The 57,671-nt window shown below is 68.2% G+C and carries 49 protein-coding genes and 1 pseudogene (2 of these 50 cut by a window edge); 29 read left to right on the top strand and 21 right to left on the bottom strand.

Annotated elements, in window-relative coordinates; genetic code table 11:
* A protein-coding gene (locus ACIRG5_RS31555; protein ID WP_402911376.1) for a M23 family metallopeptidase crosses the window boundary here: on the top strand, positions 1–474 show its 3' portion. 381 nt of this gene lie to the left of the window's left edge; 474 of the gene's 855 nt are visible here — the last part of the coding sequence; its start codon lies beyond the left edge, outside the window; its stop codon occupies positions 472–474.
* Here the strand turns inward: ACIRG5_RS31555 and ACIRG5_RS31550 are convergent.
* Positions 444–3,161 (bottom strand): BTAD domain-containing putative transcriptional regulator, encoded by a 2,718-nt coding sequence (locus ACIRG5_RS31550; RefSeq protein WP_402911374.1) that lies wholly within the window; start codon positions 3,159–3,161, stop codon positions 444–446. The genes ACIRG5_RS31555 and ACIRG5_RS31550 overlap by 31 nt on opposite strands.
* Positions 3,162–3,495: 334 nt before the next feature.
* Here ACIRG5_RS31550 and ACIRG5_RS31545 point away from each other — a divergent pair, with 334 nt between their 5' ends.
* The 3 genes from ACIRG5_RS31545 (at position 3,496) to ACIRG5_RS31535 (ending at position 9,215) form a co-directional block, all read left to right on the top strand.
* Positions 3,496–5,625 carry a diguanylate cyclase gene (locus ACIRG5_RS31545; protein ID WP_402911371.1) on the top strand — a complete coding sequence of 710 codons (2,130 nt, stop codon included), beginning with the start codon at positions 3,496–3,498 and terminating at the stop codon, positions 5,623–5,625.
* Between the two features lie 26 nt (positions 5,626–5,651).
* On the top strand, positions 5,652–7,625 hold the full coding sequence (locus tag ACIRG5_RS31540; protein ID WP_402911368.1) for an amino acid transporter: 1,974 nt from the start codon (positions 5,652–5,654) through the stop codon (positions 7,623–7,625).
* 156 nt (positions 7,626–7,781) lie between these two features.
* Positions 7,782–9,215 (top strand): tannase/feruloyl esterase family alpha/beta hydrolase, encoded by a 1,434-nt coding sequence (locus ACIRG5_RS31535; RefSeq protein ID WP_402911365.1) that lies wholly within the window; start codon positions 7,782–7,784, stop codon positions 9,213–9,215.
* On the opposite strand, the gene pip is transcribed toward ACIRG5_RS31535, so the two are convergent.
* The 3 genes from pip to ACIRG5_RS31520 all read right to left on the bottom strand — a co-directional run bounded on the left by pip (position 9,212) and on the right by ACIRG5_RS31520 (position 11,339).
* Positions 9,212–10,159, bottom strand: a complete 948-nt coding sequence (gene pip / locus ACIRG5_RS31530; RefSeq protein WP_402911362.1) for a prolyl aminopeptidase — start codon at positions 10,157–10,159, stop codon at positions 9,212–9,214. The two genes, ACIRG5_RS31535 and pip, sit on opposite strands and share 4 nt — an antisense overlap.
* Positions 10,160–10,246: 87 nt before the next feature.
* The gene (locus ACIRG5_RS31525) at positions 10,247–10,789 is read right to left on the bottom strand and encodes a DUF305 domain-containing protein (protein ID WP_402911359.1); all 543 of its coding nucleotides are present in this window, start codon (positions 10,787–10,789) and stop codon (positions 10,247–10,249) included.
* Positions 10,790–10,865: 76 nt separating this feature from the next.
* On the bottom strand, positions 10,866–11,339 hold the full coding sequence (locus ACIRG5_RS31520) for a hypothetical protein (RefSeq protein WP_330272759.1): 474 nt from the start codon (positions 11,337–11,339) through the stop codon (positions 10,866–10,868).
* A gap of 280 nt (positions 11,340–11,619) precedes the next feature.
* Here ACIRG5_RS31520 and ACIRG5_RS31515 point away from each other — a divergent pair, with 280 nt between their 5' ends.
* The 3 genes from ACIRG5_RS31515 to ACIRG5_RS31505 are packed head-to-tail and all read left to right on the top strand — an operon-like array spanning position 11,620 to position 14,053.
* Positions 11,620–12,369: a lytic polysaccharide monooxygenase gene (locus tag ACIRG5_RS31515; protein ID WP_402911356.1), complete on the top strand. Its 750-nt coding sequence runs from the start codon at positions 11,620–11,622 to the stop codon at positions 12,367–12,369.
* A 4-nt stretch (positions 12,370–12,373) separates the two neighbouring features.
* A complete protein-coding gene (locus ACIRG5_RS31510) occupies positions 12,374–12,970 on the top strand; it encodes a DUF305 domain-containing protein (protein WP_402911354.1) in 597 nt (198 codons plus the stop codon).
* Between the two features lie 60 nt (positions 12,971–13,030).
* On the top strand, positions 13,031–14,053 hold the full coding sequence (locus tag ACIRG5_RS31505) for an FAD-dependent monooxygenase (protein WP_402911352.1): 1,023 nt from the start codon (positions 13,031–13,033) through the stop codon (positions 14,051–14,053).
* Here ACIRG5_RS31505 and ACIRG5_RS31500 read toward each other — a convergent pair.
* Both ACIRG5_RS31500 and ACIRG5_RS31495 read right to left on the bottom strand, forming a co-directional pair.
* The gene (locus ACIRG5_RS31500) at positions 14,022–16,619 is read right to left on the bottom strand and encodes a BTAD domain-containing putative transcriptional regulator (RefSeq protein ID WP_402911349.1); all 2,598 of its coding nucleotides are present in this window, start codon (positions 16,617–16,619) and stop codon (positions 14,022–14,024) included. The genes ACIRG5_RS31505 and ACIRG5_RS31500 overlap by 32 nt on opposite strands.
* A gap of 4 nt (positions 16,620–16,623) precedes the next feature.
* Entirely contained in the window at positions 16,624–17,385 is a 762-nt protein-coding gene (locus ACIRG5_RS31495) for an AraC family transcriptional regulator (RefSeq protein ID WP_402911346.1), read from the bottom strand.
* Positions 17,386–17,435: 50 nt separating this feature from the next.
* Between ACIRG5_RS31495 and ACIRG5_RS31490 the strand changes: the two genes are divergently transcribed.
* The 3 genes from ACIRG5_RS31490 to ACIRG5_RS31480 are packed head-to-tail and all read left to right on the top strand — an operon-like array spanning position 17,436 to position 19,671.
* Positions 17,436–17,834 carry a DUF2000 family protein gene (locus ACIRG5_RS31490; protein WP_402911343.1) on the top strand — a complete coding sequence of 133 codons (399 nt, stop codon included), beginning with the start codon at positions 17,436–17,438 and terminating at the stop codon, positions 17,832–17,834.
* A gap of 24 nt (positions 17,835–17,858) precedes the next feature.
* Complete coding sequence (locus ACIRG5_RS31485; protein ID WP_402911340.1) at positions 17,859–18,437, top strand: Pr6Pr family membrane protein; 579 nt, start codon at positions 17,859–17,861, stop codon at positions 18,435–18,437.
* A 28-nt stretch (positions 18,438–18,465) separates the two neighbouring features.
* A complete protein-coding gene (locus ACIRG5_RS31480) occupies positions 18,466–19,671 on the top strand; it encodes an MFS transporter (RefSeq protein ID WP_402911337.1) in 1,206 nt (401 codons plus the stop codon).
* Here ACIRG5_RS31480 and ACIRG5_RS31475 read toward each other — a convergent pair.
* Entirely contained in the window at positions 19,581–20,408 is an 828-nt protein-coding gene (locus ACIRG5_RS31475) for an alpha/beta fold hydrolase (RefSeq protein WP_402911334.1), read from the bottom strand. The two genes, ACIRG5_RS31480 and ACIRG5_RS31475, sit on opposite strands and share 91 nt — an antisense overlap.
* Entirely contained in the window at positions 20,405–21,088 is a 684-nt protein-coding gene (locus tag ACIRG5_RS31470) for an SRPBCC domain-containing protein (protein ID WP_402911331.1), read from the bottom strand. Before ACIRG5_RS31470 ends, ACIRG5_RS31475 begins: the two co-directional genes overlap by 4 nt.
* 138 nt (positions 21,089–21,226) lie before the next feature.
* Between ACIRG5_RS31470 and ACIRG5_RS31465 the strand changes: the two genes are divergently transcribed.
* Positions 21,227–21,811 (top strand): DUF998 domain-containing protein, encoded by a 585-nt coding sequence (locus ACIRG5_RS31465; RefSeq protein WP_402911328.1) that lies wholly within the window; start codon positions 21,227–21,229, stop codon positions 21,809–21,811.
* Between the two features lie 58 nt (positions 21,812–21,869).
* Here the strand turns inward: ACIRG5_RS31465 and ACIRG5_RS31460 are convergent, their stop codons facing one another.
* Positions 21,870–22,094, bottom strand: coding sequence for a zinc-ribbon domain-containing protein (locus tag ACIRG5_RS31460; RefSeq protein ID WP_319966184.1), 225 nt, complete (start codon positions 22,092–22,094; stop codon positions 21,870–21,872).
* 85 nt (positions 22,095–22,179) lie between these two features.
* Between ACIRG5_RS31460 and ACIRG5_RS31455 the strand changes: the two genes are divergently transcribed.
* The 7 genes from ACIRG5_RS31455 (at position 22,180) to ACIRG5_RS31425 (ending at position 27,358) form a co-directional block, all read left to right on the top strand.
* Positions 22,180–22,680 carry a GNAT family N-acetyltransferase gene (locus ACIRG5_RS31455; protein WP_402911324.1) on the top strand — a complete coding sequence of 167 codons (501 nt, stop codon included), beginning with the start codon at positions 22,180–22,182 and terminating at the stop codon, positions 22,678–22,680.
* 36 nt (positions 22,681–22,716) lie between these two features.
* Positions 22,717–23,307: a nucleotidyltransferase family protein gene (locus ACIRG5_RS31450; RefSeq protein ID WP_402911321.1), complete on the top strand. Its 591-nt coding sequence runs from the start codon at positions 22,717–22,719 to the stop codon at positions 23,305–23,307.
* Positions 23,270–23,518: a BON domain-containing protein gene (locus tag ACIRG5_RS31445; RefSeq protein WP_093592439.1), complete on the top strand. Its 249-nt coding sequence runs from the start codon at positions 23,270–23,272 to the stop codon at positions 23,516–23,518. Before ACIRG5_RS31450 ends, ACIRG5_RS31445 begins: the two co-directional genes overlap by 38 nt.
* The gene (locus ACIRG5_RS31440) at positions 23,515–24,237 is read left to right on the top strand and encodes a metallophosphoesterase (RefSeq protein WP_402911318.1); all 723 of its coding nucleotides are present in this window, start codon (positions 23,515–23,517) and stop codon (positions 24,235–24,237) included. Before ACIRG5_RS31445 ends, ACIRG5_RS31440 begins: the two co-directional genes overlap by 4 nt.
* A complete protein-coding gene (locus ACIRG5_RS31435) occupies positions 24,234–25,991 on the top strand; it encodes a thiamine pyrophosphate-requiring protein (RefSeq protein WP_402911316.1) in 1,758 nt (585 codons plus the stop codon). The genes ACIRG5_RS31440 and ACIRG5_RS31435 overlap by 4 nt, the downstream gene beginning before the upstream one ends.
* Positions 25,988–26,938, top strand: a complete 951-nt coding sequence (locus ACIRG5_RS31430; protein WP_402911313.1) for a TIGR03557 family F420-dependent LLM class oxidoreductase — start codon at positions 25,988–25,990, stop codon at positions 26,936–26,938. The genes ACIRG5_RS31435 and ACIRG5_RS31430 overlap by 4 nt, the downstream gene beginning before the upstream one ends.
* 87 nt (positions 26,939–27,025) lie before the next feature.
* Positions 27,026–27,358, top strand: coding sequence for a hypothetical protein (locus ACIRG5_RS31425; protein WP_402911310.1), 333 nt, complete (start codon positions 27,026–27,028; stop codon positions 27,356–27,358).
* A gap of 75 nt (positions 27,359–27,433) precedes the next feature.
* Here ACIRG5_RS31425 and tuf read toward each other — a convergent pair whose 3' ends face one another.
* Complete coding sequence (gene tuf, locus ACIRG5_RS31420; protein WP_402911307.1) at positions 27,434–28,615, bottom strand: elongation factor Tu; 1,182 nt, start codon at positions 28,613–28,615, stop codon at positions 27,434–27,436.
* Between the two features lie 209 nt (positions 28,616–28,824).
* A complete protein-coding gene (locus ACIRG5_RS31415; protein WP_402911304.1) occupies positions 28,825–29,694 on the bottom strand; it encodes a LysR family transcriptional regulator in 870 nt (289 codons plus the stop codon).
* 70 nt (positions 29,695–29,764) lie between these two features.
* Between ACIRG5_RS31415 and ACIRG5_RS31410 the strand changes: the two genes are divergently transcribed.
* From ACIRG5_RS31410 to ACIRG5_RS31390, 5 genes and pseudogenes are all read left to right on the top strand, one after another.
* On the top strand, positions 29,765–30,760 hold the full coding sequence (locus ACIRG5_RS31410; protein ID WP_402911301.1) for an FAD-dependent oxidoreductase: 996 nt from the start codon (positions 29,765–29,767) through the stop codon (positions 30,758–30,760).
* Positions 30,761–30,765: 5 nt separating this feature from the next.
* Positions 30,766–31,044 (top strand): annotated as a pseudogene (locus ACIRG5_RS31405) (response regulator); the annotation flags it as partial.
* A 172-nt stretch (positions 31,045–31,216) separates the two neighbouring features.
* Positions 31,217–31,828, top strand: coding sequence for a sensor histidine kinase (locus ACIRG5_RS31400; RefSeq protein WP_402911299.1), 612 nt, complete (start codon positions 31,217–31,219; stop codon positions 31,826–31,828).
* Positions 31,825–32,193 carry a response regulator transcription factor gene (locus ACIRG5_RS31395; RefSeq protein ID WP_402911731.1) on the top strand — a complete coding sequence of 123 codons (369 nt, stop codon included), beginning with the start codon at positions 31,825–31,827 and terminating at the stop codon, positions 32,191–32,193. The genes ACIRG5_RS31400 and ACIRG5_RS31395 overlap by 4 nt, the downstream gene beginning before the upstream one ends.
* 103 nt (positions 32,194–32,296) lie before the next feature.
* A complete protein-coding gene (locus tag ACIRG5_RS31390; protein ID WP_402911296.1) occupies positions 32,297–32,680 on the top strand; it encodes an STAS domain-containing protein in 384 nt (127 codons plus the stop codon).
* Positions 32,681–32,698: 18 nt separating this feature from the next.
* On the opposite strand, the gene ACIRG5_RS31385 is transcribed toward ACIRG5_RS31390, so the two are convergent.
* The 7 genes from ACIRG5_RS31385 to ACIRG5_RS31355 form a co-directional block, all read right to left on the bottom strand.
* Positions 32,699–33,844: a glycosyltransferase gene (locus ACIRG5_RS31385; protein ID WP_402911293.1), complete on the bottom strand. Its 1,146-nt coding sequence runs from the start codon at positions 33,842–33,844 to the stop codon at positions 32,699–32,701.
* 62 nt (positions 33,845–33,906) lie between these two features.
* Positions 33,907–34,974 (bottom strand): nucleotide disphospho-sugar-binding domain-containing protein, encoded by a 1,068-nt coding sequence (locus ACIRG5_RS31380; RefSeq protein ID WP_402911291.1) that lies wholly within the window; start codon positions 34,972–34,974, stop codon positions 33,907–33,909.
* A 9-nt stretch (positions 34,975–34,983) separates the two neighbouring features.
* Entirely contained in the window at positions 34,984–35,502 is a 519-nt protein-coding gene (locus tag ACIRG5_RS31375) for a TetR family transcriptional regulator (protein WP_402911289.1), read from the bottom strand.
* 54 nt (positions 35,503–35,556) lie between these two features.
* Positions 35,557–36,477, bottom strand: a complete 921-nt coding sequence (locus tag ACIRG5_RS31370; protein WP_402911286.1) for a hypothetical protein — start codon at positions 36,475–36,477, stop codon at positions 35,557–35,559.
* 143 nt (positions 36,478–36,620) lie between these two features.
* The gene (locus ACIRG5_RS31365) at positions 36,621–39,380 is read right to left on the bottom strand and encodes an AAA family ATPase (protein ID WP_402911283.1); all 2,760 of its coding nucleotides are present in this window, start codon (positions 39,378–39,380) and stop codon (positions 36,621–36,623) included.
* Positions 39,381–39,466: 86 nt separating this feature from the next.
* Complete coding sequence (locus tag ACIRG5_RS31360; protein WP_402911280.1) at positions 39,467–40,399, bottom strand: LCP family protein; 933 nt, start codon at positions 40,397–40,399, stop codon at positions 39,467–39,469.
* Positions 40,396–40,902, bottom strand: coding sequence for a SigE family RNA polymerase sigma factor (locus tag ACIRG5_RS31355; protein WP_402911278.1), 507 nt, complete (start codon positions 40,900–40,902; stop codon positions 40,396–40,398). The genes ACIRG5_RS31360 and ACIRG5_RS31355 overlap by 4 nt, the downstream gene beginning before the upstream one ends.
* 162 nt (positions 40,903–41,064) lie before the next feature.
* Between ACIRG5_RS31355 and ACIRG5_RS31350 the strand changes: the two genes are divergently transcribed.
* From ACIRG5_RS31350 to ACIRG5_RS31340, 3 genes are all read left to right on the top strand, one after another.
* Positions 41,065–42,678 carry an RICIN domain-containing protein gene (locus tag ACIRG5_RS31350; RefSeq protein WP_402911275.1) on the top strand — a complete coding sequence of 538 codons (1,614 nt, stop codon included), beginning with the start codon at positions 41,065–41,067 and terminating at the stop codon, positions 42,676–42,678.
* Positions 42,679–42,763: 85 nt separating this feature from the next.
* Positions 42,764–43,759: a DNA cytosine methyltransferase gene (locus ACIRG5_RS31345; protein WP_402911273.1), complete on the top strand. Its 996-nt coding sequence runs from the start codon at positions 42,764–42,766 to the stop codon at positions 43,757–43,759.
* 37 nt (positions 43,760–43,796) lie between these two features.
* Positions 43,797–44,897, top strand: coding sequence for a DNA cytosine methyltransferase (locus ACIRG5_RS31340; RefSeq protein ID WP_402911270.1), 1,101 nt, complete (start codon positions 43,797–43,799; stop codon positions 44,895–44,897).
* A gap of 13 nt (positions 44,898–44,910) precedes the next feature.
* Here the strand turns inward: ACIRG5_RS31340 and ACIRG5_RS31335 are convergent, their stop codons facing one another.
* Genes ACIRG5_RS31335 through ACIRG5_RS31325 form a run of 3 tightly spaced genes read right to left on the bottom strand, consistent with a single transcriptional unit; the run spans position 44,911 to position 48,859 of the window.
* Entirely contained in the window at positions 44,911–45,789 is an 879-nt protein-coding gene (locus ACIRG5_RS31335; protein WP_402911267.1) for a DUF6339 family protein, read from the bottom strand.
* Positions 45,786–46,766 carry a hypothetical protein gene (locus ACIRG5_RS31330; protein ID WP_402911264.1) on the bottom strand — a complete coding sequence of 327 codons (981 nt, stop codon included), beginning with the start codon at positions 46,764–46,766 and terminating at the stop codon, positions 45,786–45,788. The genes ACIRG5_RS31335 and ACIRG5_RS31330 overlap by 4 nt, the downstream gene beginning before the upstream one ends.
* Entirely contained in the window at positions 46,763–48,859 is a 2,097-nt protein-coding gene (locus tag ACIRG5_RS31325) for a helix-turn-helix domain-containing protein (RefSeq protein WP_402911261.1), read from the bottom strand. The genes ACIRG5_RS31330 and ACIRG5_RS31325 overlap by 4 nt, the downstream gene beginning before the upstream one ends.
* A 397-nt stretch (positions 48,860–49,256) precedes the next feature.
* On the opposite strand from ACIRG5_RS31325, the gene ACIRG5_RS31320 reads away from it, so the two are divergent.
* The 3 genes in view from ACIRG5_RS31320 to ACIRG5_RS31310 are tightly spaced (at most 2 nt apart) and all read left to right on the top strand, a layout consistent with a single transcriptional unit that may run on beyond the window.
* Positions 49,257–54,023: a DEAD/DEAH box helicase gene (locus ACIRG5_RS31320; protein WP_402911258.1), complete on the top strand. Its 4,767-nt coding sequence runs from the start codon at positions 49,257–49,259 to the stop codon at positions 54,021–54,023.
* A gap of 2 nt (positions 54,024–54,025) precedes the next feature.
* A complete protein-coding gene (locus ACIRG5_RS31315) occupies positions 54,026–55,948 on the top strand; it encodes a UvrD-helicase domain-containing protein (protein WP_402911255.1) in 1,923 nt (640 codons plus the stop codon).
* Positions 55,945–57,671: the 5' portion of a helicase-related protein gene (locus ACIRG5_RS31310; RefSeq protein WP_402911253.1), read on the top strand. The gene runs 1,486 nt beyond the window's last position; only the first 1,727 of its 3,213 coding nucleotides appear in the window; the start codon lies at positions 55,945–55,947; its stop codon lies off the right edge, out of view. The genes ACIRG5_RS31315 and ACIRG5_RS31310 overlap by 4 nt, the downstream gene beginning before the upstream one ends.

Here is a 57,671-nt window from a genome sequence, read left to right as displayed (position 1 = left end):
GGCAACACCGGCGGCTCGACCGGCGCGCACCTGCACTTCGAGCAGCTGCTGAACGGCACGCCGCAGAAGATCAAGCTGTCCGGGACGACGGTTCTGTACTACGGCACCAAGAACTACAAGTCGAACAACAAGTGCGGCGGCGGTGGCACCACCAACCCGTACACCCCCGAAGAGGCCTGCGGCGACGGCTACAAGGTCATCGACGGCGCGAACGTGACCGGTGCCCGCGTGTCGCTGCTCTACAACGCGGCCAACGGTTACAACTGCGTGGTCACGATCAAGACCACCAAGATCGGCACCGCGTCGGACGTCGGCGCTTTCCTCGAGGTCCAGGGCGATGCCCGCACGACCGACCGCGACGACTACGGCTACTACGCCGGTCCGGTCAAGAAGAAGGCCCCCGGCAAGTGCGTCAAGTGGGGCGGCATGGTCGGTTCCTCCAGCTACACCAGCGGTTTCGAGCACTGCGGCTGATCTTCTCCGCGTTCCGGCCAGCTGATCAGGCTGTCCAGCAGGTTGTCCCGACGCAGACCGGGTGTGCCGAGCAGTTCGGCCGCCCGGTCCGCGTGCTTTTCCAGCCCTGCCTTGGCGAGCACGAGACGGGCGACGCCCTCGCCGTAACGGTCCCCGCGAGCGCTCGTGATCTCCAGGCAGCGCTCGGCGTCCTTTGTGGCCGGTGCGGGCCTTCCCGCGGCCAGCAGCAGTTCCGCACGGCACAGCAGTGCCTGCCACTCGTCGTTGTGCTCACCCGTCACCCGGCACAGCTCGATGCACTCGTCCAACGCGGCCTCGGCCTCGTCCAGCCGCCCGAGCTTGAACAGCGCCTGGCCCTGCGACGCCAGCGCGTAGGCCGTTCCAGCCTCGTCCGCGTGCTCACGGGCGTGCCCCAGGCTCTGCACGGCGGCGTCGAGCGCCTGTTCGTACCGTCCGGCCACCTGGTGCACCTGGGCCAGTGCGGACAACGGAACCCGTTGCGCGCCTGCCGGTCCGTACTCCTCGGTGAGCTTGATCGCCTGCGCCAGAGTCTCCGAGGCCTGCTCCAGTTCTCCCAGTTCACGCTGGATCGTGCCGATGCCGGCGAGCGCGCGACCCTGCCCGAACGGGTCGTCGGCGCGGGCCTCCAGCACCTCTTCCAACTGGGCGCGGGCGGTCTCGAACGAGCCGATCCTGCGGTTCGCGGCCGACCGCACCAGCAGCGCGGTCTGCAACGCGGCCGAACTACCCGCCGTGCGGGCGGCCTGGTCCGCGATCTGGCCCAGTTCGACCAGGTCCGCGACTCTGTCCTGTTTGAACAGATGCGGGTAGAGCATGTGCGCGATCGCCAGGGCGTGGCCGGCCAGTGCCGGCTCGGCCACCGCGGAACGCGCTGCCGCCAGCAGGTTCTCGGCCTCGTCGGTCAGCCACCGCAACGGCTCGTCGAGGCCGTCGGCGGCGGAGTACCCCAACGCGCCGTAAGCGTGCGGCCGCAGCTTCTTCAACGCCGCGGCAAGCGTTTCGCGGTAGTGCGTCAGCGCACGGGCGAGAGCGTCGTGCTTCTCGTCGTTGACGTGCTCGGCGCCGAACAACCGCAGCAGGTCGTGCACCCGGTACCGCTCCGGCCCGCAGGGCTCCACGAGTTTGGCGTCCACCAACGGATCCAGCGCGCGGTCCACGTCGGCCTGCCCGAGCAGCGCCTGGATCACCGGCTCGCTGACGGAAGGGACGTTCAGGCAGCACAACAGGGTGAACGCACGGGTCGAGCCGGCGTTCAGGCCCTCGAAGCTCAGCTGGAAGCTCGACCGGACGCCGAGGTCGTCGAAGTCCAGCTCGTCCAGCCGATGACGCTGGTCCGCGAGCCGCTTCGCGAGCGTCGCCGTCGTCCAGTCCGGCCGCGACCGCAGCCGCGCGGCCGCGATCGTGAGGGCCAGCGGCAGGTAGTCGCAGGCCTTCGCGACCTGCTCCGCGGCCGGGCTGTCGTCTCCCAGCAACCGCAACGCGTCTTCCTGCGGCAACGAGTCGAGCCGGACGTGCCGGGCGCTCAGCGTGGCCAGCATCCGGCGGCTGGTGATCAGCACGGCGGACCCCGGTTCGCCGGGCAGCAGCGGGCCGACCTGCGCCGCGTCCACGGCGTTGTCCAGCAGCACCAGCACTTTGCGCCTGGCCAGCGTCGACCGGTACAGCGCGGCGGCTTCGGACGGGTCCGTCGGCACGGCCAGCGGCGGCGTGCCCAGAGCGCGCAGGAAGCGCCTGACCACCTCGGCGGGGGAGAGCGGCGAACGACCCGGTGTGGCGCCGTGCAGGTCTACGTACAGCTGTCCGTCCGGGAAACGTCCGGCCATCGCGTGCGCGGCGGCGGTGGCGAGCGCGCTCTTGCCCTGCCCGCCGGGCCCGTGCACGGCGATCACGGTGTCAGAGGTGCCCGTGATCAGCTCGATCTCGGCGCGGCGCCCCACGAACGGGTCGGGTTTGGCGGGCAGTTCGCGCGGCACGGCGGGGATGTCGCCCCGCAAGATCGCGGCGTGCAGGTCCTTGAGCTCCTGGCCGGGATCGAGACCGAGCTCCTCCGCCAGGAGCCGGCGGCCCTCGTCGTACGTCCTGAGCGCGTCCGCCTGCCGCCCGCCGCGGTGCAGGGCGACCATGAGCGCTCCCCGCAGCCGTTCCCTGGTCGGGTGCTCGGTGACGTACCCGGTCAGCTCTCCGATGATCTCGTGGTGCCGGCCGTCCTTGATCGCCTTGTCGACCCGGCGCTCGATCGCCCCGAGCCGCTCCTCCTCCAGCTGGTTCGCGAGCTGGGTGTTCGTGGTCAGCTCGGCCAGCGCCGGTCCGCGCCAGTGCGCGAGTGCCTCGTCGGGGTCCTGGGCGTCGCGGAAGAGCTGCAGGTCGAGCGACCGGTCGGGAACGTCGAGCCGATAGCCCTGCCGCGACCACTCCAGCGACACCCCGGGAAGGTCCTTCAGCGCTCTCCTGAGTTGCGAGACGTGCACCTGCACGGCCTTGCGCGCGCTGGCAGGAGGATCGCCGTCCCAGAGGACCGACATGAGGTGGTCGACGCTGACGGTCTGACCGGTGTGCAGGAGCAGCAGCACCAGGACCTGTCGCGGCTGGCCGGCGGGAACGCGGACGTCCCGCCCCTCGTGTGTGACGAGCAGCGGCCCAAGCACCCCGAACCGAACGCCGTCCACGGCTCTCACGATAGTCCGTTGATCGCCGCTCCCACCTCGCCAGGAACGAGCAACGGTCAACGACGAAGGTCGCTTACCGACCAACGGGTCGGAAATATCGGTGGTACGAGGTGGACGAATCACGGCCAAGCAGCGAAAAGTCGTGCGAAAATCGATCGGGGACCACCCGCGGACACGGATCGGCGACACCCGAGATCAACGCGGAAAGCAGAACCGTGATTTGCGGTAGCGTCGTATTAGTGGGTCACCTCATTGGAGTAACGACGGTGCCGCGATCATCCCGAGTCGGGCATCATCACGTGGCTCGACCAAGTCGTAGAACGAGGGGTCTCGTGTGACCATCTTCCGTACCGGCCACACCGGGGCGTGGTGGATGTACCTGGTGGCAGGTCACCTGCTGCTGGGTGTCTACTACCTGATCCCGGTCAGTCCCGCGGGGACGACGGGGCAAACGGTACGGGTGGTGCTCTACTGCACGATCAGCGCGTCGGCCGCCATCGCGACATTCGCCGGTGTCAAGCGCAACCGCCCCCAATGGCGGCGGCCATGGGTGTTCCTCGCACTCAGCCAGGTCGTTTACGCGATCGCCGACCTGACGTTCTACGCATCGCACTACATCTTCGAGTACACGGTTTACCCGTCGTACGCGGACATCTTCTACCTGGGCCATTACCCGTTGATGGTGGCGGGCGTGATCCTGCTGATCCGCCGCCGCACCCCCGGCCTCGACCTGCCCAGCCTGCTCGACGCCGCCGTCCTCGCGGTCGTCGCGGGCATGGCGTCCTGGCTCTACGTGATCGGCCCGCAGGCCCGTCTCAGCTCGCCGGTCCTGGTGAAGATCGCCTCGCTCGGCTACCCGATGATGGACCTGGCACTGTTCGTGGTGGCGCTGCGACTGATCTTCGGGGCAGGACCTCGGCCCCGCGCGTTCGTCCTGCTGACGGCCAACCTGCTGGGCATCCTGACCGCGGACACGATCTACGTGCTGCAGCGCCTCGACGGCAGCTACCACGCGGGCAACTTCCTCGACGCCATCTGGCTGTCGGCGAACCTGTGCATCGGCGCGGCGGCGTTGCACCCGACGATGTCGCGGCTCGGCGAGCGCGCGCACGTCAAGGACGTCGGCCTGAGTCGCGGCCGGATCATCGCGCTGTGCTCGGCCGCCCTCGCCGCGCCGGTGCTGATGCTGGTGCACGACGTCGGCCAGTCCTCGCAGGACGTCCTGGTGATCGCCGCGGGCAGCGCCCTGCTGTCGCTGCTGATCATCGCCAGGCTCGCGGGACTCGTCGCGGACCAGCGCAAACTCGCGATCACCGACAGCCTCACCGGCCTGCACACGCGCAGGTTCTTCGAAGCCCAGCTGCCGTTGGAGATCTCCCGCGCCCGGCGCAACGACGGAAACGTCGCGGTGTTCATCATCGACGTCGACCGCTTCAAGTCCATCAACGACAACTACGGCCATCCCGCGGGCGACGACGTGCTGATGGAGGTCGCGGCCCGGCTGCGCGCGGCTTCCCGATCCGGTGAAGTCCTCGCTCGTTACGGTGGTGAGGAATTCGCGCTGCTCGTCCCGGAAGCCGGTCCCGGCCGGTTGTCCGTGATCGCGAACCGGTTGCGCGAGCGCGTCGCGGAGAAGCCGATCCCGGTCAACTCGGGCAACGACGACATTCCGTTGTCCGTCACGGTGTCGGTCGGCTCGGCGAGCTTTCCGACGCACGGCGACGGTCCCGACGACATCGTGGTGATCGCGGACCGCGCCCTGTACGCGGCGAAGGCGGCGGGGCGCAACAGGATCGCGGTCGGCCCGGAGCCGTTGCCCGCGGTCGACCCGGACACCGACGGCGCGATGGCGGAGTTCCTCTGCCAGGTCGCGGACCGGGTGGACGGCTGGCTGCACCGCTACGACCACAGCCGTTCGGTGTCGCGCTGGGCCGGTGTGGCGGCGGGCGAGTTCGGTCTGGACGCGCCGACGACCAGGGTCGCGCAGCTCGCCGGTCGCCTGCACGACATCGGCAAGGTCATCATTCCCGAGGTCGTGCTGACCAAGCCCGGCGCACTGTCCGAAGAGGAATGGCGGCTGCTGCGCCAGCACCCCGACTTCGGCTACCGGCTCGCCAGGATGGTGCCGGGGTTCGCGGGCGTGGCGCACGTGATCAGGCAGCAGCACGAACGCTATGACGGCGCGGGCTATCCGGACGGGCTGCGCGGCGCGGACATCCGTGCGGAAGCAAGGATCCTGTCCGTCTGCGTGGCGTGGGCCGCGATGCGGTCGAATCGTCCACATCAGACCGCGCTGGACGAGAACCGGGCACGGCGGGAACTCTGGGCGGGCCGGGGCGAACAGTTCGATCCGGACGTAGTGGACATGTTCCTCGACCTGCACACCCAGGGCAGCATCGGAATGTTGCGTCCGTCCGGATTGTCCGTTCAGGAGGCTGGTTTTCCGGCCGAGTTCAGGCCTTGATCATCTGACAGTGGCATGCTCGCGCCATGAGCACGGAGTTCGCCATCCCCGCCGAGGTCCCGAGCCCGGAACGGCCGGCACCGCCCGGCGGGCCAGTCGGCAGTTGGTTGCTCGCGGACCGCGTCGCGCCGTCCGGTCCGGAGAGCCACGAGTCCCACGCCAAGCCGCACCCGTGGTGGAAGGTCATGACGCTCACCGGCGTCGACTACTTCTCCACGTTGTCGTACCTGCCCGGCATCGCCGCCCTGGCCGCCGGCGCGCTGTCCCCGCTGGCCACGTTGCTCATCGTGGCGCTGACGCTGCTCGGCATGCTGCCGATGTACCGGCGGGTGGCGCGGGAGAGCCCGAACGGCCAGGGCTCCGTGGCGATGCTGGAGGACCTGCTGCCGTTCTGGCGCGGCAAGATCTTCGTGCTGGTGCTGCTGGGGTTCGTGGCGACGTCGTGGATCATCACGATCACGCTGTCCGCCGCCGATGCCTCGGTGCACGCGCTGGAGAACCCGTACGTGCCGGAGTCGCTGCACGGGTCCGAGATAGTGCTGACCATCGTGCTGCTGCTGATCCTCGGTGGCGTGTTCCTGATGGGCTTCAGCGAGGCCGTGGGCGTCGCGATCCCGTTGGTGGCGGTGTTCCTGGCCCTGAACGCCGTCGTGGTGGTGGTGGGGCTCGTGGACGTCTTCGCGACGCCGGACGCCCTTGATCGCTGGATCTCGGCGCTGGGGTCGTACGGTGGCGGGTTCTTCGGCGTCATCGGCCCGGCGATTCTGGCGTTCCCGTTGCTGGTGCTCGGTCTGTCCGGCTTCGAGACCGGCGTGAGCATGATGCCGCTGGTCGCCGCGTCCGGCAAGACGCCGGAGGAGCGCCTGGAGAGCCGGGTGCGCAACACCCGCAAGCTGCTGACGACCGCCGCGTTGATCATGTCGGTGTACCTGGTCGCGACGTCGTTCATCACCACCGTGCTGGTGCCGCAGGAGAAGTTCGCGCCCGGTGGTCCCGCGAACGGCCGTGCACTGGCGTATCTCGCGCACGAACTGCTCGGCGAGGTGTTCGGCACGGCCTACGACATCAGCAGCATCCTGATCCTCTGGTTCGCCGGCGCCTCGGCGATGGCCGGCCTGATCAACATCGTGCCGCGCTACCTGCCCTCCTACGGCATGGCACCGGAATGGGGACGGGCCGTCCGTCCCGTCGTGATCGTCTACACGGTCATCTGCATCATCATCACGATCATCTTCAAGGCCGACGTGAACGCGCAGGCAGGTGCCTATGCCACCGGAATCCTGGCGATGATGGTCTCCGGATCGTTCGCGGTGACGGTGTCCGCGTGGCGCAAGAGGCAGCGGGGCGCAGGGATCGGCTTCACCGTGCTGACGCTGGTGCTGCTGTACGCGTTGGTGGAGAACGTGATCGAGAAGCCGGACGGCATCACGATCTCGTTCGGCTTCATCCTCGGCATCGTGGTGATCTCCCTGGTGTCGCGGATCTCCCGCACGACCGAGCTGCGCGTCGACAAGATCAAGTTCGACGAGAACGCGCGAAGGTTCATCACCGACACGATCGAGAACGACGAGCGCATCACGTTGATCGCGAACCGCCGCCAGGACGGGGACAAGGCGGAGTACGACGAGAAGGAGTCCGAGCAGCGCGGGATGAACCCGGTGCCGGGCACGGCGGACGTGATCTTCCTGGAGATCGACATCGTCGACCCGTCGGCGTTCAGCCACGTGCTGTGCGTGACCGGCGTCGAGGTCGACGGCCATCGCGTCCTGCGCGCCTCGGCACCGGCCGCGCCGAACGCGATCGCGGCGATCCTGCTGGCGTTGCGCGACTCGACCGGCGTGATCCCGCACGCGCACTTCGAGTGGTCGGAGGGGAACCCGCTCGGGCATCTCTTCCGCTACCTGATCCTCGGCCGCGGCGATACTCCTCCGGTCGTACGGGAAATCATCCGCTCGGCTGAATCGGATCCGACTCGACGGCCACGCGTGCACGTCGGTTAGCTGGAAGACTCCCTCTGTACGTCCGACTACAGGGGGAAGGACGCCATGTTCCGCAAGTTGTTGGTATCACTCGTTGTTCTGGGAACGGCGGCGGCGGGGATCGCACCCGCCGCCGCCGATTCCGCTTTCCGGCCAGTGCGATCATGCGCTGACCTGGTGCGGTCGTTCGACGTGCCGGACGCTCGCACTCGCGTCACGTCGGCGGTGGTCGTCAGTGGCGCCAAGGAGTTCTGCGACGTCCGCGGCACGATCGAACCGAACGTCGGCTTCCAGCTGAAGCTGCCGGCCCGCGGCTATCAGGGCCGCTATGTCCAGTACGGCTGTGGCGGATTCTGTGGAATCATCGGCGATCCGGCCTTTCCCGCGGGCTGCGGCCCCGCCTTCGGTGACGCCGCGGTGGCCGCCACCGACGACGGCCACCAGGTCTCGCCGGAGAACCCGTTCGACACCACCTGGGCCATCAACGACCAGAAGGCCCGCGACGACTACTTCTTCCGTGCGCCGCACGCGTTGTCGAAGGTGTCCAAGCACCTCATTTCGGTGTTCTACGGCAAGGCACCGGTGAAGTCGTACTTCAGCGGCTGCTCCAACGGCGGCCGTGAGGGTTTGCTGCTGGCCCAGCGCTATCCGCGTGACTTCGACGGCATCATCGCGGCCGCGCCCGCCGGGTACTACGGCGCGCTGATCGGCTACCAGGCGTGGATCGCGCGCAACACCATCCCGAACGACAAGATCTTCCTGCTGCACAACGCGGTGATGAACGCGTGCGACGGCCTGGACGGACTGGTGGACGGGCAGATCGACGACCCGCGCCTGTGCAGGTTCGATCCGGGAACGCTCTCTGGCCAGTTGACCGACGACGAGATCGCCCGTGTCCGCCGCCTCTACGCCGGCCCGTCCGACCACGGCACGCGGCTCTACCCCGGCGGCCAGCCGTACGGCTCGGAGATCTCGTGGACGTTCTGGCTGAACCCGTCACCGGGCCTGGGCAGGGGAGTCGCCGCCGAGCTGGCGGACAACGGCCTGAAGCACCTCGTCTACCCGATCGGCAGGCCGCACTCGTCGCTGGAGTCCTTCGAGTTCACCGTGCGCGAGTTCCGGCGGGTGGTGCCCGAAACGGTGAAGGCGAACTCCCTCTCGCTGGACCTGCGCGCGTTCCAGCGGGCCGGCGGCAAGCTCATCATCTGGCACGGCGCGGGAGACCAGGGCATCCCGTTCGAGGGCACGCTCGACTACTGGCAGCGGCTGACCGGCGGCAGGAACCCCTCCTGGGCAAGGCTCTTCGTCGTGCCGTCGATGTGGCACTGCGACGGTGGCGACACCCTCACCACCTTCGACCCGTTGCGCGCACTCGTGTCGTGGGTCGAAGGCGGCCAGGCGCCGTCCCGGATCATCGCCGAAGGCCGTGACCAGGACGGCAACGTCGTGCGCACCCGTCCGGTGTTCCCGTATCCGTTGCGCGCCAAGTACGACGGATCGGGCTCGGTGGACGACGCGGCGAACTTCGTCGCGGCGCCGGGATTCGGGTTCGAGGACCGGATCCGCTGGGCCGGTGAGGACCTCTACCGGTCCGGACCTGTCGCGCCCTAGCGGAACTTCTGGATGGCAGCGGTGATGGCCTGGTCCATGCTGCTGCCGTTCATGATCTCGTGGCCGGCGTCGTTCAGGATGACCAGTTCGGCGTCCGGCCACCTCTTCGCCACCTCCCACGCGGTGTGCAGCGGCCCGCCGAAGTCGTTGCGGCCGTGGATGAGCACGCCGGGGATGCCCTGGAGCCTGTCGAGGTTGTCGAAGATGTGGTTCGGCTCGATGAACGCCTCATTGCCCCAGTAGTGGGTCACGGTCCGTGCGAGCCGGTAGCGCGTGACGGGGTCGGCGTACCTCGTGCCTTCGAAGTCGTTGTCGCCGCCCGTGATCGTGGACAGGTCCCACTTGCTCCAGTCCCAGGCGGCCTTCTCCCTGACCGCCGGGTCCGGCGAGTTGAGGAGCCTGTTGTAGGCCAGGGCCAGGTTGCCGTCGCGATCTTCTTCGGGAACGCCGTTGCGGAAGGCGTCGAAGTGGTCCGGGAAGAACATGCCGAGGCCGCGGGTGATCCACGCGTGCTCCTCGGGGCGGGAGGTGGTCACCGCCGGGATGATGATCTCGCTGACCCTGCCGGGGTGCTGGATGGCGTAGGCGAGGATCAGGGTGGAGCCCCAGGAACCGCCGGCCAGCAGCCACTTCTCGATGCCGAGGTGGTCGCGGAGCTTCTCGGCGTCGTCGATCAGGTGCTGGGTGGTGTTGTGCTCCATGCTGGTCGCCGGATCCGCGACCGACGGGGTGCTCTGACCGCTGCCGCGCTGGTCCCAGAGGATCAGGTTCCAGTGGTCCGGGTCGAAGTCCTCGCGCCATCGGGGATGCGAGCCCGATCCTGGGCCGCCGTGGAACACGCACGCCGGTTTGCCGGCGGGGTTGCCGCTGGCCTCCCAGTGAACGAGCTGGCCGTCACCGACGTCGAGCATGCCCTGGGCGTAGGGCTCCACCTGTGGGTACATGGCGGCGAGACTATTGCGGACACACCGACACGCCCACTGCCTTTACGGCTGCGGACGTGTGTGTGGCGTGCTGGTCCTGTTGCGGTGTCAGGACTTCTGCTTGGCGGCGATCTGGTCCAGCACCTCGGTCTGCGACACGATGATCTTCCCGGCCAGCGCTTTCGAGCCGATGTGCTCGCCCTTGGCCTGGGCGTTCTTCGCCATGTCGACGCCACTGCGGAGGTGGCGGGAGAGGGTGGCGAGGAAGAGGTCGTCGTACTGCTTGCCGGTGGCGGACTTCAGCGCCTCGACGTCCTTGACGGTCATCATGCCCGCCATCTTGTGCGTGGTGTTGGCGTCGTTACCGGGTACCTGGATGTTCCAGCTGCGCAGGTAGGTGGCCATCTGTTCGATCTCGCCCGCCTCGGCGTTGGCGATCTTGTCGGCCACGTTGATGACGAACTCGTCCTTGGACTTCGTCATGGCGACCTTGGCGATCTCGATCGTCTGGTGGTGGTGCGGGATCATCTGCAACGAGAACGTCGCGTCCGCCTCGTTGGCCGCCGGTTCGCCGGAGCTGCTGCCTCCGACCGATGAACAGCCCGTCAGCGCAACCAGCCCTAGCACGATGATGAGCAGACGCGCTCGCATGAAGCCTCCCGTCTCGCGGTTCCCTGACGAGGGATACGGGTGGCCGAAGTGTCCGGTTCAGCGAAACTTTCCGATCCTAAGTGGTTCGGTGGAGTTCGAGCGCCGCCAGCACGCCCTGGACCACGTCTGGATGGCCCAGCGGAAGCGGTGCCGGGGTGTCGTTGGTGTGGTGGATGACGTGGGCGAACGGCACGTCCACCGCGACCTCGGGATCGACCAGCAGGACCGAGCGCACGAGGTCCGAGTGAGCCGCCACCAGTTCGATGACATCCGCGGCGATCGGCCCGCTGGCGACCACGTCGAGCACCGTCCTGGTGTCGTCCCTGTGCCTGGTCAGCACGGTGTCCACAGTGGACTTCCAGCTCGGTGCGGCGGGAACTCGCAGCCACACGACTCGCAGGTGTTCGGTCAGCGGTCGCCAGGTCGCGGGAATCTCGTTGTGGACGGCTTCTCCGGCTGGATCGATCACGAGGACCGTCGGGGCACCTGCGGGTCCGTCGGCGACAACGCCGGGGCCGGCCGCCCTGCTGGGCTCGTCGAATTCGCGCATGTCCTGGGATACCCAGTGTGCGGGGTTCGTACCAGTGGGCTGACTGGTCTGATCCAGTGACCCGAATGGCGGAGCGATAGGACCACTTGCTCGCGTGGACTTGTTGGTACGCAGCGTTTTTCGTTCGCTTCAGGTGGTTACTTGACCACTTTCTGAACACCGGTTTATGGTCTAGACCACAGACCGAAACTGGATCGGTGAGCGCATCTGAAGCGCTGCCGGTTCCCGCCCCCTGCCTACGGGTCCACCCGTTTGGGAACGATCCAAGGAGTTCGGACGAATGAAAATCATGCGCAAAGCGGCGCTCCTGATCGCCGCTGTCCCTGCCATCGTGCTCATCACACCGGTCGGTTCGGCCAGTGCGCACGGCTACGTGTCGTCGCCCGCCAGCCGTTCGGCGCAGTGCGCCAGGGGAGACATCTCCGTCGACCTCTGCGGTCAGGCGAAGTACGAACCGCAGAGCGCCGAGGGCGTCAAGGGCAAGAAGAACTGCAGCGGCGACAACGGTGCGTTCGCGCCGCTCGACAACGACAGCCTGCCCTGGAAGGTCACCAACACCGGCCAGACCCTGTCGCTGACCTGGACCTTCACCGCCCGGCACGCCACGCGCGACTACGAGTACTTCATCGGCGGCACGCGCGTCGGTTACGTCGCCGGCAACAACCAGCAGCCGAACAACCCGACCACGCACACGATCAACCTCGGCGGATTCTCCGGTCGCCAGAAGCTGTACGCGATCTGGAACATCAGCGACACGGTCAACGCGTTCTACTCGTGCATCGACCTCAACATCGGTGGTGGAGGCACGACTCCGCCGCCCACCACCACGACGACCACTCCTCCGCCCACCACGACGAGCAGCAGCACCACGACGCCGCCGCCCGCCGGTGGCATGTGGGCGGCGAACACGTCGTACGCGACCGGGCAGACCGTCACCTACGGCGGTTCGACCTACCGCTGCCGTCAGGCGCACACCTCGCTGACCGGCTGGGAACCGCCGAACGTGGCGGCACTGTGGGAGAAGATCTGATCCGATGAAGCGCCTGGTGATCGCGGTCGCGGTCCTGGCGCTGGCGGGGTGCGGCGGAGAGGCGGTCGTGCCGGAGGGCCAAGGAGCCCACGGGCACGGCGCGTCTTCCGCCGCACCACCCGTTCCGGGTGCCAGTGCGAGGTTCAACGACGCGGACGTGATGTTCGTGCAGATGATGGTGGACCACCTGCAGCTCGGCATCAGCCTCTCGCAGGTGGGGATGGCGAAGGCGACCAGCAAGGAGGCGAAGGACCTCGCGGGCGCGATCGACGTGACGCAACGCGAGGAGCTCACGATGCTCAAGTCGTGGCTGAAGCTCTGGAACAAGCCGGAAGGCGACGGCGCCAACCTGCACGCCGCCCACGGCGGTCAGCCACTGCTCGACGACAAGGTCATCAACGAGACCAAGGACAAGAGCGGGGCCGAGTTCGACCAGGTCTTCCTCAACCTGATGGCGGGGCACCAGGGCGCCGGTGTGGAGATGGCGCTCGACGAGAAGAAGGAAGGCATGAACCCCGAGACGACGGCCTACGCGGAACGGGTGGTCAACACCCGGCAGGGTCAGATCTCGCAGATGCTGAAGATCATCGGCGGAGCGTAGGCGCAGGCTCGTCAGCGGACGGGCAGCGTTCGGTCAGCGGCCCGGCGTTGCATCCCGAGCATGGACGTACTGATCTCGGGAGCGGGAATCGCCGGGCCCGCACTCGCGTACTGGCTGAGGCGTTTCGGCTTCTCCCCGGTGGTGGTGGAACGCGCGCCGTCGTTGCGTGACGGTGGCCAGGCCGTGGACTTCCGCGGCGAGGCGCACCTGTCCGTGCTCAGGCGGATGGGCGTGCTCGACGCGGTGCTGGCCGCGCAGACCACGCCGCGGGACATGGTGTTCCGCGGCGTCGACGGACGTGAGCGGGCACGGCTGCCCGCCTCGTTCACCGCCGGGGACGTGGAGATCCTCCGCGGCGACCTGTCACGCCTGCTGTACGAGCTTTCCGCGGACCAGGTGCCGTACGTGTTCGGCGACTGGATCACATCGCTGCACGATGACGGTGATGGCGTGGACGTGACGTTCGCGCACGGTGCGCCAAGGCGGTTCGACTTCGTGATCGGCGCGGACGGGATGCGCTCCGGCGTGCGGCGGCTGGTCTTCCCCGAGTACCGGCCGAAGTTCCAGGGCTACTACTTCGCCATCTGGGACGCGGAGGGCGACGACCGGGACCTGACCTGCTCGCCGGGCGTGCTGACCTCGCCGGGGTGGCTGATGTACAAGTCGCCGGTCCCTCCCGAACTGATGCCGGACGAGGTGGTCGCGCCCGGTGTCTACTTCGACTCCATCAGCCAGGTGCGCATGCCGTCGGTGAGTTCCGGTCGGGTCACGTTGATCGGTGACGCCGGATACGGATCCACGCTGGGCGGCATGGGAACCGGGCTCGCGGTCGTCTCCGCGTACGTCCTGGCGGGGGAGATGGCGTCGGGAGGCGACGCCTTCGCCCGGTACGAGGCGCTGATCGGGCCGTACGCCCGCGGCAGTCAGGGCAATCCGGGGCCGTTCCTCGCGCCAGGCAGCAGGCTCGGGATGTGGGTTCGTGACCGGATGTTCGGGCTGCTGCCGAAGATGCCGGTGTTCGCACGGATGGATCTGCGGGCCGCTACCGCGATCAGGCTTCCCGAGTACGCCACAGTTCACTGAGCGCCGCGTCCACGTGCTGCCTGGCCGCCGTGTGCATCCACCCGAACCCGAGCTCCTGCTGGGCTGCCAGCAGGAGCTCCTCGGCCCGCTCCGGATCTCCCCGGCGCTGGGCGATCTTGGCCAGCCCGGCGTTGGCGAGCACCCGAGTGGCGGCCAGCCCTGCCTGCGCCGCCATCTCCAGCGCCTCGAGGTAGTCGCGTTCGGCCTGGTCCTGGTCGATGTCGAGCAACCGGTCCGCGCGCCGGGCCCGCAGCTCGGCCAACTCCTCGACGGCGCCCAGTTCGGCGACGGCCTGGAGTGCCTGGTCCGTCAGTGCGAGGGCTTCGGCCGGGTCCTCGGTGAGGGTGGCCAGCACGTCCAGGACCTGGGCTGATCCCCACCGTTCGCCGAGGTGCTGGAAGTGCCGCAGGGCTTCGCGGGACTGCTGGATCGCGACGGCGCGGTCGCCGCTGCCGGCCCAGGTGGTGTAGGCGTTGCTGAAGCCCATCAGACCCTGGATCCACGGGTCCTCGCTGCTCTCGATCTCGTCCTGGAGCGCGGTACGCGGCGCGGCAGGGTCGGGCGGGCCGCTGAGCATGGCCCAGGCGATGAGCACGAACGGTTGCTTGATCGGGCCGCGCAACGACAGGAGCTTCTCCTGCACGCGTTCGGGTTCGGCCAACGCGAGCAGGACCGTGTATTCCTCTGTGGACTGTTCGGGTGTCCGGTCCAGCAGCAGGCGGGCCGCGCCCCGGACCTCCGTGCGGCTGCCCTTCAGGTACCAGTACCAGGCGAGGTCGCTGACGAGCCGCAACGCCTGCTCGGGCGCGAACGAGGTGGTCCACTCCAGGGCCTGCATCAGGTTCGCGTGCTCGGCCGTCAGCCGGGTGAACCACCGCACCTGATCCCGTTGACGCAGCTCGGGATCCGCCCGGCGGGCCAGCTCCTGGAAGTACGCGGCGTGCTCGGCGTCGACGCGCTTGTGCTGCGAGCAGAACTCGCGGATGGTCTCCAGCATCCGGTAACGGCCGTCGTTCGCCTCCACCAAGGACTTGTCCACCAACGCGTCCAGCACCTCGACGTCGTGCCGGCAGACCTCCTCGACGGCCTCCAGGGTCGCCCCGCCGCTGAACGTGGCCAGGCACGCGGCCAGGTCGCGTTCCTCCTCGGACAGCAGGTCCCAGGACCACTCGACGACCGCGCGCAGGGTCTGGTGCCGGGGCGCGGCGGCGCGGTTTCCCTTGGTGAGCAGGCGGAAGCGGTCGTTCAGGCGGTCCGCGATCTCCTGGGTGGTCAACGTGCGGGTGCGCGCCGCGGCCAGTTCGATCGCGAGCGGGAGGCCGTCCAGTTCCCGGCAGATGTTCACGGTGTGCTGGTCGCGCACGAACGCGGGGTTGACCAGGCGGGCGCGGTCGGCGAACAGCGCCACGCTCTGCTCGGGGTCCAACGGCGGCACCGGGCACAGCGTCTCGCCGGTGATGCCGAGCGCCTCCCGGCTCGTGGCGAGGATGCGCAACGACGGGCACGTGCTGAGCAGGCGTCCGGCCAGTTCGGCGGCCTGGACGATCAGGTGCTCGCAGTTGTCCAGGATCAGCAACGTGTCGCGTTCGCGCAGGGCCAGCGTCAGGCGGTCTTCCGGCTCCAGCACGGTCTCCTTGAGCCCCAACGCCTGCAGGGCCGCCGCCGCGACGTCCTTGGCCGGCGCCAGGTCCACGAAGATCGCGCCGGGACCGGCGGCCTGCAGCGCGAGCCTCGTCTTGCCCGCGCCGCCGGGACCGGTGAGGGTGATGAGACGGGAGGTGAGCGCGGCGATCCGCGCGAGTTCCTCCTGTCTGCCGACGAAGTTGGTGAGCTGGGCGGGAAGCTCGCGGTGGGTCTGGCCGCGCAGGACCTGCAGGTGCACGGCGCGCAGTTCGGGGGACGGATCGGTGCCCAGCTCGTCGGCCAGCACGGCGCGCGCGTCCTCGAACGCCTGCAACGCCTCGGCCTGACGGCCCTGCTGGTTCAGCGCCTGCATCAGGTAGCCGCGCAGGCGTTCGTCCAACGGGTGCTGCCGCACCAGGTCCTGGATCTCCGCAACGTCCGCCTTGCCGAGCCTGATCCGTGCGGCGATCAGCGACCCCGAGGCGGTGGAGCGCTGCTCTTCCAAACGGGTCGCGTGGTCCGCCAACGGAACATCGGCGAGCGCCGGACCGCGCCAGAGCTGAAGTGCCTCGGACAAAAGGGATTCCGCCGCCTGCGAATCACCCTGCTCCAACGCGGTCCGGCCATCCGTCGCCAACGCTGCGAACCGGTGCGCGTCGACCTGGGAGGCGGGCAGAGCCAAGCGGTATCCGGCCGGGTGGAACTCGATCAGCGACGTGTCCCCGAGCGCCCGGCGCAGGCGCGAGACCTGGCCCTGCAAGGCGTTCGCGGCATCGGCCGGCGGTTCGGAGCCGTAGAGCTCGTCCACCAAACGGTCGAGCGGGACGATTTCCCCCACCCGGATCGCCAGCAGCGCCAGCAGAGTGCGCGGCCGTGGGCCACCCACCGCGATCTTGCCGTCGGGAGAGTGCGCTTCAACTGGCCCGAGAATGCCGATGTGCACGGGGTCAGCGTACGAAGCGCCCAGGACTCGTACCCAGGACACGGCGAAAGTGGCGCGTGAGATGCGACTGGTCGTGGAACCCGGCCAGCACCGCCACCTCCGCCGCCGGCCGTCCCTCGACCAGATAGCCGCGGGCGAGATCCACCCTGCGCCCGGTCAGGTAGCGGTGCGGCGGCAACCCGAACCGGCGGCTGAACGCCCGCACCAGGTGGGTCGGGCTGGTCTGCAACTCCCGCGCGGCCGCGTTCAGGGTCATGCCGTCCGGCAGCGAGGCGTCCAGCAGTTGGCGCAACCGGTCGGCGAGCGTCGGATCCGCGTGCACGGCGGGTGCGGTGCCGGCGAAGTGGTGCGTGAGGCGTTCGGTGATCAACGCCAGCCTGCTCGCCGCCTCGAACGGCTCGTCCAGCGCCAGGTGCAGCTGGTGAACCCGGTGGCGCAGCAGTGGATCGGGCAGCATCGGCGTGTCGACGGCCTTGCCGATCAGGTCGGACGGCAACACCGAGTCGTCCAGGTACAGCACGCGCTTGTGGAACCCGGTCGGGTGCGCGGACCGGCCGTCATGAGGCACGTGCGGCGGCAACAGCGTGACGCCGTCCACGAGCGCACCGTGCTCGTGACGGTCCAGTTCGTACCGCACGGCTCCGGTGTCGAGCACCATCAACGTCCACGCGTCGTGCGTGTGCGCTGGGTAGACGTGCGTGGTGAAGGAGGCGTGGAAGACCTCCCTGATGCCTTCCACGTCCGGCCGCCAAGCCGTGACGCTCATGTCAGAAACGTACAAGACCGCGAACCAGGGTGCCCGCGATCGTGGAGTCCATGTTCGACACCAAGATCGCTGTGCTGCTGCGGGACGACCTGGCCGGGTGGCAGGCGCTGAACGTCACCGCCTTCCTCGTCAGCGCGCTGCCCGCCGAGCTCAAGGGTGAGCCCTACGTCGACGCGGACGACGTGCACTACCTGCCGATGTTCGGCCAGCCCGTCGTGGTCCTGCAAGGTGACCAGGACCTGCTCAAGAAGGCCCACGAACGCGCTCTCAACCGCAGCCAGCCGATGAGCATCTTCACCGCCGACCTCTTCGCCACCGGCAACGACGCGGACAACCGCGCGGCCGTCCGCAAGGTGCACACCCAGGACCTCGACCTGGTCGGGATCGCGGTGCACGGCCAGAAGAACGCCGTCGACAAGATCTTCAAGGGCGCCCGGATGCACCCCTGACGAAACCGCGTTCTAATTCCCCACGTGATCAAGCTGCTCCGGATGGCCGTGTTCCTGCTGGTGCTTTCGGCAGAGGTGTACCTGGTGGTCGTGCTGGGCGACAAGTTCCAGCCGGCCAACCACTTCAGCTACTTCACGGTGCTGTCGAACGTCTTCGCGGCCGTCGTGGCGCTGCTCGGCGTGTTCAACCCGGTGTCGCCGCAGATCAGGGGCGCGGCCGTGCTCTACATGGGCACGACGGGAATCGTGTACTGGCTGCTGCTGCGGGGCATCGACGTGCAGACGCCCGCCTACGCGAACTGGGTGCTGCACACCGTCGTCCCGATCCTCGTGGTCGTGGAGTGGCTGCTCGCGCCGGAGAAGACCAAACGGTGGTGGATCTGGCTCTCGTTCCCACTCGCCTACCTGGTGTACACGCTGGTCAGGGGCCCGATCGTGGGCTGGTACCCCTACCCGTTCATGGATCCGCGGCAGAACGGCTACGGCGAAGTGCTCCTGACCTGCGTGTTCGTCGCGGTGGTCTTCGGCGTGCTGGCCTACGTGATCTCCTGGGCCGGGAACAAATTGGCCCAGAAACGCAGCGTCTTCTTGTCCCACGACTAGGGCCAATAACCGTCCTACGGTCTAGGACATGACCAGGCGACTCGCGTACGCACAGCTGACGAACTCGATCGGAGACGGCGGATTCCTCGTCGTCTCCGCCCTCTACTTCACACAGGTCGTCGGCCTGAGCGCGGCGCGGGTCGGCCTCGCGCTGACCCTCGCCTGGGGCGTCGGAGCCGTCGCGGGCGTCGCGCTGGGACATCTCGCCGACCGCCTGGGCCCGCGCACCACCGCCGTCGTGCTCGCCGCTGCCACGGCCACGAGCATCGCGATCCTGCTCCTCACCCGGAACTTCGCCGCGTTCGTGCTGGTCATGTGCCTGTACGCGAGTTTCCAGAGCGGCCTGCAGGCGTCCAGGCAGGCACTGCTCGCGGGCCTCACCACCCCGGAGGAACGCACGCGGGCCCGTGCGCGAATCCAGTCCACGGCGAACGCGGGCATCGCGATCGGCGCGGCGGCGGGCGGGTTCGCGCTGCACCTGGGCACCGAGGCCGCCTACACGGCAGTGTTCGTGCTGGACGTGCTCGCGTTCGTCGTCGCGGCCGTGGTGCTGAGCACGCTGCCGGAGACCGTGATGACCAGGGCGAAGGGCAAGTTCGACGTCCTCAAGGACCGCCCGTACGCGCTGATCACGCTGATCAACGCCGTGATGCTGCTCTACATGCCGCTGCTGAGCCTGATCATCCCGCTGTGGATCGTGCAGCGCACCGAGGCGCCGACCTGGCTCGCGGCCGCGTTGCTGGTCCTCAACACCGCGGCCGTCGTGCTGTTCCAGGTCCGGATCGCCCGGCGCGCCACCGGTCTCGGTGAGGCCTCGAAGCTCGTGAAGCACTCCGGGCTGATCATGTTCGCGTCCTGCGCGGTCTTCGCCACCACGGCGTTCAGCTTCGGTGCCTGGCCGGTGGCGGCACTGCTGATCGCCGCGGCCGGGCTGCAGGTGCTCGGCGAGATGATGCTCGCCTCCGGCACGTGGGAGATCAGCTTCGCCCTCGCGCCCGCCGACCGGCAGGGCCAGTACCAGGGCTTCTTCGCGACCGGAACGGCCGTCGCGCGCATGGTCGGCCCCGCCCTGCTCACCACCGTCGTGCTCGGCTGGGGAGCACTCGGGTGGCTCGCGGTCGGCGGGCTGTTCGTCGTGGCGGGTTACGCGATGGGACCGGCGGTGCGCTGGGCCCGCGAGAAGAACTCCACGAGTTCCGGCGCCATGACCGACGACTTGTACATGTGCGTCTGACCGGGCAGCGTCCGGTACTCCGTGTCCGCCCCGAGCACTTCCGAGACGTTCTTCATCGCGTTGCGGAGGTACTCGGGGCTCTTGCCGCCGTCCATCGCGAGGGTCGGCACCTTCACCGTCCAGCGGTCCGCCGGCAGCTTCGAGCCGCGGCCGTCGTCGCCGAGGATCGTCAGGTCCCACGGCAGCGTGTGCGCGACGACCTTGAGCTTCTTCCAGACCGGGGTCAGCTTCATGATCGCGACACCGATGCCGGGCGTGCCGACCATCTTCATGAACGCCGAGAGCATGCCGGAGCGGTCGTCACGGGCGAGCATGTCGTTCATCTGCCGCACGATGTCCGCGGGGCGCGGCTTGTACGTGCCGTCCACGACGAACGGCGCCTCGTAGATCGCGAGCCGTGAGATGCCCGGCAGCCGTGACGCCGCTTCGAGAGCCAGCACCGCGCCCGACGAGACGCCGAAGACGAACGCCGAACCGCCGGCCTCCCTGATCACGGCGTCGATGTCCTCGACCTCGCGCTGCACCGACCACGGCGTCGCGCCGTCACCGGTCTCGCCACGGCCGCGCCGGTCGTACGTGTAGACCGTGAAGTTCTTGTCCAGCACCGAGGCCAGTTCGGTGCTCGGGCCGAACATGCGGTGGCACAGGGCGCCGTCCACGATGATCAGCGCGGGCCCGGAGCCGGTGATCGAGTAGGCGACCTCGGTGCCGTCGGCGGAAGTCGTGAAGCGCGTCATTTCTGCTCTCCCAAGGTGGTGTCGAGGAAGTCCTGCCAGTCCTGTTCGGACTCGTCGCCCTCGAAGACGTTGTGCGCGGCGATGACCGGACCGAAGAACCCGCGCATGAACCGGTACATGCCCTTGTCGGTGCGCAGCGCGAGACTGTGGGCGTTGCGGTGGAACTCGACGGCGTCCGGGAGCTTGGCGGCCAGCGCCGCGTCGAGCTTCTTCCAGGCCTCGTCCCAGTCGCTGATCATCGGCCCGAAGACCGTGAGCGGACGGGCCGTGCGGCCGGGGAAGTGCGTCAGGTACTCCAGCAGCGTGCGCCGGAACAGCGCGCCGCCCAGCGTCATCGCCTCGAACTCGTCGGCCCAGTCGTCGCCCGGCAGGAAGCCGCTCGTCACCATCCGCAGCACGGTGCTGCCGTGCTCGCGGCCCTCGACGAGGAACTCGTAGGCGACGAACCGGCCGTCGGGCGCCTTGCCGCTGTCGTACGCGAAGTGGCGCCCTGGTTCCGCCGCGGTGACCTCGCTCGTCGGCTCGTACCCGCCGAAGGCCATCTTGACCTGGCCGTTCGCGACCTCGTTGCGGCCCATGAACCACGAGTCGATGCCCGGCCCCGTCGCGATGGCCGTCCACACGTCCTCGACGGACGCAGGCACCTCGATCTCGTCGGTGCTCTTGAACTCGTGGCCCATCGGTTCTCCCTGCTCTGGCTTCGTGGATGGTCTCATCCTGCTCCCGACGATTCTCTTCGTCAAGACAGTCGGACTAGTCTTGACAAAAAAACTTGTCGGTGGTTCCGTTCTCGCCACACCGAACCTCTGGAGGAACCCATGTCCCGCATCGCCTGCGGTGTCGTCGCCGGTCCGCTCTACCTCGTCGTCGGGTACGCCCAGGCGTTCACCCGCGAGGGCTTCGACCTCTCGCGGCACCCGTTCAGCATGCTCAGCCTCGGCTCGCTCGGCTGGATCCAGATCGCGAACTTCATCGTGAGCGGCACGTTGTTCCTGGTCGCGGCCACCGGCATAGCGAAGCACGCGAGGTGGGGAGCGAGGCTGATCGGCCTGATGGGGGCGGGCATGATCCTCGGCGGGGTGTTCGTCGCCGATCCGGCCATGGGCTTCCCCGCCGGAGCACCGGACGGCCCGCCCGCCTCGTTGTCCTGGCACGGCGCTCTGCACGCGGTCGCGTTCGGGCTCGCGATGATCGGCTGGATCGGGGCGTGCTTCGTGTTCGCGCGTAGGCTCGGAGGATGGCTGGCGGTGATGAGCGGCCTGACCGGCGTGCTCCTGGTGGTGCCGATGGCGTTCCTGGGGAACCCCGGCGGGACGGTGCTGCTCTACGTGGTCGCGACGATCGGCTGGGTCTGGACCTCGCTCGTGTCCCTGAGGCTGAACCGGCCTGTCTTCTCGAGCTGATCTGCCCGGAGTGCGGGCGCGTCACCACCGATGAGCACGCGCCCGGCTGTGCCGCCTGTCAGACCAGCTGATGGGCGTGCATCTTGCTGATGTCGTAGGAGACTCCGCAGAACGTGCACTGCAACCCGTACCTGCTGCTGATGGTGAACAGCGGGATGAAGAAGATCGTCGGCTTCGTGTAGCGGCGGAACAGGTTGTGCGCCGACTGGTGGTGGCAGTGCCCGCACACCAGCGTCAGCATGCGCAGCTGCTCGATCGTCGTGCGCCAGCCGAAAATGACCATCTGCTCTCCTCGTCCCGGATGTCCTTCTGACGTCTGAGGTCCCCTCTGAGTTGCAGTGGGCCCGCGGAATTCAGAAGGTGGACAGGTGGACACCCTGCTGCGGCCCTGGACTCCCGACGACGCGCCGATCGTCCTGGCCGCGTCCGCCGAGCCGATGATGGACCGTCAGTTCACCGCGCAGATCGACTCGCTGGCCGCAGCCGAGGAGTGGATCGCGCTGCTCGCGTCCCACCGCACCGACGACACCGCGTACACGTTCGCCGTGCTGCACGAGGGCGTGCCGGTGGGCAACGTCGCCGTGTCGAGCGTCGAGCGCCGTCACCTGACCGGGTGGGTCTCCTACTGGATGCGGGAGGAGGCGCGGGGCAGGGGGCTGGCGACCAGGGCCTGCCGCGAGGTCAGCGAGTTCGCCTTCTCCGAGCTCGGCCTGTTCCGCCTGGAGATCGCGCATCGCCTGGACAATCCCGCTTCCTGCCGGGTCGCGACGGCCGCCGGCTACGCGGTGGAAGGCGTCGAGCGGGCCCGGTTGCTCTACGACGGAGTCCGCTACGACACCGAGACCCACGCGCGGCTCGCCACGGACTGAGGTTCACGCCGCAGTTCGGCGGGTAGCCCGAAGTGCATGAGCGGACTGCAGGACGAGCTGCTGCGGACGTTGGTCAAGGTCGCCAACGCTTTACGTGGCGCGGAGATCCCCTTCGCGCTGACGGGTGGTTGCGCGGGCTATGCGCGGGGCGGGCCGGCGAGCGAGCACGACGTGGATCTTCTGGTGCGCCCGGAGGACGCCACCGAGGCCGTGCGCGTGCTGGTGAAGCGCGGGCTTCGCGCCGCAGAGCCGCCGGAGGACTGGCTGCTCAAGGTCTACGACGGGGACTCGTTGGTGGACCTGCTCTTCCGGCCGAACGAACGCCTCGTCACCGACGAGATCCTCGCGATGGCCGAGGAGATGCCGGTCGGCTCGGTGATGCTGCCGGTCATGCCGGCGACGTTCGTGCTGAGCAGCAAGCTGCTCGTGCTGGACGGGCACCGCTGCGACTTCAGCGAGCTGCTGCCGTTCGCCCGCGCGCTGCGAGAACAGATCGACTGGGAACAAGTGCGCGAGGAGACCAAGAACTCTCCTTACGCCGAAGCGTTCCTGGTCCTCATCGAACGCCTGGACATCATCGGGAGTGACCATGAGTTCCGAGCAGTACCTGGCAGCAAATCTGCGTAGGGCGGTGGCCGAGGACCCGCGCACGGCCGAGCTCGGCGTGCGCGTCACCGTGCGCGGTGATCACGTGATGCTCTCCGGCGACGTGGCGTGCGCGGACCGCCGTGCCGCGCTGGAGGAGGTCCTGCACGAGGCCGCTCCCGAACTGACGATCTTCAACGACGTGCGCGTGACACCTGCGGGCGAACCGGAGGGTGAGGAGGACCTGCGATGATCCGAGTCGCTGCGGTCGGGGACATCCACCTCGGCGAGGACATGCGCGGGCATCTCCGGCCGGCGTTGGAGAAGGTCGGCGAGCACGCCGACATCCTGCTGCTGGCCGGTGACCTGACCCGGCACGGCACGGTCGTCGAGGCCTCCGTGGTCGCGGACGAGTTCGCGGACCTGCCGGTGCCCGTCGTCGCGGTCCTGGGCAACCACGACCACCACGACGACAAACCGCTCGAAGTCACCAAGACGTTGCAGGACAAGGGCATCCACGTGCTGGAGGGCACGACGTTCACCCATCGGGCGAACGGCTGCTCGATCGGCGTCGCGGGCGTGAAGGGGTTCGGCGGCGGCTTCGCGGGCAAGTGCGGCAGCGCGTTCGGCGAGCGCGAGATGAAGGCGTTCATCCAGCACACCTGCGAGATCGCGGAGAACCTGGAGAGCGCACTGTCCGAACTGGACACCGACATCAAGGTCGCGTTGACGCACTACGCGCCGGTGCCGGACACGCTGCGCGGCGAACCGCCGGAGATCTACCCGTTCCTCGGCTCGTACCTGCTCGGCGAGGCCATCGACGCCACCGGCACGGATCTCGCCGTGCACGGCCACGCGCACTTCGGCACCGAGCAGGGCATGACGCCGGGCGGGGTGCGGGTCCGCAACGTCGCGCAGCCGATCATCCGCTCCGCCTACACGGTGTACGTGCTGGAAGGGACCTCTTCATGACCGTCGGCGACTTCGTCGTGCAACGCCTGCGGGACTGGGGTGTCAAGCAGGTGTTCGCGTATCCCGGCGACGGCATCAACGGGATCGTGGCCGCGTTCGGCAAGGCGGACAACGACCCGAAGTTCATCCAGACCCGCCACGAGGAGATGGCCGCGTTCGCCGCCGTCGGCCTCGCGAAGTTCAGCGGTGACGTGGGCGTCTGCCTCGCGACCTCAGGGCCCGGCGCGATCCACCTGCTCAACGGCCTGTACGACGCGAAACTCGACCACGTGCCGGTCGTCGCGATCGTCGGCCAGACCGCCCGCACCGCGCAGGGCGGCAGCTATCAGCAGGAAGTCGACCTGCACTCGTTGTTCCGCGACGTCGCCTCGTACCTGGTCGACGTGACGGTGCCCGAGCAGCTGCCCAACGCGCTGGACCGGGCGATGCGCACGGCCGCCGCCGATCGCGCGCCCGCCGTGCTGATCATCCCGAACGACGTGCAGGAGCAGGAGTACGCCGCGCCCAAGCACGAGTTCAAGTACATCCCGTCGAGCCCGCCGTCGCGTCCGTCGTCGACCGTCGTGCCCTCTGATGACGAGGTGCGACGCGCCGCCGAGGTGCTGAACAGCGGCGAGAAGGTCGCGATCCTGATCGGTCAGGGCGCGCGCGGAGCGTCCGACGAGGTGCGCGCGACCGCCGAGGTGCTGGGCGCCGGCGTCGCGAAGGCGTTGCTGGGCAAGGACGTGCTGCCTGACGACCTGCCGTACGTGACCGGGTCGATCGGGCTGCTCGGCACCCGGCCGTCGTACGAGATGATGCGCGACTGCGACCGGTTGCTGATCATCGGATCGAACTTCCCGTACTCCCAGTTCCTGCCGAAGTTCGGGTCGGCCCGAGGCGTGCAGATCGACCTCGACGGCCGCGCGATCGGCATGCGCTACCCGACCGAGGTCAACCTCGTCGGCGACGCGGGAGCGACGTTGCGCGCGCTGATCCCGTTGCTGGAGCGCAAGGAGGACCGCTCGTGGCGGGAGACGATCGAGGCGAACGTCGAGCGTTGGTGGGACGTCGTGGAACGGCAGGCGCAGGTGCCCGCCGATCCCGTCAACCCGATGCGGATCGTCTCCGAGCTCTCGAAACGCCTGCCGCACAACGCGATCGTCACGGCGGACTCGGGTTCGGCGACGAACTGGTACGCGCGGCTTCTCAAGATTCGGGGCAACGTGCGGTCCTCGCTGTCCGGAACGCTGGCCACGATGGGCTGCGCGGTCCCGTACGCGATCGGCGCCTCCTTCGCCCAGCCGGACCGGCCGTTGATCGCGTTGGTCGGCGACGGCGCGATGCAGATGAACGGCATGGCGGAGTTGCTGACGCTGCGGCGGTACGGCATCCGTTGCGTCGTCTGCGTGTTCCACAACAACGACCTCAACCAGGTCACGTGGGAGCTGCGCGCGATGGGCGGCGCGCCGAAGTTCGAGGAGTCGCAGACACTTCCGGACATCTCGTACGCCACCTTCGCGCGGTCGATCGGCCTGCAGGGCATCGAGGTCAACGACCCGGCGCAGCTCAGCACGGCGTGGGAGACGGCGCTCGCGTTCGACGGCTCGACCGTTCTCGACGTGCGCTGTGACCCGAACGTGCCGCCGATCCCGCCGCACGCGACGTTCGAGCAGATCAAGGACATGACCGAGGCCGTGCTGCGGGGCGACCCCGACGCGTGGGAGCTGATGACGCGCGGCCTCAAGACCAAGATCCAGGAGTTGCTGCCGTGATCACGGGCTATTTCCTTTCCTCAGAAGAACACGGACCGCGCGACCTGGTCCGCAACGCTCGAATGGCGCAGGAGCACGGCTTCGAGGCGTTGTGGATCTCCGACCACTTCCACCCGTGGAACGACGAACAGGGCCAGTCCCCGTTCGTCTGGGGCACGATCGGCGCGCTGTCCGAGGCGGTCACGTTGCCGATCACCACGGCCGTGACGTGCCCGATCGTTCGCATCCACCCGGCCGTCATCGCGCAGGCCGCCGCCACCGCGGCCGTGCAGACCGAGGGCCGTTTCGTGCTCGGCGTCGGCAGCGGCGAGGCGCTGAACGAACACGTGCTGGGCGACCGCTGGCCGTCCGCCGACGTGCGGCTCGAGATGCTGGAGGAGGCGATCGGCCTCATCCGCACGCTGCACCAGGGCGACGAGGTCACCCACCACGGCAAGCACTACACCGTGGAGAACGCCCGCCTCTACACCGTGCCCGAACGCCCGGTGCCGATCTACGTCTCCGCGTTCGGCCCCAAGGCGGTGCGGCTCGCGGCACGCTGCGGCGACGGCTACGTGAGCGTCGGCCCGGCCGGCGACCTCGTCGAGAAGTACCGCGCCGAGGGCGGGCGCGGACCGGCGCAGAGCGGGCTGAAGGTCTGCTACGCCGAGTCCGAGGAGGACGCGGTCGCCACCGCGCATCGGTTGTGGCCCAACGACGGCCTGCCCGGCGAACTGGCTCAGGTGCTGCCGACGCCGAAGCACTTCGAGCAGGCATCGGAGTTGGTCACACCCGAGATGATCTCGAAGGCGATCCCGTGCGGCCCGGACCCCGAGAAGTACGCGGAGAAGATCAGGGAGTTCGCCGAGGCCGGGTTCGACGAGGTCTACGTGCAGCAGATCGGGCCGAACCAGCAGGAGTTCTTCGAGTTCTGGACCAAGGAAGTCGTGCCCCTGCTCGACGTGTGACGGGCTAGGATCGCGGCATGACCACCAGAAAGGGCCATGCCGCGTAGGCGCCCCGTCCGCGAGCAGCGGACCAGCCAGATCTCCCGAATGTCTCCTGCTGCCCTGCGCGCGATCGCGCTGATCGAGCGCACGTACCTGAGACCTGGCGAGACAGCCGAAGCTCTCGACGGCTGGGCTCGGTTCGTGCACGGTCCCATCCGTGCCATCACAGGCTACGAGCCCGACGACTGCCCCTGCCCTGGTTGTGAGTGGGACGATCCCGTCACCCGGCGCGCGGCATTGGGGACCGTCCTGCGGGCTCTGCCGGGCAAACCGGCTCGTGAGTTGCGCGCACTCGTCCGGCCGCTCGACGAGCTCTACCTCGCCCGCTCGCTCCCCGTTCCCGAACACGCCCACATCCGTGCGTTGCTCAACGCGTGAAAGCGCGGCGGGACGCGAAGTCCCGCCGCGCTCTTCAAGGCAGCGCGACCACCTTCTCGGGCCGTCGCCGCCGCCTCAGACGAGGATCTCGCCGACCGTGCCGGCACCCACGGTCTTGCCGCCCTCGCGAATCGCGAAGCCCAGCCCGGTGTCCATCGCCACCGCCTTGCCCAGCTCCACCGTGACCTCGACGGTGTCACCTGGCAGGGCCAGCGTCCTGTCGAGCTCCACCACGCCGACGACGTCGCCGGTGCGGAAGTGGAACTGCGGGCGGTAGTTCGACGCGATGCCCGTGTGCCTGCCGCCCTCGGCGTGCGAGAGCAGGTACACGGTCGCGCGGAACCGGGTGTGCGGCGCGACGCTGCCCGGCAGGGCCAGGACCTGGCCGCGCCGGACGTCGCCGCGCTTCACCCCGCGCAGCAGGATCGCGGCGTTGTCCCCCGCCTGGGCCTGCTGCATGGGCTTGCCGAACGTCTCGATGCCGGTGGCCACGGACGACACGGCGTCGCCGAGACCGAGCACCTCGACCTGGTCGCCGAGGCCGAGCACGCCCCGCTCCACCGCGCCGGTCACGACGGTGCCGCGGCCGGTGATGGTCAGGACGTTCTCGATCGGCATCAGGAACGGACCGGAGATGTCGCGCTCCGGCACCGGCACGTGCGAGTCCACGGCGTCGAGCAACGACACCACCGACTCCACCCATTCCGGGTCGCCCTGCAGCGCGCGCAGGCCGGACACCCGCACGACCGGTGTGGCGTCGCCGTCGAAGCCGTACTGGGAGAGCAGGTCGCGGATCTCCAGCTCCACCAGGTCGAGCAGCTCCGGGTCGCTCACCGCGTCGGCCTTGTTCAGCGCCACCACCACGTACGGCACGCCCACGCGGTGCGCCAGCACCACGTGTTCGCGCGTCTGCGGCATCGTTCCGTCCTCCGCGGACACCACGAGGATCGCGCCGTCCAGCTGCGCCGCCCCCGTGATCATGTTCTTCACGTAGTCGGCGTGGCCGGGCATGTCGACGTGCGCGTAGTGACGCGTCGGCGTCTCGTATTCGACGTGCGCGATGTTGATCGTGATGCCGCGGGCCAGCTCTTCCGGCGCCCGGTCGATCCGGTCGAACGCCGTGAAGGTCGTGCCCGTTGGGTCCTTTTCGGACAGAACCTTGGTGATGGCCGCGGTCAGCGTGGTCTTGCCGTGGTCGACGTGCCCCATGGTGCCGATGTTGAGGTGCGGCTTGGCGCGCACGAACTCTTGCTTCATTGCCCTGTGTCCTCGGGATGTGCAGCTGGAGGTTCAGAACCGATGGACCGCTACAACCCTCCTCCAGTGGTCCTGAAGGATGGACTGGAGAAGGGTCAGAGTCGGGCGCCGGCCAGCTGTGCCAGGACAACGGCGAGCGCGTCCGCAGGAACACCTGCGTACGTGTTGTGCTCAGCCGTCAAAAACATGCGTCGATGGTGACAGGCGGGCTAATTCGTTGTCACCTGGTTTTTCGCGAGTCCGATCAACGCCCGTGCGGCCGGGCTGTGCGGACCCTCCGCGCGCCACGCGAAGGCGAGCCGGCTGTGCGGCACGGGATCGGTGATCCGCACGGCGTGCAGATCACCCACCATCGACGACGCCAGGATCGCCGGACCGAGCCCGCGCCGCGCCAGCGTGATCACCATCGCCGGTGCGGAGGCCTCGAACGCGATCCGCGGCCGGCGCGATCCGCAGGCGTCGTCCAGCGCGCCGCGCAACCCCGTCCCCGGCGGCAGGCTGATCAACCCGCGCTCCAGCAGCTCGTCCAGCGGCACGGACTCCCTGCCGTACCAGGGATCCGCCGCGGAGACCGCGGCCACGAGCGGTTCGTCGGCCAGCACCCGGACCGACAACCCCTCCGGCTCCGGTCCCGCGTACCCGACGAGGGCGAAGTCCAGTCGACCGTCCACAAGGGACGAGATCAGCGCATCGGAGTTGGCTTCCGACAACGTGATCTCGACGGCGGGGAACGACGAGTGGAACGCCGACAGCAGCTCGGGCAGGTCCATGATCCCGCAGGACACGACCATCCCGACGCGCACGGCGCCGCGCACCAGCCCGGCCATCTCCTCCACGGTCCGCCGCGCCGCTTCCACCGAGCCCAGCGCCGCCCGTGCCAACGGCAGGACCGCCGCGCCGACGTCGGTCAGCGTCACGGTGCGCCCCGACCGGTCCAGCAGGTCGTGCCCGAGCTCCCGCTCCAGCCGCCGGATCTGCGCGCTGACCCCGGGCTGCGCGACGTGCGCCCGTTCCGCCGCCCGCGTGAACGAGCCCGACTCCACGACCGCGACGAAGTACTCCAGCTGCCGAAGCTCCATAACCAACGATTATAGAGCGCAGCATAACTAGATCTTGGACTTATAAGAGCAGGCCAGCAACCCTGGAGACATGGAGATTTTCTACCCAGGCGACACCGGCTACGACGAGGAACGCAGCGGTTTCCAGACCGGACTCCGCCACGAACCACAGGTGATCTTCGCCGTGCAGAACGCACAGGACGTCGAAGAAGCCGTCGGTTACGCCAAGACCCGCGGCCACGAGTACGCGATCCAGAGCACCGGCCACGGCCTGACCACGGCCACGACCGGCGTCCTGATCTCCACCAGGCGCATGAACAACGTCGAGATCGACGTCGAGACCAGCACCGCCAGGGCCGAGGCGGGCGCGGTGTGGCAGCAGGTGATCGAGCAGGCCGCTCCGCACGGCCTCGCCCCGCTCAGCGGCGACGCGAGCGACGTCGGTGTCGTCGGCTACACCCTCGGCGGCGGATTCAGCGTGCTGGCCAGGGAGTTCGGCTTCGCGAGCGAGCGCGTGCGCCAGACCGACAGGGTGGGCGACGTCGTCACCGCGCTGCAGTTCGAACTCCTGCCGATCGACGAGGTCCACGCGGGCGAGATGTTCTTCGAGGCCCGGCACGCACCCGAGGTGTTCGAGGCGTTCCACAGCTGGGACCTGCCGGATCACGTCACCCCGGCGCTCACCACCCTCGGCGACGTCGTGCGCATCACCTTCGCGAGCACGAAACCGTTCGACATCAGCCATCTTCGTGTCGCGCCCACGCTGAAGGAGGAGTTCGGCGCGAAGCCGTTCGCGCAGGCCGCCGGCAAACCGCTGCCGCCGCACACCTACCAGGGCGACAATGTCCTGCTGAGCGACCTGCCCTTGGAAGCGCTGCACAACGCCAGAGAGGCCGCCGCGCACTCCAGCGCCGAGATCTTCCTCGGCGTGCTGCCGCTCGGTGGAGCGCTCAAGACCGAAGCCACTCATCTCATCAAGCTCATCTCGCCCCAGTTGGGCGTCGAGAAGCAGCACGAAGAGGTGTTCGACCAGGTGCGACCGTTCGTGGTCGGACGGTCGCGGAATTTCCGTTACGCCGTAGGCTGACCTGTATGACCAGTGTGGTTCTCGTGGAGGACCACGACATGGTGGCCGAGGCGATCGGGCAGGCTCTGGAACGGGCCGGGTTCACCGTGATCGCCCGTGCGTCCAGTGTCGCCACTGCTCTCGCGGAAGTAGTCCGCGGGAGGCCAGACGTCGTCCTCCTCGACCGCAGACTGCCCGACGGCGACGGCACCGCGCTGATCCCTGAGTTCGTCAGGGCCGGCGCCAAGGTGCTGGTGCTGACCGGCGAGGCCACGGCGTCGGTCGCCGCGCGCGTCGCCGAGGCCGGTGGCGCGGGGCTGATCCTCAAGTCGGCACGGCTGGACGACCTGGTCGAGGCCGTGCGCATGGTCGCGGCGGGCGAGGTCGTGTTCGACTCGCGGCTGCTCGCGGGCGTGCTCGACCGGCTGACCGGCAGGGTCAAGACCGCCGGTGCCTCGCTCACCGCGCGCGAGCAGGTTGCTCACCCACCTGGTGGAGGCGCAGGAGAAGGAACGGCAGCGCATCGCGTGGGACGTCCACGACGACACCATCCAGGCCATGGTCGCCGTGGACATGCGGCTGCAGCTGCTCGCCCGCAAGCTGCCGGAGGAGCACCGCGAGATGGTCAGGCAGCTCGACGGGGCGGTCCGCGCCACCATCAGCAGGCTGCGCAACCTGGTGTTCCGCGTGCGTCCTCCCGGTATCGAGCGCCAGGGTCTGCGCGACTCGCTGGCCGCCTACCTCGCCGACACCTCCACGGTCGGGGAGATCCGGTACGGGCTCGAACGCGAGCCGGGCGGCGACGCGGCCATCACGATCTTCCGCATCTGCCAGGAGGCGCTGACCAACGTCCGCAAGCACGCGCGTGCGTCGCTCACCGTCCTCGAACTGTCCACTGTGGACCGAGGATTTCTGGTCCGGGTGATGGACGACGGCGTCGGGATCCCCGACCTAGACCAGAACACGAGTCACTTCGGCCTGATCGAGATGCGCGAACGGGCGGTGGCCGTCGGCGGCTGGTGCACCGTGACGGCGCGCGAAGGCGGAGGCACTGTCGTCGAGTTCTGGCTCCCGGACGTGCGGCCGTGATCGTCCGCGTGCTGATCGCCGACGACGATCCCCTGATCAGGGACGTCCTGCGGGACGTGCTCGACGACGAACCGGACCTGGAGGTCGTGGCGGTCGCCGCCGATGCCCGCGAGGCCGTCGAACTGGCCGAACAGCACGCGCCGGCGGTGGTCGTGCTCGACGTGCGGATGCCGTTCGGCGGAGGCTCGCACGCGGCGACCGAGATCCTGCAGCGTGCGCCCGGAACGCGGATCCTGGCGTTCTCCGCCTACACCGATCCTGGCGCCGTCGACGAGATGCGCCGGGCGGGCGTCACGGACTACCTGGCCAAGGGAGTGCGCAACACCGAACTGGTCGCCGCCGTCCGGAGGTTGGGGGGACGATAGGTTGTGATGGGGAAGCAACGGCCGTAACGTCGGGGCGACAGCCGGGTTCAGCAGCGTGCTCGGAGTCCGAGTCTCGTGCGCCTTCGGCCACCGGGGAGTGCTGGTGAACGAAGAAGTGTTCAAGGAATCGCCGCTGCTCACGGTCCGTGTCGCGACGGTCGCCGGGATCGTTGTCATCGCCGTGGAAGGCGAGATCGACGTCGACACGGCCGACGAGGTGCTGGACGCGGTGCGTCACGCCTTCGAGACCGCGGGGCCCGCGCTGATCGCCGACCTCACGGAGGTCAGCTTCTTCGGCTCGACCGGCATCTCGACGCTGATCTCGGCCCACGAGCACGCCGACGAGCTGGGCAAGAAGCTGCACGTCGTCGCGCCGCAGCGGGCCGTGAGACGACCGTTGCAGGTCACGGGGGTGGCCGACGTCCTCGCGCTGCACGACTCCGTCGAGGAGGCGCTGTCGGCGCTGAAACCGGTGCCCAGCGAGTAGGCACCGGTCCGCACGTCGTCAGCCGGCCAGTTCGGTCAGCTTCGGCACCACGTCGTCGGGGTGCGGCATGGCGGCGATCTCCGCGGCGATGGCGGCGTTCGCGGCCTGCACCTCGTTGTCCTTCAACAACTTCCGCACGGTCTCCTGCACCGCGTCCGCCGTGAAGTCCTCGCCGACGAGCTGAGCGCCCAGTCGCGTGTCCGCGACGATCTCGGCGTTGCGGAACTGGTCGGCGCCCTGTGGCAGCACCAACTGCGGCAGGCCGTGCGTCATCGCGGCGACCGTGGTGCCGGCGCCGCCGTGATGCACGACGAGATCTGCGTGCGCGAGCAGATCCGCCTGAGGCACCCACGGCAGCACGTGCACGTTGCCCGGCACGTCGGTCAGCACGGACGGATCGACCTGCGGCCCGGTCGCGACCAGCACCTCGGCGTCCACGCCCGAGAGCCCGGCGATCGCGGTCCGCAGCACGTCCGGGTTCGAGAACGCGGTGCCGAACGTCAGGTAGACGAGCGGCCTTTCGTGCGCCACGACCCAATCGGGCAATTCGCCCGGCTCGGCGAACGGAACCGGACGCATCGGAATTCGATCCACGTCCGCAAGAAAGTCCAGGTTCTGCAAAGACGGCGGGAAGACGTCCAGATAAGTCGATCCGAGCCCGTAATGCTGCCCATCGGGCAACGTGATACCGAGTTCGGCGACGTACTCCAGAAGGAGGTTGCTCATTGCTTCCGGAACGAGGGATTCGTCCATCTTGCCGAATCCGTGGCACACCGTCGGAATCCCGGCGCGCAGGGCGGCGAGGCCGGCGCCGGGGTTGATGAGCTCGAAGACGACCAGGTCGGGCTTGTCCCGTTCGAGCACCGGCTCCAGATCGTTCACGAAGGCCCTGGGCAGCACGGACCCGAACGCGTCGACGGCCGTCTGACGCAGCATGTCGCGTCGGAACTCGCCCGTGCCGTGCAGTTCGTTGGCCTGGCGGAACGCCTCCCAGATGCTGATGCCCGCGTCGACCACCGTGAACCCCAGCTTTTCCACGGTCGCGTGGAATCCGGAGTCGACGGCATAGAGAACGTCATGTCCTTGCGCTCGCGCGGCGATCGCGAGCGGAAGTATCGGGTAAACGTGTCCGTGTGAGCCTAGGCTCGAGAAGAGAATGCGCACCCGGCCAGATTAGGTGCTGTTCTATTGTTCCGGGAGTCGATCCCGCGAATCGTGACCCGCTGCTAGAGACTTTCCCACCGCCGAGCTACCTGGGCGGGCGACGGCATCGCCGCGATCTCGGCGCGCACCTCGCCCGCGGCCCGCTGCAGCTTCGAATCCTCGATGAGCCGGGTGAGCAGCTCGGGTGTGATCTCCCGCGGCTCCGCCCGCAGCCCCGCCCCACGCCCGGTGATCGCGGTCGCGTGCACGGTCCGGTCGCCCGGTCCCGGCTCGACGAGCTGCGGCACTCCCGCCGCGAGCGCGCCGAGCAACGACCCCGCGCCGCCGTGGTGCACGATCCCGTCGCAGAACGGCAGCGCGCGCGGAATCGGCACCCATCCGACCGTCCGGACGTTGCCGGGCAGGCCCTCGGTGCGTTCCGGGCGCACCAGCACGAACTCGGCGTCCACCCGCTCGGCCGCCTTGACCACGGCCGCCATCATCCGGCCAGAGCCAGGACCGGGCGCGGTGCTCCGGCTGACGAGGATGCGCGGCTTGCCGGACGGTTCGGCGAGCCACCGCGGCACCTCACCGTCACCGCTGTACGGCACGAACCGCATCCGTTCACCGCCGGGAAACTCCGCGAGCGACGGCGGCGCCGTGCGCAGAACCGTTGTGGGAGAACGCACTCCGGCCTTCATCCGCGCGCCGACCGCGGCCGTCAGCTCCAGCCCGTCGAACAGCGACACGTCGTGCACGATCGAGGGCACGCCCAGCGCGGACCCGGCGGCGGCCAGCGGTTCGTGCACCACGACGTCCGGCTTCCAACCACGGGCAAAGGCCTGCAACGGCGCCGTCATCGCGTTCCCGACCACACCGAACAGCCGCGACACGAAGTCGAGCCGCCCGCTGCCACGCATCTCCCTCTTGGCCACCAACGGATGCGTCAGCATGATGCGCAGCGCGATCGGTCCGAAGCGGACGTTCGCCGGGACCACGTCCTCGACGCGCAGGCCGGAGTCGCGCACCCGCAGCGCCTCGCCGCCCGTGGCGACCACGACCTCGTGGCCCGCCTCGCGCAGTGCCAGGGCCAGGGGCATCAACGGGAAGACGTGACCCAGCAGGGGAGCGGCGACGACGAGAACACGCATAGATCCAGGTTACGGCTCCACCAGCCGGCGCACGGCGTCCTCGACGGTCCGCCGCCGTTCCTCGTGATCGGCACCTCCAGCGGCGTTCGACCACATCGACGCGATCGCCAGCACCAGCTGCAACACCTGCTCGGCGGAGAACCGCGACGACACCAGTCCCGACTCCTGCGCCGCCCGGATCGCCTCGACCTCGGCGACCCGGCTGACGCAGCCGCGCCGTTCCAGCCGCTGCCAGGTCGCGAGCCGGGCGAACTCCGGGTGCCGGTGCTGCAGGTCGCACAGCCGGGCGGCGTATCCGGGCAGGTCACGGGCGTCGAACTCCACGGCGACCGCGCTCACCACCTCGGACTGCACGGCGTCGAACAGCTCGTCCTTGCCGCCGTAGTAGGTGTAGGCGAGACCCGCGGAACACCGCGCGATGCGGGCGATGCGTTCCATCCGCGCCCCGGCGATCCCGTAGGCGGCGAACTCGACGAACGCGGCGTCCAGCAACCGGCGGCGGGTGCGTTCCCGATCGCGGCTGGGCATGAAAACAGACTAGGGCCGCACCCCTTGAAGGGATGCGGCCCTGGAAGCCGGAAACTACTTGGCCATGTCGAACCAGTTGAAGGCCTCGACCATCTGACGGGTGGTGTCGCTGACGTAGCGCTCGCCGGTGAGCTCCCAGCGCGTCACGGTGCGGTAGGTGCCCGGCTCCAGCGACTCGTCCTCGCGGGTGTTCTCGTCGTCCTTGACCGGGACGTACTCCTTGATGGACCGCTTGGTCAGGGTGACGTCGAGCGACTCGTACGCGGACTGGGTGTAGAGGTAGTTGCCCTGGCCGCTGTCACCGGCGCGGCCCGGGTCGGCCAGCTTCAGCTTGATCGTGTTGCCGCCGAACGAGCCGGTCGCGGACACCACCGTGATGATGTGACCACCGCTGCGCTGCAGCGAACCGGTGGTGGGGCCCGCCTTGTAGCGGCCGTAGACGAGCTGCAGCGGGCCCTCGTTGAGCTTCTTCGCGAGCTCACCGGCGAAGTCCGGGTTCTCGTGGGTGCTCACGGCGCCCGCGGAGGTGGTCCACCCGGCGTCACGGGCGGGCTTGGTGGCGATGTCCCACGCCTTGCGCAGGTTGGTGAGGTTGGTGCCGCCGTCGTACTTGGCGTCGACGCCGATGCGCCCGATCGAGTTGGTGATGACGCTGTAGTCGGCGGGGTCCTTCGGGTTGAGGTTGCCGACCTTGGTGGTCAGCCAGCCGACGGGGGCGTCCTTCTCGTGGCCCCAGTAGTGCAGGACGTTGTAGAGGGAGGCCGGGCCGCAGTAGGCGCCACCGTTGTTCTCGAGGCCGGCCCGGTGCTGGTCCACATCGCTGACGCCGCACTTCTTGACGTTGAACTCGCTGCCGGCCATGTCGGAGGCGCCGACGCACGGCGGGGGCGTGCCGATGATCGGGTCCGCCACGGCGGTGGCGGGAGCGACGACGGCGGTGAGAGCGGCGGCGGCGATCAGAGCGTTGCGGATCATTTCGGTTTCCCCTTCGAGTTCCTGTGTTCCCCTGCGGTGACACAAGATTCGCCGAGGCGAACCCCCAAAGGCATGAGGGGAGATCCCTCAACCCTCCAGCGGAAAAGATGGGTGTATCAGGGACACCCCCACATCGCTCTGTCTCAGGCGAGGACGCGGGCGAGGTCCCTGCGACCTGCGATTCCGAGCTTCGTGTAGATCCGGCCGAGGTGGTTCTCGACGGTCTTGGGCGTCACGAACAGCTCCTGCGCGATCTCCCTGTTCGCCCGGCCCGCCGCCGCCAGGTCGGCCACGCGCCGTTCGGACGCCGTCAACGCCTCCGCGCCCAGGGTGATCTGGCGGCGCGGCCGGTCGCCGAGTGCCTCCAACGCCTCGACCGCACGGGTCTGGAGCGCCGCCGAGCCGCAGTTCCCGGCCAGTTCGATGGCGCGATGCAACGGCTCGCGCGCGTCCGTCCGGCGTCGCGCGACCCGCAGCGCCTCGCCCAGGTCGACCAGCGACCGGGCGAGTTCCAGACGTGAAGGCGACGCCTCCAGGACGGACACGGACTCGGTCAGCAACTCCAGCCGGGCGTCCGCGTCGGCGTTCGAGAGCAGCCGCAAAGCCGCACCCACCTCGGTCGCCGCGCCCCACCTACGGGCCACGTCGAGCTGTTCGGTGGCCAGTTCCAACGCGAGTTCGTGCTGGTTGAGGAGCAACGCGGCGCGGGTGGCCACCGCACGCCACGGGATCGTGGGCGGATCGACGTGCACCTGGTGCATCGCGTCGCGCTGACGGTAGGCCTGGGACATCGCGCGCCGTGCGTCGCCTTCGGCCAGTGCGATCAACGCGCGCACCTCGTGCAGCCAGATCATCGGCATGGTCAGCCGGGCATCGGCGTGCTTGCTGTCGAACGCCGTGATGAACGCGCCGGCAGCCGCGACGTCGCCCCGTTCGAGTGCCGCGTAGACCGCGAAGTGCGTCGAGGTCGCGCGCAGGCTGATCACCTCGGACACCGGGTCCTCGTGCGCGACGGCGGCCAGTGCGCCCTCGGCCTCGGCCTCGACGACCTGCATGTTGCCGCAGCGCCAGTTCAGGAACAGCGACGCGTTCGCCACCATGGCGAACTCGATCGGCGAGCCGTGCGCCCGCACCTTCAACCTGGCCCGTTCGATCTCGTGTCGCGCGGTGTCGACGCCGTCCGCGGCCATCAGGGCGAGCAACGCCACCAGCCACGCGACCATCGCGTCCGTGCTGCCCGTCGCGTCGTCCAGGTAGGCGCCATTCGCGAGCGCGCGCGTCGCGGTCGTGGCGACCTCGTCGTGCGGCCACACCTCGTAGCGGCCCATCTGCGCGAGGAGACCGAGCAACGTGCGTTCGTCCGGGGTGCCGCCCGCGAGACCCGCGTAGCCGCTGAGGTGCGCGGACGCGACCTGGCGTTGATCGGGCAGGAACGAGCGGAACACCGCCAGCCGTGCTTCGAGGTGTAGCCGCGACTCGCCGTCCGGACGGGCCCCGATGGCCTCGGTCAGTTCCGCGATCGCCGCCGCCGGGCCTTCCAGCGCGGCCGTCGCCGAGGCCGCCGCGGCCACCAGTTCCGCGTCCGGCAGGCCTTGGGCCGCGGCCTTCAGGTGCCGGTGCGCGTTCACGGCGTCGCCGACCCGCAGCAACGCGCGCCCGAGTTCCGCGCGCAGTCCCGCGTCGCCGGGCTTCTCGTCCACCGCCCTCGCCAGATGCCCTGCGGCGGTGCGCGGGTCTCCGGCCGAGAGCAACGTCGCCGCGGCCTTCCTCAGCACCTCGGCGGCGTTCGGCAGTGTCCCTTTGGGAGCGTGGACGAGATGCGCGGCCACTCGGCCGGCCGAGGCGTGCGACTCCTGCAACGACTTCGCAGCGCGCGCGTGCAGCGAGGCGCGCGCGATCGGCCCGAGACCGGTCAGCACCGCCTCACGCACCACGGGGTGCACGAACTCCAGGTGCTCACCGGTGACCATGACGTTCGCCGCCGTCAACGCCTCGACCGCGGCCGGGAGATCGCCGACCTCCGCCAGCTCCGCCGCCTGCCACGGATCGGCGTGCGTACCGAGCACGGCGACCGCGCCCGCGAGCGCCACCGCTTCGGCGGGCAGCCTTCCCAGCGTGGCGCGGAAGACGGTGCTCGGGCCGAGCGTGCCGACCTTCTCCGCCGTCGCGGCGTCGTCCAGCGGCAGCCCGAGCGCCGCGAGTTCGTCGACCAGGACGCCGGACAGGAACGGGTTCCCGCCACTGGCCGCGTGCAGTGCGGTGATCACCTCGGGATGCCCGCCGACCAGGGCGCTGAGCGCGTCCGTGGTGAGCGGACGCGGCAGCAACCGGTCGGCGGACACGCTCAGCTGCGCGAGCGGCCCGAAGTTGTCCATCGGCGGCCTGGTCGCGACGACCAGCGCGATCGGCAGGTCCGCGATCCGGCGGGACAGGTAGACGAGGAACTGCAGCGACGAGTGGTCCGCCCAGTGCGCGTCGTCCACCGTGATCAGCAGCGGGCGGGTGGACGAGAGGTCCACCGCGACCCACCACAACGAGTGCAGCGTGCGGGCCAGTTCGGCCTGACTCGGGTCGAGCGCGGCGTCGTCCAGGGCTTTCAGCGCCGCCCCGGACGGCCCGGCGAGGATCTTCTCGCGCAGTTCGCCGGAGTACCGCGACACCGACCGCTCGACCATCTGCCGGACGACGCCCCACGCCATGGCGCTCTCCAGGGCATCACCGACAGCCTGCAGACGCCCGAACCCGCGCTCCTTGGCCAGCTCACGGCATTCGTGCACGAGCCTGGTCTTGCCGATGCCCGCACGGCCCTCGATGACGACGACGCGACCCTCACCACGGGTGGCTGCGTCCAGAGCTTCACGAATGTGCGCGATCTCGGAGTCACGTTCAAGTGGTTCACGCACGAATTGATCGTAGCGGCCGTCTCGCGGGCTACATGCTGGTCATCGACTGCGCAGAAGGGCGACTTGATGCTCCATCCGAGTGATCGTCAGTTGGTGCAGTCGCCTTCGCCGGAGTTGTCGCCCCCGCTGAGGGCCTTGTCGACGAACGCCTTGGCCGTGGCGGGGTCGACCTCGTACCCGAACCCGGTCTCCCGCTGGACGGGCGCGTCGACCGGCAGCGTCGTCACGCCGATCCCCACCGGACCGGTGAACCGCTGCGCGAACTCCAGCACGTCCCAGCCGTCGTCCACCTTGATCGACCCGCTGACGCCGCGCGCGAGTGCGAGCGCCTTGTCCTTGGTGATCTGCGACGCCAGCCCGACGAGGAACATCTGCTGCCGCTTGGCGCGGTCCAGGTCGCCGTTGGGCAGACCGTGGCGCTGGCGCAGGAAGGCGAGAGCCCGATCGCCCTGGAGCACCTGCTTGCCGGCCGGGAAGCCGACCTTGGTGATCGGGTCGTTCGCCGCCGCTTTCAGGCAGACCTCGACCCCGCCGACGAGCTGCGAGATCGGGCCGAAGTCCGACATCCGCACGGCGGCGTAGTGGTCGACCTTCGCCCCCGTCGTCTTCTCGACGGCCGCGGTCAGCTTCTTCGGGTCCTGGGCGAACAGGCCGTTGATCTTCGCGCCGTCCACGTAGAGGTCCCGTGGCAGCGACACGACCATGACCGCCGCCCCGTCCCCCCGGAACCGCGCGAGCATCAACGCGTCGGTGTTGCCCATGTCGTCAGCGCCGATAAGCAGCACGTTCTGTGCTTCCGCCGCACCGGGGGACACCGCGGGCGGCGCGGCCTCGGTCTTCTTGATCGTCGTCGGGATGATGACGGCGGCTGCGGCAGCGGCGGCGGTCAGCGTCGCGACACCGACGATCAGCCCGAGCGGCTTGCGCTTCTTGGCCTTGTGCAGGTTGGCCAGCACGATCCGGGAGTCGACGCGCTCCTCGGCCTCAGCGGCGATGGCCTGGCGGATCAGGTCGTTCATGAGTGCACCCCCAGGGTGGCGGACCGGGCGAGTTCGTGAGTGCGCAGCGTCTGCAGCGCACGAGAGAGTTGGCTGCGCACGGTCGATTCCGCGCACCCGAGCACCTGTGCGATCTCCGCGTCACTGCAGTCCTCGTAGAACCGCAGCACCAACGCCGCACGCTGCTTGCGCGGCAGGATGGCGATCCGTGCGCGCATGGCCTCACGTTCGGCGTGCGCGTCGGCCGGATCGGCCATCGACGGCACGTGCCCGGCGAGTTCACTGCGTTCCATGGCGATCTCACGCGCTGCCCTGCGGTGCCGCCACGACAGGTAGTCGTTGGTCACCATGCGCTTCACGTAGAGATAGGGCACGTCCATCGCCCCGATGCGTTCCCACTTGCCCTGCGCGCGCATGAGCACGTTCTGCACGATGTCCTGCGCCAGGTGTTTGTCGCAGGTGATCGCGGTGGCATAGGCCAACAGCCGATCCAGTCGATCAGCGACGAACTGGTCGAACCCCACGCCGCCCCCTTCTCCTCAGTGGTCGCTTGCGGATCGGGAAACCCCTCTCGCCGCTCGATCCGCTGCATCGACTTGTGTGGTCCGGCCCACAGATGTCTCGGTTTGGACGGATTTCGGTGTGAATCCTTTTCATGTTCACGTCGGTGGACCAACCTTCACCTCATGCGCATCATCCCTGTGCTCGCGCTGTTGTCGCTGCTCCTCGTCCCCGTCGACGCGGTCGCGGCCCCCAACGGCAACTACTACCTGCAAAGCGCCGTGACCGGCCAGAACGCCGCCGTGTCCGGCTCGACCCCGGTCCAGCACCGCCCCAAGGGCAACGAGGACCGCCAGCAGTTCTCCTGGAACGGCAGCACGCTGTCCGAGGGTGGCCAGTGTCTCGGCCGCAACGGTGACACCGCCCAGATGGTCAGTTGCTCCAGTGCCGAGGCCCAGTGGATCGGGCTCCTCGACGACCAGGACAGATACCGCTTCAAGGACCCTGGTGCCGACCGCTACCTGATCGCGTCCGGCACCGACCAGATTCGCGTCGGCACCGGCGACGACACGTGGTTCCTGACCCCGGTCACCCCGGTCCGCGTCCAGCCCCCGGCCGACCCGCGCCTGGACGAGATGACGTTCCTGACCGCGCACAACGCCTACGCGAACGGCGTCGACGGCGGCTTCATGTTCGCCAACATCGCCCCGAACCAGTCCCGCGGCATCGTGCAGCAGCTCAACGACGGCGTGCGCGGTTTCATGCTCGACATCCACCAGACCCCCGACGGCGCCATCCTCTGCCACAACAGCTGCACGGCCGTCAGCAAGCCGGTGGCTTTGAACGTCGACGTCCAGCGCATCGTCGACTTCCTGAAGTCCCGTCCCACCGAGATCGTCACGGTCTTCCTGGAGGACTACGTCTCCGCCGACGTCCTGCGCTCCGAACTGGCCCGCGTTCAGGGCCTGGGCGACGTCCTGTACCGAGCCGAAGGTGTCCGCGAGAACGGCTGGCCGACGTTGTCGCAGATGAGGGCCACCGGCAAGCGTTTGCTCATCTTCACCGACCACGGCCGCGACGGCCGCGAGAACTCCGGCGTGCTCTACCAGAAGGACTGGACCGTCGAGAACTACTGGTCGATGGGCTCGGGAACCGGCACCTCCGACTGGTCCTGCTACTCCCGCTGGGGCGACAAGCCACTGACCGCGACCGAAGCGAACTTCCGCCCGCTCTTCGTGATGAACCACTTCCGCGACGTCCCGATGCAGGGCACCGTCGCCACTGACAACTCGAAGCTCGTCAACCGGGCCCAGCGCTTCTGCGAACCCGCGGCCCGCAAGACCCCGAACTACCTGGCCGTCGACTTCTACCACCTGAACACGCCGTCACTCCCGGCCGAACGCCACCCGTCCGGCACGGGTTCCGTTGAGTTGTCTGCTTCGCCGACGCTCTGCCTGGACAACAACGCCGGCGGCACCGAGAACGGCAACCCCGTGCAGATCTGGGGCTGCAACAACTCCTACGCGCAGAAGTGGCGCGTCGTCGCCGACGGCACGATCGCCATCTCCGGCAAGTGCCTCGACATCAGCAACAGCGGCACCACCAACGGCACGGCCGTCCAGTTGTGGCAGTGCAACGGCACGGGCGCGCAGCAGTGGCGCGTGCGGTCGGACGGGTCCGTGCAGAACCCGCAGTCGGGGCTGTGCCTGGACAACCCCAACGCGTCGACCACTCCCGGCACGCGCCTGAACATCTGGAGCTGCAACGGTTCCGCGGCTCAGGCCTGGAAGTTCCGCTAGCTTCTTGGTGTGCAACTTCGCCCCTCTGGCTTCGTTTGAGGTTATTCTCAATTCGAATCGGAGCCAGAGGGGACCTGGGCGCGCAATGGTGAAAGCGGAAAAACGCTTCTCCTCTCTTGACGTCTGCGCAGGCGCCGGAGGGCTGGCGCTGGGACTGGAACAGGCCGGATTCGACCCGGTGCTGCTGATTGACAACCGTGACGTAGCGTGCGAAACGCTGCGCGCCAACCGTCCTCGTTGGCACGTGCTCGAAATGGACCTCTTGGATTTCGTGCCGGAGGACTATCCGCAGGTCTACGACGTGGATCTGTTGTCGGCAGGACTGCCGAGAGTGCAGGCATCGGCGACGGCCACCCGTGCACGGGGCAACGAGGCAGAGCTTGAACTGCTCAAGGCAACGATCATGCTCGTTCCGGGGGTGCAGCCGCGGGCACTGCTGGTGGAGAACGTGCCCGACCTGGCGGTCAAGCCCGGATACGAGTTCATCAGGGACTACGTGGCGGAAGAGCTCGGACACCTTGGTTATCGGCACCGCTGGTTCGTGGTGAACGCCGCTGACCACGGCGTGCCGCAGAGCCGCGAGCAGGGAATTCTCGTGGCGTTCAAGGGCGATGCGTTGGATCTCTTCGAAGTTCCGGCTTCTTCGCTGGAGCAGTTCGTGACTGTCGGCGAAGCGTTGGTCGAGTCGATGACCGCTCGTGGGTGGCAGCAGGCGGGGGAGTGGGCGAAGCAGGCGGACAAACTGGCTCCCACCCTGGTGGGCGGCTCCTGGACGCGCGGTGGACCCGACCTCGGGCTTACCGGTTCCAAGCGAGCCTGGGCGAAGATGGGCGTGGACGGCGGGACCGTGGCCGACGACGTGCCTGGACCCGACTTCGACTGGAATCCCGAACTCGGGCGCGCCGGCATGGTCAAGCTCACGGTGGACCAGGCGGCCGCACTGCAAGGTTTTCCGCCCGAATGGCAGTTCGCCGGCAGGAAAACGGCGAGGTACCGACAGATCGGGCATGCGTCGCCGCCGCCTGTGGGCCGAGCACTGGGACAGTCGATTCGAGCTGCACTGGCGCGTAGTGGAGCCTGATTCCCGTCGCGGCCGTTGCGAGATAAACTCCGTCTCCATGAACTCCGTGCAGCCGTCGCTCTTCTCGTCTGCACAGATGGTCGACCTGTTCGCGGGCCCAGGAGGGCTTGACGTAGCGGCTCACTGGCTCGGGTTGAGCGTGGCAGGCATCGAGTGGGATGTGGATGCCTGCACGACTCGAAACGCAGCCGGCCTCGACACCAGGTTCGAGGACGTCCGGGAGTTCGGGCCGGACGACTTTCCTGAAGCGACCGTCCTCACCGGCGGGCCGCCCTGTCAGACCTATACGGTCGCCGGTGGCGGTGCCGGAAGGCGCGCGTTGGACCAGGTGCTCGAGTTTCTGCAGCGCATGGTCAACGGCGAGGACGTCGTGAAGGAGCTCGCCAACCTGCACGGAGATGCCGACCCGCGTACCGGTCTCGTTCTCGAGCCGTTGCGATGGGTGCTGGCGGCTCACAGGAGTGAAAAGCCTTACAAGGCAATCGTGTTGGAACAGGTGCCTGCTGTTCTCCCGGTTTGGGAGGCTTACGACAAGGTGTTGCGGGGCTTGGGCTACGACGTCGACACCGGCATCCTGCACACCGAGGAGTTCGGTGTGCCGCAGACGCGGCGACGAGCGATTCTGATTGCACGCCTGGAGGGTGACGCCAGGCTTCCGACTCCCACGCATCGTCGCTACCGCAAGGGAAAGCCGCAGACGGACGGCGACCAGGCGCTCTTGCCCTGGGTGTCGATGGCGCAGGCGCTGAAACGCACTGACGAGTTCGTGGTCGTCTCGAACTACGGCACCGGCGGTGTGCCCGAAGCGCGCGGCAGACGTCGCTCCGATGAGCCCTCCGCGACAGTCACGGGAAAGATCGATCGGAACAAGCTGTACACCGACGGCTCTCTCTCGTCGGCACCGAAGAGGTTCCAAAGGCACGAGTTCGGAAGGCTTCAGACCTTCCCGATCGACTACCCGTGGTCGGGCAAGCACATCCCCCAGCAGGTGGGCAACGCCATCCCACCTCGCCTCGCGGTCCACATCCTCGCTGCCGCGCTCGGCCTGAAGTTCGACAACGCGGACCTCGATCGTGCGGTCGAGGCGAAGTGGGATCCCCACCCGGACAAGCCGCTGGTACCCACGACCAAGGCCTGACCGTCCACAAAGATCAGGCTTCCTCGTCATCCGAGGAGTGCTTGCCGCGCTTGCGAAGTGGCGCCTCTTCGAGCAGCTGCGTGAACAGCGGCAGAAGCGTGCCGATGGCGCGCTCGCTGACCTTGCCGTCGTCCGGACCTTCAGGAAGCCGGTCCCACGGCACAGGAGGCATGCCCGCGGACTCGGCCACCCAGTCCTGCACGGCGTCGTGATCCATCTGGTCGTCCGGAGCGAACACGTCGTACATCAAGGTGCTTCCGGCGGCGTTCACGGCGGACGACAGGGCATTCACCCGGTCACCGATCTTCGACGTGCTCGCGTGCTGTAGCTCTTCCAGCAGACGGAGAATCGTCTGCGCGGTTGGGCGGTGGTCGATAATGTCCAGCCGCATCGTCGTGTTGAGAACGTCCTGGAAGTGGCAGGCGAACTCGACCGGTCGGTAGTCGTGGCCGTCGCGGAACAGTTCGGCGGCCCACCACAACCTGGCGAAAGCCTGGGTGTAGTGCGGACCACTGAAGCGGGCGCTGGGCACGATCTCACTGCCCTTGTGCCGCCACACGACGTAGTCCGGCGCCGTGATCATCGCCAGGAAGTTCCACCGGCGACTGTCGGCCGCTTCGGCCCGCGTCATGCGCAGCGTCGCGTGCAGGCGAGGGGCCAGCCAGGCGTCCGCACGGGACGGTCGGTCGCCGAACCGGCTCATCGCCTCGTCGAGCAGGTCGCGCACCGGGTCGACGAACCACCGCGGTTCCGGTTCCGGCTCAGCTGCCGCCTTGCGCAGCGCGACCAGCGGCGGATTCTCTTGGCCTGTCTGCATTCCTCGCGTGAGGAACTTGGCGATGGCTGCATCGGGAAGAAGGCCGATCTCCTGCGCGGTGTCCGGACTGCTCACCGGCCGGCACTCCTCTCGACACGGTTCACCGACCGCGTTGCCACGGTCAACTTCTTCGTCGTCTGACTACGTCTGCCGGCGGCGTACTGCACACTCGTCTGCAGCTCGGACCAACCGAAACCCTTGGTGCGGCGCTCGTTGATGTCGAACAGCGCGTCAGTGAGCTGCCGTCCAGGAAGGACGTCCGGCAACATCATCTGCAGGACCGGCTCGCGCCAGCCACCCGGCATCTGCGGCGTGCCGTCCTCGTCCACGTCGAGATCGCTGATCGCCGTGTGGAACATCGCCGTCCAGGCGTCCTGGGCGACCTGACTCGACGCCATCTCGCGCAGCAGCTTCTCCTCGGCGCTGCCTCCGGTGCCGTGCAGGACCTCGACCAGACCTTCGACGGCGCTGGTGTTGAGGTACACGGTCGGAATCTCACCGGTGGTCTCGACGATCCACGGTGCCTCCTTGAAGGGGCGCAACCATTCCAGTTCGCCTTCGCGGAAGTCGATCTCGACGATCTCGATGTCGCGCTGGCGGACCGGTGTCGTCACCTTCAGGTCGACGTACCAGTCCCGTTCCGCGGTACCGATGATGCGACCCGGCAGGTCGTCGAGCGTGGCCGCCACGGTCAGACCGAGTGACGCGCGGTTGAGGTGGGCGTTGCGCACCAGTTCGATCCGGCCCTGCCAGCTACCGTCCTGCGCACGCTTGAGACGGGCGCTCGTCCTGGCGTTCGTGGCCTTCTCGGTGAGCACCGCGAGACAGACCGGGTCAGTCCACGGGCCCTCGCTCAGTTCCTGCTCAGGCAGGGTTGCCCGGAGGTGCAGCGTGGCCACGTCCCACTTGTCTCGACCTGTTTGCTGCAGGGCAACGGTTTGCTCGGCCTTGGAAACGTGCGAGTACGGCAGAGGCGAACCGTCCACCGCTACCGCGGTCACCTCGAGGATCACGTCACCGAACAGCGTTGGGTACGGAAACGCCGCCTTCACCGGGTACCTCCCCGTGCCTTCTGGACGTCGACGAGCAGCCGGGACAACCTGCCTCGCACCGGATGGCTGGCCGGATCGGTGACCCCGACGAACGAAGCCGAGCGCGTGCCGGCCGGGATCACCAGGTTGCCGCTCTCGATCCGGCAGTTCTCGGCGGCGGTGAGCAGGTTCCACTCGATGGCGGGCCTGCCGCCTGATCTCACGTCGAACTTGGCGACCGGGGTCAGCAACCAGGAGTCCTCCGCGTCCGGCAGCTTCACGTCGACGTCGACGTGCCAGGCACCGGTGTCGTCGAGCCGGGCGTTGATGCTGCGGACAGTCGGCACGCCTTGCGTGCGCCTTGTTCCAGTGGACACGCCGGTGCTCAACCGCAACAGTTCTTGAAGTGCCGCCGGGCCACCGCGTGTGACGGTTTCACGGCGCCCCACCAGTTCGCGGACCGCTCGGTCGATCTCGTCCTTGAAGTCGTCGATGCGACTCAGCGCACCGCGCCGGTACAGGGATGTGAGCTCTTCGGTGCGGTCCCACTTGTTGTGCTCGGGAGGTTCGGACGCGCGGAGGAAGTCCTCGGCGAGTTGAACGTCCTCACCGTCGTTCTCGGTCGCGTGGCCCGCGAGCAGCACCGCCTGGAACGAATCGGTGCCCAGCGGGAGGTCGCGCGGCCGGCGCTCCATGATCGTCATTCGGTTGCCCCGCATGCACACGACGCGGTTCTTCCGGTCCTCGTCGTCGGTTCCCGTCAGCAGCAGGACAGCACGATGTTCGGTGCCCTTGCCCTCGATGCGTGCCCCGTCCCGCAGTGGCGTCACGAAAAGCGATACGTCGGACTGGGCGACCTGGTCGCCGGACGTCCGCTCGCTGACGGTGTCGTTGTCGAGGTAGGCCTTCAGCGCGCGACTGAGCGCGGGATGCCTGCTGTAGGAGTCGACCCGTTGCTCGGGCACGAGCACCTGGCCGTTGCGCATCGTCGTCACTCGCGCGTCGAGCAATGCGCCGGCGCGTTGCCCGCCGACCATGGCTGCCCAGAAACCGTCGGCGAGTGAACGGACGAGCTTCTCGTGCATGTCCTGCAAGGACTCGGCGTCGCCTGAGGCGTCGTGCGCGCCGACGATCAGGAACGACGTACCGGCGTCGGAGTGGGGGCGTTCCAGGTGCAGGTCGCGAACGGTGTCCTCGTCGGCCCACCAAGACCTCGACACCTTGGGATGTTCCGGCGAGGTGTCGGGTTCACCGAACCAGGCCGGGCCCGCGTACGCCTCGCCGTCCACCGTCCGCCACGGCAGGTCGAGCCTGCCGATGACCCGGCGTTCGGTGCGGCCCTCGTGGGGCTCGGAGAGCGTCGAGTTCATCAGCACCAGGCCGAACTTGCTGGTCGCCCAGAGCGTGACCTTGCCCAGACCGTACGAACCGCCTGCGCGCTTGCTCGTCTCCTTGTGGCTGTCCAGCTGCCTGCGGACCACTGCGGCGAAGCGCCCGTCGCTGTACTCGGGACCGGTGAGACCGGCGGCGTTGTAGTCGTCGACCCGCAGCAACAGCACGGTTCGCGTGCGGTCGAGTTCCTCCAGCGCTGCCTTCAGGCTCCTGGAAACCTTCTGCTTCTTGTCGGCGGCCGCGTCGTAGTGTTTGCGGAGCTCGTTCCACCGCAGTGCGTCGAGGAACTTGTCGAGGTGCTGTCCGCTGACCTCGTGCAGTGTGTAGTGGACCTGTACCGGCTTGGTCAGGTCGTGACGTTCGTCGAGCGAGTTCTGGGTGGCCTCTCGGGCGAGCACGGACAGGTCCGCGTTGAAGGCGAAGGCTGCGGCGTTTCCGTACTCGCGTCCCCCGTCGGCGTGGGCCGGCCGGTGATGCCAGGTGAGGGGGAGGTTGGTCGAGATGTCGGACGTTCGATTGTTGACCGCTTCCGGCTCGATGCCGAGGAAGTCGGCGATCATCCGCTTGTGCTCGTCGCGCGGTTCGGCCCTGCCGACGATCCACGCGGACACTGCCGCACGGGTGATGCCGAGGTGCTTGGCCAGTTCGGCCTGCGACCTCGTGGCCCGGCGGAGCTGCCGCCCGAGCCAGGGGCCGAAGTCCTCGCCCTGCTCAACGCTCATCTGCCGTCGTTGCCTTCCGCCGTTCCGAAGAAGAAGTGGTTGCTGATCGGATGCACCCACTCTATCAGGCGAAGTTGACGCGGGCATCGCTGTCAACTTATGGTTAAGCCTGCCAGGGTCGATCAAGTCTATTCGAGACCAGGGCATCCCAGAATTCCGACACGCATCGCGGGGCTTCATCCTCGCTTCGGAGGTGAACCGGTCAGCAATCCGGTCCAACTGAATGAGTAACGCTCTCGGTTCGACTCACGACGTGGAGTCGACTCGACTTTTCGTACCCGAATGACACTTAGCCGTGCAGGGGTGCGGTGGTCGGGCATCGGCCGGGACAGCTGACCTTCGAAGCACACAACGGCTCACCTTCGGGACTGGCCGTGCGACAAGGAGTGACGCGGTAGTGATCAAACGTGCGAGAAGCGCGGTGCTCGACCTCATCAAGAGGCTGAGCGAACGCGCGCTGCGTACCTACGTGGTGAACCCCGACCTGATAGAAGAGGACGCGAACGCGGAACGCCGGATCCACCAGGGGGGCTACGGCGATCGGCAGCTTTACGAGCTGGTGCAGAACGGCGCCGACGAGATGCGCAAGCCTGAGCACGAGGGCGGCGCGATCCGGGTGGTGCTCGTGGCGAACTGTCTGTACGTCGCGAACGACGGCGAGCCCATCACGGAGGAGGGCGCCCGGACGATCCTGCGCATGGGGGTGTCGCAGAAGCGCGGCGGCGAGATCGGGCGGTTCGGCGTCGGCATCAAATCCGTTCTGGCGGCCACCGCGACCCCGCAGTTCTTCAGCACGACGGGGTCGTTCGGGTTCGATGCCGAATGGTCAGCTGAGCAGATCACCGAGGCCATCAACGCCGACCGGGAGCTACGGGGAGAGCGCCCGGTCGAGTCGGTCGGAGACACGCCGGTCCTGCGGATGGCCCGAGAACTGGACGAGGCCGCAGAACGGGCACAGGACCCGGTTCTGGACGAACTGCTCGCGTCAGGTGCGGCAACCGTCGTGCGCCTTCCGCTGCTGGCGGGCGCCGCTGACCGGCTCGGCGACGACATCACGAAGTTTCCGAGCCTCTTCCAGCTGTTCTCCCACCAGGTGAGGGTGCTGGTGTTCGAGGACCGGCGGTCGCTGCCGGTCGTGCGGCGCGAGATCACCGTGGAGTACCGCGGGGTGATGCACACGATCCGCGAGGCCCGCGGCGGGGAGAAAGCACGCTCCGAACGGCACCGGGTGTTCACCCGACTGCACGAGGTGAGTGAAGCCTCGCGCCAGGGGGCGGGCGAGATGCACCAGCGCTCGGAGATCGAGATCGCGTGGGCGGTGCCGGACTACACCGTCCTCAAGGACAGCGAAGGGCATCGAGTGCTTTCGGTGCCCCACGAGCGGGGACGGTTCTGGTCGTTCTTCCCGACGACGTACCCGACGACGCTGAGCGGGGTGCTCAACGCCGCGTGGAAGACGAACGAGGATCGGCAGAACCTCCTGGACGGCAGCCCACTCAACAGGGAACTGCTGACCGAGGCCGCCGACCTCATCGTGTCCTCGCTGCCCGAGTTGGTGGAGCCGGCAGACCCAGCCGCCTACCTGCAACTGCTGCCCGGCCGCACCAAGGAGTCGCCGAACTGGGCCGACGAGTACCTGGTCGAGGCGATCTGGCGTCTCGCTGCGGAGCGGCCTTCGTTGCCGGACCAGGACGGTGTGCTCAGGGTTCCCGAGGAACTCCGGGTACATCCGGAGAAGGTGGACCGCGCCGCCCTGGACATGTGGGCGGAGTACGGGGGGCGGCCGAAGAACTGGCTGCACCGGTCCGCGGAAGCGAGCACTCTGCGCCGAGGCAAGGTCAACCACGTTCTCGCCGCGACCGACGTCGAGCAGGAGTCCGTCGACGCCTGGTTGGAAGCGCTCGTCGAGGACGGCACCGCGTCCGCGTCCGCCGCCGCAATCCGGGTGGCCGCTCATCTCGACGAGATCAGCTTCGGCGAGCGCGCGCTCGAAATGGTCGCCGCCGAGGTGAGGGCGGCACGAATCGTGTTGACCGAGAGCGGAGAGTTCGTCGCGCCGACAGCGGGCAAGGTGTTCCGCCGCACCGATGACGATGGCCTCACCGACGACCTCGTCTACGTCGACACCTCCATCTCCGACGACCCGGACATGGCGGACGCCCTGGATCGTCTGGGTATCCGGGAAGCCGACGCCCAGGGCCGGTTCCAGAGCGTTCTCGATCAGGGTTTCCGCGACTACGACCCCGACGCGTGGACGCGGTTCTGGGAACTCCTCCGCAGCGCGGGCGGCGTTGAGCTGGTCGACGTCATCCGGAAGAAGTTGGCGGCAACGGGTGCTCGCCTCCGGGTGCGGACGAAGTCCGGTGCCCTTCGGCCGCTCGAAGACTGTTTCCTGCCGGGACCGGTGGTGCCCGCGGACGGTTCGCGGGACGCGGCCCACGTCGTGGACCTCGACTTCCACGGCGACGACCTCGTCGTGCTGCGCGAGCTGGACATGACCGACGTACCGGTGATGGGTTCACAGCCGAAGAGCGAGCACTGGTTCTACGACTACCACGTCGTGCGACATGCCGAGTACTGCGCAGGTCTGGACAGCACGGCCAGCAGGGTGCAGCTCAACACGGTCGGGTTGACGGGTCAGCCGACGGTGCGTCATCTGCATGTCTTCCTCCAGCTCTCCCCCGAGGGCAAGGCCGCGTTTCTCGCCAAGATGCCGGAGGAGGGACTGTCCGAGCACTGGACCCGGCAGATCGGTGGCAACGTACGGACCCGTACGCGAGTCGAATCGCCGGTGCGGTGGTTGCTGCGCGAGCACGGCTTCGTGACCACGTCGATGGGGGTCGTTCGGGTGGCCGCCGCAGTCGCGCCGGAGTTGGGTGCGTTGGCGTCAGTGCTTCCGGTGGCCGAGATCAGCGGGGAGAAGGCCCGTCGTCTCGGGCTGACCAGGTCGGTCGACGAGGTCGATCCCGCGCGGTGGACGGAGTTGTTCGAGCGGCTCGAGAAGAGCGACGAGGACGAGTTCGTCGGTCGTTCCTATGCCCTGCTGTCGCAGGTCGCCCTGGAACTGCTGGGACAGGCGGACGTGTTGCGGTGCCGTGTCGGCAGCAGCTGGGACCTGCGTACGCGAGGAGAGATCGCCATCGCCACGTCCCGCGCCGAGTACGACGAGCTCATCCGGGAGAAGCATCCGACGATCCTGGTCGACGACACCGATCAGGCCGGCCAGGTCGAGGTGCTGGTGGGCGAGTTGGGATTGCGAACAGTCGGCGACGTCATCGTGAAGCAGGTTCGCGCTGTGCAGAGCGGACCGGCCGTGCTGCTCGGTGACGAGTACACCTCGCTGAAGCAGCGGCTGGGAGTGCGAAGGGTCCAGGGTTTGTGGCTCCAGCGCTGTTCCGAGCTCGAAGAAGTGATCCGTACCCCTGAAGGCACTCGCACGGCCGGACTTCGCAGTGCCCGCCAGGACGAGACGGTGCTGGTGCCGGAGGACGTGTCGTTCGAAGAAGCGCTCGTCCTGGCTGATGACGAGTTCGGGTGGGGTCTCGGTGCTCCCGAGTGCCGCTGGGTCGTGGAAGCTCACCAGAACCAACTGAAGGACACCAAAGCCCAGCAGCGGCTGGGCGAGATTCGTGGTACCGACGACATGGACCGGAAGATCGCGCTGCTGATCGGCGCGGAGAACCTCCGGCAGGGACTGCCCGAGAGTCTGGTCACGCGAGAGATCGCTGCCACCGGTCGTGAGCCGGATGACCTCCGTCTCGCCCGCATGGCGCTCAATGCTCACGCGACAAGTGTGTTGCGTGTGCACGCCAAGGACATCAATGTGCGGTTCGCCACGGCGCCTGCTGCTTTCGACGGCGGCGCTGCGGCGCTTCGATTCGTCACCGGGCTCGGCTTCCCGGACATCTTCGCCGGCGTGCGCGTGCCGTCGCCGCCCGCGCGCGAGGAGGTGGTCGGTCCCACCGAATTCCCTCCACTGCACGGATATCAGGAGAAGATCGCGGAATCACTGCAGAGCCTGCTGACAGATCCCGAGCCGCAACGCGCCATGCTGAGCCTGCCCACCGCCGCCGGCAAGACCAGGGTGGCCGTGGAGGCGACGATCCGGTGCATCGCCGCGTCCGGCCAGTTCGACGGGCCCGTCTTGTGGATCGCGCAGACCGCTGAGTTGTGCGAGCAGGCTGTGCAGACCGTGAAGGGCGTGTGGGAACGAATCGGACCGGCCGAGCCGTTGGTCATCGACCGGCTCTGGTCAGGCAACTCGGCGACGCCGGTCACCGGCCGCACACAGCTCGTCGTCGCGACCGACGCGAAGTTGTCGTCGGTGCTCGGCTCGGACGAGTACGCCTGGCTGCGCGACGCCGCACGGGTCTTCGTCGACGAGGCTCACGTGGCGATCTCACCGGAGTACACCGAGATCCTCGAACACCTCGGGCTGACGCATCGCAAGACGGCACGGCATCTTGTCGGCCTCACGGCGACACCGTTCCGCAACAACACCGAACTCACGCGTCGACTCGTTCAGCGGTTCGGCAACAGGCGGCTCGACGACGGCGTCTTCGTGGGAGAACCGATTCTGGAGCTGCAGGAACTCGGCGTGCTCGCGCGAGTTGAGCACCGGGAGCTGGCGGGCGCCGAGATTGAGCTCGACGGCCAGGAACTGAACGGTGTCAAGGGATTCCTCCCGCGCAGCGCCGAACAGCGCCTCGCCGAGAACGAGACGCGCAACAAGATGATCATCGAGGAGATCGCCGCGCTTCCCGAAGACTGGCCGGTCCTCGTGTTCGCGACCTCGGTGAGCCACGCCAAGTTCCTTGCGGCGACGTTGTGCGACCGCGGTGTCAGTGCGGCCGCCATCGACTCTGCGACTCCCGTTCAAGAGCGTCGGCAGCGCGTGGAGTCGTTCCGCAGGGGCGAACTCCGCGTGCTCACGAATTACGGCGTGCTGACGCAGGGGTTCGACGCACCGGCGACGAGGGCCGTCGTCATCGCACGTCCCGTCTACAGCCCCAACGACTACCAGCAGATGATCGGTCGCGGCCTGCGCGGAAACCTCAACGGAGGCAAGGAGACCTGCCTCATCCTCGACGTGCGCGACAACATCACCAACTACGACGGTTCGCTCGCGTTCCGGAGCTTCGAGTACCTGTGGCAGAAGGGATAGCGGTGACCACCACCGAGGACGTGGGGTTCGAGCTCACGTCTCACCAGCTTGGGGTCGTGATCGCTGCCTGGGACACCAGGCAGCTCGTCACCGCCCCGGCGGGTGCGGGCAAGACTACGACGTTGTGCCTGCGCATCGGTCACCTGATCACGCAGGAGGGTCTCAGGCCCGCCGAGATCGTGGTGCTCACGTTCTCCCGTGCAGCCGTGCGGAGACTGCACACGATGTTGTCCCGGACGGTTACCACTGGGCGTCGTGTGCGAGTGCAGACCTTCGACAGTTGGGCCTCTGCCCTGCTGGTCGACCTGGGTTGTCAGCAGGACCAGTTGGCGCGAATGAGGTTTGACGATCGGATCGGGGCGGCGGCCGACGCGATCGAGGAAGCCGAGGTGACTTTTGAGGACATGGGGAGGGTGATGCCGCGGCACGTCGTCATCGACGAGGTGCAGGACCTGATCGGTATCCGGCGGGACATGGTCGAGTCGCTGCTCGACAGGTTGTCCAACATTGGTTTCACCGTTGTCGGCGATCCCGCGCAGTCGATCTACGGCTTCCAGGTGGCCGAACCCGCGCAACGAGCGGAAGAGGTCGGCAGGTTCTTCGAGTGGTTGCGCGCCACGTACGGCGATGACCTCGCCGAGCGGAAACTGATCGGAAACTTTCGCGCTTCCACGGATGAAGCCCGAGTGGCATTGAAGTACGGGCCGCGCCTGGGCGAACTGACGGAGAACCCCGCGATCGATGCCACGCCGTTGCTCAGCGAGTTGCGCACCACGTTGCTGACCGAGGTCTCTTCGTCGGACGGGTTGGACAGCGAGTTCGTGCGCCAGTCCTTGCGCGTGTTCGACGGGAAGGTGGCGATCCTCGCGCGCGACAACGCGGAGGTGTTGTCACTCTCTGATCAGTTGGGGCGTCACGGGATCGTGCACGGTATCCAGCAAGCGTCGCGGGCTGTCGCGGCGGCACCCGTTTGGATCGCGGATCTGGTGAACTCGACCGGTTCTGGCGTTCTCGACCGGGCAGCGTTCGAAGCACTGGGCCTTGACGTCTTCAGGCCGGGTGGGCCGGCCGAAACAGAGGTGTGGGAGTCGTTGCGCGGGGTCGCGGGAGCCCCACGTGACCGGCTCGACCTCGCTGCCCTTCGCCGTGCCGTCTCGGCGGGCAGGCTGCCGGACGAGCTCACCTCCCGCGACCGAGCCAAGATCGTCGTATCCACCGTGCACCGCGCCAAGGGCTTGGAGTTCGATCGCGTGCTGGTCGCTGGGCTGGCGGAAGACTCGATGCGAGTGCGTGAAGTGGATCCGGCCGATGAGGCGCGACTTCTGTACGTCGCCATGACGCGGGCGCGCGAGGACATGTACCGGCTTCCGGTCCCTGACACGAGGCGCCTGCGCAAGGGACGGAAGTTGTGGAAGCCTGTCGAACGCTGGTTCGTCGGCGGCTACCGGGACTTCGTCCGCAGCGGCATCGAAAGCCTCGATCAAGACGTGTGTCATCAGGCACCTGCCGGTTCAGCCTCGCTCGTCACTGATCCGGTCGCGGTGCAGGAGTACCTGCGCGACGCCGTCCGTCCGGGTGACGAGGTAGTGCTGCGGAGACTGCACGACCTGCCGATGGGCAACGAGGAGACGCCGCCCTACGGGGTCTTCCACAACGGCATGCTCATCGGCGAAGCCTCGCAGGTGCTTCGCAGCGATCTTTGGCGCCTTCTCAAGCAGTCGCCCACCTTCAGGGTGAGCAGGTGGCCTTGCCTCGTCACGGGTTTGCGCATCGACTGCGTGGAAACCGTGGTCGGCCTGCCTGCCCTCACCGAACGCAGCGGTCTCGGTGACCGCGGCGTCTGGGTCGCCCCTCGCCTCTTCGGCCTCGGCCGCTTCGACTGGACCCATGCCGAACAGGTCCCGGAAGGACATGATCACTCGTGAGTCGATCCCGCCACACCGCGCACTACGAGCTGCGGACCGATCTCCGGGGCGCCCTCCGTGAAGATCTTCTCGGTCCGCAGGGCGGGCAAGAGGAAGTCCTCACAGCCGATGCGCCGGTGACCGCGTATCCGATCGGGGTGCTCTTTCCACAGACACAGCACGATGACGCGCCCGTCGAACAGGGCGTCGACGCCGCGGCCGACATCATTCGCGGAGATGACGCCGAACAGGGAACATCCGAGATCGGTGTGGCCTTGGCGAATCGGCGCAAGCCGTCCTCGCTGGGGCTCACCTTCGGAGTCGACCCCGAGATCGCGGCCACCGTGGAGGTTCATGTCCGAGCAGGCATCTACCTTCCGGAGAACGAGGAAGGCGAGTCTGTGGAGCCGCGTCGCACGGAGGCCCGCAGCACGGCTCAGCAACGGGAACGTTGGCGGCGGGTTCCGATCGAATGCGAACCGGTGCCGGTGAACGTCGCCGAACCCGGCACGACCGAGCATGATCTCCGGACCGGGCTCCAACTGCGGACGTTGGTGCGCAGAAAGGATGATGACGGCACCACCACGATCACGGTCACGTTGGTCAACACTCACAGCACAGGTCTTTACGACCTCCAGGACGCGTACTGCTTCTTCCAGCCAGTGCTCACCGTGACAGGTCCTGCGGGCGCCAGCCCGTTCGTCGCGAGAAAGGCGCCGCTGGGTGCGGTGGACTCGGAGCACGCGCTGAGCAGACTGCTGTACCGGCACGCCCCCTACTTCGCCACCGGGCACGGCTGCTCGGCCGCCTGGGAGTGGACCGCTCCGCGGATCCGGGTCGAGGTGGATCGGCACCCCGCTGTGGCGGAGGTCAAGACGGAGTTCGTGCCGAGCCACGAGGTCCTGCTGACGGACTCGAATCCCGAGATCGACGACGCCGCGCTCGGCATGCACGGCCTCGGCACCGGAGCGCGGGCCGACGTGATCGGCGCGTTGACCACCCTGCTCGGCGGATATGAGAGCTGGATCGAGGCGCGCACGATCGATGCGCGGGCGTTGAGGGGAACCGAGCATTCCGACGTCGCCCAGGAACAGGTCGAGCTGTGCTGCCGGGCGCTCGCGCGCATGCGTCGCGGTGTCGAGATCTTGGCGGACACGGACAACCCGTTGCCGTTCAAGGCGTTTCAGTACGCGAACCTGGCGATGTCCCGTCAGCGCGGTAGGGCAGAGTGGATCGAGGACGGTCGCGTGGGCACGCCCGATCCGGAGGCAGGTCGCTGGCGGCCTTTCCAGATCGCGTTCGTGCTGCTGTGTCTGGAAGGCATCGTCGATCCGAGCCACGACGACCGCGGGATCGCCGACCTGCTGTGGTTCCCGACCGGCGGTGGCAAGACCGAGGCGTACCTCGGACTGGTCGCCTTCGGCGTGTTCCACCGCAGGCTCAGGGATGGTGAGAACGGTGCAGGAGTGACGGTGCTGATGCGGTACACGTTGCGTCTGCTGACACTGCAGCAGTTCGAACGCGGTGCCGCGCTGATCTGCTCGATGGACACAGTGCGAAGCGAACACGAGAAGGATCTCGGCAAGACTCCGGTTTCGATCGGGATGTGGGTGGGGATGTCCGCCACCCCGAACAAACTCGACAGGGCACGGCTGAAGCTGGACGAGGTGCGGGCCAACCCGGACAAGCCTTTGCAGCGCGAGAACCCCGTTCAGTTGCACGCCTGCCCGTGGTGCGGCGAGAA

The organism is Lentzea sp. NPDC102401 (assembly GCF_044765805.1).
Lineage (GTDB): Bacteria > Actinomycetota > Actinomycetes > Mycobacteriales > Pseudonocardiaceae > Lentzea > Lentzea sokolovensis.
Note: the sequence above shows the minus strand (reverse complement) of the source record. Positions and strands in the feature narration are given on the sequence as shown.

Excerpts from the sequence above, each read along its gene's own strand:
- ACIRG5_RS31495 (WP_402911346.1), bottom strand. The coding sequence starts at position 17,385 with ATGAGCGTCACGGCTTGGCGGCCGGACGTGGAAGGCATCAGGGAGGTC.
- ACIRG5_RS31360 (WP_402911280.1), bottom strand. The coding sequence starts at position 40,399 with ATGAACGACCTGATCCGCCAGGCCATCGCCGCTGAGGCCGAGGAGCGC.
- ACIRG5_RS31425 (WP_402911310.1), top strand. The coding sequence starts at position 27,026 with ATGTCTCCTGCTGCCCTGCGCGCGATCGCGCTGATCGAGCGCACGTAC.
- ACIRG5_RS31450 (WP_402911321.1), top strand. The coding sequence starts at position 22,717 with ATGAGCGGACTGCAGGACGAGCTGCTGCGGACGTTGGTCAAGGTCGCC.
- ACIRG5_RS31465 (WP_402911328.1), top strand. The coding sequence starts at position 21,227 with ATGTCCCGCATCGCCTGCGGTGTCGTCGCCGGTCCGCTCTACCTCGTC.
- ACIRG5_RS31510 (WP_402911354.1), top strand. The coding sequence starts at position 12,374 with ATGAAGCGCCTGGTGATCGCGGTCGCGGTCCTGGCGCTGGCGGGGTGC.
- ACIRG5_RS31350 (WP_402911275.1), top strand. The coding sequence starts at position 41,065 with ATGCGCATCATCCCTGTGCTCGCGCTGTTGTCGCTGCTCCTCGTCCCC.
- ACIRG5_RS31470 (WP_402911331.1), bottom strand. The coding sequence starts at position 21,088 with ATGGGCCACGAGTTCAAGAGCACCGACGAGATCGAGGTGCCTGCGTCC.
- ACIRG5_RS31415 (WP_402911304.1), bottom strand. The coding sequence starts at position 29,694 with ATGGAGCTTCGGCAGCTGGAGTACTTCGTCGCGGTCGTGGAGTCGGGC.
- ACIRG5_RS31515 (WP_402911356.1), top strand. The coding sequence starts at position 11,620 with ATGAAAATCATGCGCAAAGCGGCGCTCCTGATCGCCGCTGTCCCTGCC.
- ACIRG5_RS31325 (WP_402911261.1), bottom strand. The coding sequence starts at position 48,859 with ATGAGCGTTGAGCAGGGCGAGGACTTCGGCCCCTGGCTCGGGCGGCAG.
- ACIRG5_RS31375 (WP_402911289.1), bottom strand. The coding sequence starts at position 35,502 with ATGCCCAGCCGCGATCGGGAACGCACCCGCCGCCGGTTGCTGGACGCC.
- ACIRG5_RS31440 (WP_402911318.1), top strand. The coding sequence starts at position 23,515 with ATGATCCGAGTCGCTGCGGTCGGGGACATCCACCTCGGCGAGGACATG.
- ACIRG5_RS31505 (WP_402911352.1), top strand. The coding sequence starts at position 13,031 with ATGGACGTACTGATCTCGGGAGCGGGAATCGCCGGGCCCGCACTCGCG.
- pip (WP_402911362.1), bottom strand. The coding sequence starts at position 10,159 with ATGTACCCACAGGTGGAGCCCTACGCCCAGGGCATGCTCGACGTCGGT.
- ACIRG5_RS31525 (WP_402911359.1), bottom strand. The coding sequence starts at position 10,789 with ATGCGAGCGCGTCTGCTCATCATCGTGCTAGGGCTGGTTGCGCTGACG.
- ACIRG5_RS31435 (WP_402911316.1), top strand. The coding sequence starts at position 24,234 with ATGACCGTCGGCGACTTCGTCGTGCAACGCCTGCGGGACTGGGGTGTC.
- ACIRG5_RS31460 (WP_319966184.1), bottom strand. The coding sequence starts at position 22,094 with ATGGTCATTTTCGGCTGGCGCACGACGATCGAGCAGCTGCGCATGCTG.
- ACIRG5_RS31540 (WP_402911368.1), top strand. The coding sequence starts at position 5,652 with ATGAGCACGGAGTTCGCCATCCCCGCCGAGGTCCCGAGCCCGGAACGG.
- ACIRG5_RS31480 (WP_402911337.1), top strand. The coding sequence starts at position 18,466 with ATGACCAGGCGACTCGCGTACGCACAGCTGACGAACTCGATCGGAGAC.
- ACIRG5_RS31475 (WP_402911334.1), bottom strand. The coding sequence starts at position 20,408 with ATGACGCGCTTCACGACTTCCGCCGACGGCACCGAGGTCGCCTACTCG.
- ACIRG5_RS31345 (WP_402911273.1), top strand. The coding sequence starts at position 42,764 with ATGGTGAAAGCGGAAAAACGCTTCTCCTCTCTTGACGTCTGCGCAGGC.
- ACIRG5_RS31520 (WP_330272759.1), bottom strand. The coding sequence starts at position 11,339 with ATGCGCGAATTCGACGAGCCCAGCAGGGCGGCCGGCCCCGGCGTTGTC.
- ACIRG5_RS31340 (WP_402911270.1), top strand. The coding sequence starts at position 43,797 with ATGAACTCCGTGCAGCCGTCGCTCTTCTCGTCTGCACAGATGGTCGAC.
- ACIRG5_RS31445 (WP_093592439.1), top strand. The coding sequence starts at position 23,270 with ATGAGTTCCGAGCAGTACCTGGCAGCAAATCTGCGTAGGGCGGTGGCC.
- ACIRG5_RS31370 (WP_402911286.1), bottom strand. The coding sequence starts at position 36,477 with ATGATCCGCAACGCTCTGATCGCCGCCGCCGCTCTCACCGCCGTCGTC.
- ACIRG5_RS31380 (WP_402911291.1), bottom strand. The coding sequence starts at position 34,974 with ATGCGTGTTCTCGTCGTCGCCGCTCCCCTGCTGGGTCACGTCTTCCCG.
- ACIRG5_RS31410 (WP_402911301.1), top strand. The coding sequence starts at position 29,765 with ATGGAGATTTTCTACCCAGGCGACACCGGCTACGACGAGGAACGCAGC.
- ACIRG5_RS31490 (WP_402911343.1), top strand. The coding sequence starts at position 17,436 with ATGTTCGACACCAAGATCGCTGTGCTGCTGCGGGACGACCTGGCCGGG.
- tuf (WP_402911307.1), bottom strand. The coding sequence starts at position 28,615 with ATGAAGCAAGAGTTCGTGCGCGCCAAGCCGCACCTCAACATCGGCACC.